At 68.4% G+C, this 57671-nt stretch carries 48 protein-coding genes and 1 pseudogene (1 of these 49 running past the window's edge); 25 read left to right on the top strand and 24 right to left on the bottom strand.

The features are described from left to right. On the top strand, window positions 1-522 hold the 3' portion of the coding sequence (locus Q9R02_RS04035; RefSeq protein ID WP_367575461.1) for a sigma-70 family RNA polymerase sigma factor. 333 nt of this gene lie to the left of the window's left edge; 522 of the gene's 855 nt are visible here — the last part of the coding sequence; the start codon falls outside the window, past its left edge; it ends in the stop codon at window positions 520-522. A 66-nt stretch (window positions 523-588) separates the two neighbouring features. Further along, on the top strand, window positions 589-1254 hold the full coding sequence (locus Q9R02_RS04030; protein ID WP_305995376.1) for a histidine phosphatase family protein: 666 nt from the start codon (window positions 589-591) through the stop codon (window positions 1252-1254). A gap of 4 nt (window positions 1255-1258) precedes the next feature. Here Q9R02_RS04030 and Q9R02_RS04025 read toward each other — a convergent pair whose 3' ends face one another. Beyond that, window positions 1259-2554 (bottom strand): MFS transporter, encoded by a 1296-nt coding sequence (locus tag Q9R02_RS04025; protein ID WP_305995375.1) that lies wholly within the window; start codon window positions 2552-2554, stop codon window positions 1259-1261. Window positions 2555-2579: 25 nt separating this feature from the next. Further along, complete coding sequence (locus Q9R02_RS04020) at window positions 2580-3794, bottom strand: M20 metallopeptidase family protein (protein ID WP_305995374.1); 1215 nt, start codon at window positions 3792-3794, stop codon at window positions 2580-2582. Window positions 3795-3912: 118 nt separating this feature from the next. Between Q9R02_RS04020 and Q9R02_RS04015 the strand changes: the two genes are divergently transcribed. The 4 genes from Q9R02_RS04015 (at window position 3913) to Q9R02_RS04000 (ending at window position 7924) form a co-directional block, all read left to right on the top strand. Further along, on the top strand, window positions 3913-4968 hold the full coding sequence (locus Q9R02_RS04015) for an Lrp/AsnC family transcriptional regulator (RefSeq protein WP_305995373.1): 1056 nt from the start codon (window positions 3913-3915) through the stop codon (window positions 4966-4968). Continuing rightward, window positions 4965-5306 carry a YnfA family protein gene (locus tag Q9R02_RS04010; RefSeq protein WP_305995372.1) on the top strand — a complete coding sequence of 114 codons (342 nt, stop codon included), beginning with the start codon at window positions 4965-4967 and terminating at the stop codon, window positions 5304-5306. Before Q9R02_RS04015 ends, Q9R02_RS04010 begins: the two co-directional genes overlap by 4 nt. A 260-nt stretch (window positions 5307-5566) precedes the next feature. Beyond that, the gene (locus Q9R02_RS04005) at window positions 5567-7126 is read left to right on the top strand and encodes an alkaline phosphatase family protein (RefSeq protein WP_305995371.1); all 1560 of its coding nucleotides are present in this window, start codon (window positions 5567-5569) and stop codon (window positions 7124-7126) included. Window positions 7127-7336: 210 nt separating this feature from the next. Next, on the top strand, window positions 7337-7924 hold the full coding sequence (locus Q9R02_RS04000) for a hypothetical protein (protein ID WP_305995370.1): 588 nt from the start codon (window positions 7337-7339) through the stop codon (window positions 7922-7924). Between the two features lie 279 nt (window positions 7925-8203). Here the strand turns inward: Q9R02_RS04000 and Q9R02_RS03995 are convergent, their stop codons facing one another. The 9 genes from Q9R02_RS03995 to Q9R02_RS03955 form a co-directional block, all read right to left on the bottom strand. Next, window positions 8204-8557: a hypothetical protein gene (locus Q9R02_RS03995; RefSeq protein WP_305995369.1), complete on the bottom strand. Its 354-nt coding sequence runs from the start codon at window positions 8555-8557 to the stop codon at window positions 8204-8206. Between the two features lie 348 nt (window positions 8558-8905). Further along, a complete protein-coding gene (locus Q9R02_RS03990; RefSeq protein WP_305995368.1) occupies window positions 8906-9253 on the bottom strand; it encodes a hypothetical protein in 348 nt (115 codons plus the stop codon). A gap of 144 nt (window positions 9254-9397) precedes the next feature. Further along, window positions 9398-9883: an HNH endonuclease signature motif containing protein gene (locus Q9R02_RS03985; RefSeq protein WP_305995367.1), complete on the bottom strand. Its 486-nt coding sequence runs from the start codon at window positions 9881-9883 to the stop codon at window positions 9398-9400. Between the two features lie 365 nt (window positions 9884-10248). Further along, window positions 10249-11670 (bottom strand): NAD(P)/FAD-dependent oxidoreductase, encoded by a 1422-nt coding sequence (locus Q9R02_RS03980; protein WP_305995366.1) that lies wholly within the window; start codon window positions 11668-11670, stop codon window positions 10249-10251. Between the two features lie 66 nt (window positions 11671-11736). Further along, a complete protein-coding gene (locus tag Q9R02_RS03975) occupies window positions 11737-13353 on the bottom strand; it encodes a dipeptide ABC transporter ATP-binding protein (RefSeq protein ID WP_305995365.1) in 1617 nt (538 codons plus the stop codon). Continuing rightward, window positions 13350-14207 (bottom strand): ABC transporter permease, encoded by an 858-nt coding sequence (locus tag Q9R02_RS03970; RefSeq protein WP_305995364.1) that lies wholly within the window; start codon window positions 14205-14207, stop codon window positions 13350-13352. The genes Q9R02_RS03975 and Q9R02_RS03970 overlap by 4 nt, the downstream gene beginning before the upstream one ends. Then, entirely contained in the window at window positions 14204-15235 is a 1032-nt protein-coding gene (locus tag Q9R02_RS03965; protein WP_305995363.1) for an ABC transporter permease, read from the bottom strand. Before Q9R02_RS03965 ends, Q9R02_RS03970 begins: the two co-directional genes overlap by 4 nt. Window position 15236: 1 nt before the next feature. After that, window positions 15237-16940, bottom strand: coding sequence for an ABC transporter substrate-binding protein (locus Q9R02_RS03960; RefSeq protein ID WP_305995362.1), 1704 nt, complete (start codon window positions 16938-16940; stop codon window positions 15237-15239). Beyond that, window positions 16937-18643 (bottom strand): amidohydrolase, encoded by a 1707-nt coding sequence (locus Q9R02_RS03955; protein WP_305995361.1) that lies wholly within the window; start codon window positions 18641-18643, stop codon window positions 16937-16939. Before Q9R02_RS03955 ends, Q9R02_RS03960 begins: the two co-directional genes overlap by 4 nt. Window positions 18644-18817: 174 nt before the next feature. Between Q9R02_RS03955 and Q9R02_RS03950 the strand changes: the two genes are divergently transcribed. Both Q9R02_RS03950 and Q9R02_RS03945 read left to right on the top strand, forming a co-directional pair. After that, the gene (locus tag Q9R02_RS03950; protein ID WP_305995360.1) at window positions 18818-19504 is read left to right on the top strand and encodes a TetR/AcrR family transcriptional regulator; all 687 of its coding nucleotides are present in this window, start codon (window positions 18818-18820) and stop codon (window positions 19502-19504) included. A 73-nt stretch (window positions 19505-19577) separates the two neighbouring features. Next, window positions 19578-21056: a gamma-aminobutyraldehyde dehydrogenase gene (locus Q9R02_RS03945; RefSeq protein WP_305995359.1), complete on the top strand. Its 1479-nt coding sequence runs from the start codon at window positions 19578-19580 to the stop codon at window positions 21054-21056. Window positions 21057-21169: 113 nt separating this feature from the next. On the opposite strand, the gene Q9R02_RS03940 is transcribed toward Q9R02_RS03945, so the two are convergent. After that, on the bottom strand, window positions 21170-25018 hold the full coding sequence (locus tag Q9R02_RS03940) for a beta-propeller fold lactonase family protein (RefSeq protein ID WP_305995358.1): 3849 nt from the start codon (window positions 25016-25018) through the stop codon (window positions 21170-21172). A 312-nt stretch (window positions 25019-25330) separates the two neighbouring features. Here Q9R02_RS03940 and Q9R02_RS03935 point away from each other — a divergent pair, with 312 nt between their 5' ends. From Q9R02_RS03935 to Q9R02_RS03910, 6 genes are all read left to right on the top strand, one after another. After that, window positions 25331-26071, top strand: coding sequence for a sugar phosphate isomerase/epimerase family protein (locus Q9R02_RS03935; RefSeq protein WP_305995357.1), 741 nt, complete (start codon window positions 25331-25333; stop codon window positions 26069-26071). A gap of 63 nt (window positions 26072-26134) precedes the next feature. Further along, on the top strand, window positions 26135-26545 hold the full coding sequence (panD, locus tag Q9R02_RS03930) for an aspartate 1-decarboxylase (protein WP_305995356.1): 411 nt from the start codon (window positions 26135-26137) through the stop codon (window positions 26543-26545). A 210-nt stretch (window positions 26546-26755) separates the two neighbouring features. After that, window positions 26756-27760, top strand: a complete 1005-nt coding sequence (locus Q9R02_RS03925) for an ABC transporter substrate-binding protein (protein ID WP_305995355.1) — start codon at window positions 26756-26758, stop codon at window positions 27758-27760. A 4-nt stretch (window positions 27761-27764) separates the two neighbouring features. After that, the gene (locus Q9R02_RS03920) at window positions 27765-28754 is read left to right on the top strand and encodes an ABC transporter permease (protein WP_305995354.1); all 990 of its coding nucleotides are present in this window, start codon (window positions 27765-27767) and stop codon (window positions 28752-28754) included. Continuing rightward, window positions 28751-29764: an iron chelate uptake ABC transporter family permease subunit gene (locus tag Q9R02_RS03915; RefSeq protein WP_305995353.1), complete on the top strand. Its 1014-nt coding sequence runs from the start codon at window positions 28751-28753 to the stop codon at window positions 29762-29764. Before Q9R02_RS03920 ends, Q9R02_RS03915 begins: the two co-directional genes overlap by 4 nt. After that, on the top strand, window positions 29761-30534 hold the full coding sequence (locus tag Q9R02_RS03910; RefSeq protein ID WP_305995352.1) for an iron ABC transporter ATP-binding protein: 774 nt from the start codon (window positions 29761-29763) through the stop codon (window positions 30532-30534). Before Q9R02_RS03915 ends, Q9R02_RS03910 begins: the two co-directional genes overlap by 4 nt. Before the next feature lie 27 nt (window positions 30535-30561). On the opposite strand, the gene Q9R02_RS03905 is transcribed toward Q9R02_RS03910, so the two are convergent. Further along, complete coding sequence (locus Q9R02_RS03905; RefSeq protein WP_305995351.1) at window positions 30562-31293, bottom strand: flavodoxin family protein; 732 nt, start codon at window positions 31291-31293, stop codon at window positions 30562-30564. Between the two features lie 73 nt (window positions 31294-31366). Between Q9R02_RS03905 and Q9R02_RS03900 the strand changes: the two are divergent. Further along, a pseudogene (locus Q9R02_RS03900) lies at window positions 31367-31486 on the top strand (IS5/IS1182 family transposase); the annotation flags it as partial. Between the two features lie 29 nt (window positions 31487-31515). Here Q9R02_RS03900 and Q9R02_RS03895 read toward each other — a convergent pair. Further along, on the bottom strand, window positions 31516-32460 hold the full coding sequence (locus Q9R02_RS03895) for a GlxA family transcriptional regulator (RefSeq protein ID WP_305995350.1): 945 nt from the start codon (window positions 32458-32460) through the stop codon (window positions 31516-31518). Window positions 32461-32587: 127 nt separating this feature from the next. On the opposite strand from Q9R02_RS03895, the gene Q9R02_RS03890 reads away from it, so the two are divergent. Continuing rightward, a complete protein-coding gene (locus Q9R02_RS03890) occupies window positions 32588-33226 on the top strand; it encodes an HD domain-containing protein (RefSeq protein WP_305995349.1) in 639 nt (212 codons plus the stop codon). Window positions 33227-33238: 12 nt separating this feature from the next. On the opposite strand, the gene Q9R02_RS03885 is transcribed toward Q9R02_RS03890, so the two are convergent. Together Q9R02_RS03885 and Q9R02_RS03880 are read right to left on the bottom strand one after the other, a co-directional pair. Beyond that, a complete protein-coding gene (locus Q9R02_RS03885; RefSeq protein WP_305995348.1) occupies window positions 33239-34150 on the bottom strand; it encodes an SDR family oxidoreductase in 912 nt (303 codons plus the stop codon). Between the two features lie 19 nt (window positions 34151-34169). Beyond that, window positions 34170-35024, bottom strand: a complete 855-nt coding sequence (locus Q9R02_RS03880; protein ID WP_305995347.1) for an SDR family oxidoreductase — start codon at window positions 35022-35024, stop codon at window positions 34170-34172. Window positions 35025-35117: 93 nt separating this feature from the next. Between Q9R02_RS03880 and Q9R02_RS03875 the strand changes: the two genes are divergently transcribed. Next, window positions 35118-35783, top strand: coding sequence for a TetR/AcrR family transcriptional regulator (locus Q9R02_RS03875; protein ID WP_305995346.1), 666 nt, complete (start codon window positions 35118-35120; stop codon window positions 35781-35783). 434 nt (window positions 35784-36217) lie between these two features. On the opposite strand, the gene Q9R02_RS03870 is transcribed toward Q9R02_RS03875, so the two are convergent. Continuing rightward, window positions 36218-37117, bottom strand: a complete 900-nt coding sequence (locus tag Q9R02_RS03870) for a universal stress protein (RefSeq protein ID WP_305995345.1) — start codon at window positions 37115-37117, stop codon at window positions 36218-36220. Next, a complete protein-coding gene (locus Q9R02_RS03865; RefSeq protein ID WP_305995344.1) occupies window positions 37114-38592 on the bottom strand; it encodes an APC family permease in 1479 nt (492 codons plus the stop codon). The genes Q9R02_RS03870 and Q9R02_RS03865 overlap by 4 nt, the downstream gene beginning before the upstream one ends. 241 nt (window positions 38593-38833) lie before the next feature. Between Q9R02_RS03865 and Q9R02_RS03860 the strand changes: the two genes are divergently transcribed. The 4 genes from Q9R02_RS03860 to Q9R02_RS03845 are packed head-to-tail and all read left to right on the top strand — an operon-like array spanning window position 38834 to window position 43630. Next, complete coding sequence (locus Q9R02_RS03860; RefSeq protein WP_305995343.1) at window positions 38834-39979, top strand: M20/M25/M40 family metallo-hydrolase; 1146 nt, start codon at window positions 38834-38836, stop codon at window positions 39977-39979. Further along, window positions 39979-40761: a GNAT family N-acetyltransferase gene (locus tag Q9R02_RS03855; RefSeq protein ID WP_305995342.1), complete on the top strand. Its 783-nt coding sequence runs from the start codon at window positions 39979-39981 to the stop codon at window positions 40759-40761. Before Q9R02_RS03860 ends, Q9R02_RS03855 begins: the two co-directional genes overlap by 1 nt. A 32-nt stretch (window positions 40762-40793) precedes the next feature. Further along, window positions 40794-41918, top strand: a complete 1125-nt coding sequence (gene menC / locus Q9R02_RS03850; protein ID WP_305995341.1) for an o-succinylbenzoate synthase — start codon at window positions 40794-40796, stop codon at window positions 41916-41918. 56 nt (window positions 41919-41974) lie between these two features. Then, a complete protein-coding gene (locus Q9R02_RS03845) occupies window positions 41975-43630 on the top strand; it encodes a PucR family transcriptional regulator (RefSeq protein ID WP_305995340.1) in 1656 nt (551 codons plus the stop codon). A gap of 10 nt (window positions 43631-43640) precedes the next feature. Here the strand turns inward: Q9R02_RS03845 and Q9R02_RS03840 are convergent, their stop codons facing one another. Further along, complete coding sequence (locus tag Q9R02_RS03840) at window positions 43641-44153, bottom strand: GNAT family N-acetyltransferase (RefSeq protein ID WP_305995339.1); 513 nt, start codon at window positions 44151-44153, stop codon at window positions 43641-43643. A gap of 227 nt (window positions 44154-44380) precedes the next feature. Beyond that, window positions 44381-45001, bottom strand: a complete 621-nt coding sequence (locus tag Q9R02_RS03835; protein WP_305995338.1) for a hypothetical protein — start codon at window positions 44999-45001, stop codon at window positions 44381-44383. A gap of 228 nt (window positions 45002-45229) precedes the next feature. Here Q9R02_RS03835 and Q9R02_RS03830 point away from each other — a divergent pair, with 228 nt between their 5' ends. Next, a complete protein-coding gene (locus tag Q9R02_RS03830) occupies window positions 45230-46165 on the top strand; it encodes an AEC family transporter (protein ID WP_305995337.1) in 936 nt (311 codons plus the stop codon). A 122-nt stretch (window positions 46166-46287) separates the two neighbouring features. On the opposite strand, the gene Q9R02_RS03825 is transcribed toward Q9R02_RS03830, so the two are convergent. Further along, window positions 46288-47232: a DMT family transporter gene (locus tag Q9R02_RS03825; RefSeq protein WP_305995336.1), complete on the bottom strand. Its 945-nt coding sequence runs from the start codon at window positions 47230-47232 to the stop codon at window positions 46288-46290. Window positions 47233-47350: 118 nt separating this feature from the next. Next, entirely contained in the window at window positions 47351-48331 is a 981-nt protein-coding gene (locus tag Q9R02_RS03820) for an LLM class flavin-dependent oxidoreductase (protein ID WP_305995335.1), read from the bottom strand. 164 nt (window positions 48332-48495) lie between these two features. Between Q9R02_RS03820 and Q9R02_RS03815 the strand changes: the two genes are divergently transcribed. After that, window positions 48496-49281, top strand: coding sequence for a slipin family protein (locus Q9R02_RS03815; RefSeq protein WP_305995746.1), 786 nt, complete (start codon window positions 48496-48498; stop codon window positions 49279-49281). Window positions 49282-49344: 63 nt separating this feature from the next. Here the strand turns inward: Q9R02_RS03815 and Q9R02_RS03810 are convergent, their stop codons facing one another. Next, on the bottom strand, window positions 49345-51132 hold the full coding sequence (locus Q9R02_RS03810) for a PxKF domain-containing protein (protein WP_305995334.1): 1788 nt from the start codon (window positions 51130-51132) through the stop codon (window positions 49345-49347). Between the two features lie 287 nt (window positions 51133-51419). Here Q9R02_RS03810 and Q9R02_RS03805 point away from each other — a divergent pair, with 287 nt between their 5' ends. Continuing rightward, window positions 51420-52403, top strand: a complete 984-nt coding sequence (locus Q9R02_RS03805; RefSeq protein WP_305995333.1) for an ABC transporter substrate-binding protein — start codon at window positions 51420-51422, stop codon at window positions 52401-52403. A 91-nt stretch (window positions 52404-52494) separates the two neighbouring features. Here Q9R02_RS03805 and Q9R02_RS03800 read toward each other — a convergent pair whose 3' ends face one another. After that, a complete protein-coding gene (locus Q9R02_RS03800; RefSeq protein WP_305995332.1) occupies window positions 52495-55989 on the bottom strand; it encodes a bifunctional proline dehydrogenase/L-glutamate gamma-semialdehyde dehydrogenase in 3495 nt (1164 codons plus the stop codon). 163 nt (window positions 55990-56152) lie between these two features. Here Q9R02_RS03800 and Q9R02_RS03795 point away from each other — a divergent pair, with 163 nt between their 5' ends. Continuing rightward, window positions 56153-57046, top strand: a complete 894-nt coding sequence (locus Q9R02_RS03795; protein ID WP_305995331.1) for a LysR substrate-binding domain-containing protein — start codon at window positions 56153-56155, stop codon at window positions 57044-57046. Window positions 57047-57671: the final 625 nt, after the last annotated feature.

Raw genomic sequence — 57671 nt, 5'->3', positions numbered from 1 at the left:
GATGAGATCGCCTCCGCCCTCGGCCTCACGCGCGAGGCCGTCGAGGAGATCATCGCAGACGAGGCCCGCATGGTGAGCCCACTCCAGGAGTCCGCCGTGGACTCCCTCGTCGCCGAGACGATCGCACCGGAGGAGGCGACCCTCGCCGGCGAACAGACGTCCTATCTGCGGGCCGCCGTCGAATCCCTGCCCGAGCACCTGCGGCGCGTCATCACCGCGATCTACCTCGAGGGCCTCCGCGTCAAGGACGTCGCGGACGAGCTCGGAGTCACCTCGTCAGCAGTCTCTCAGCAGCGGAGCGAGGCCATCCGCCTGATGCGCGATGGCCTGGCCGAACACTATGCGGACGCGCCGGCGGCCGTACCCCGCTCCCCCTCGGCTCGGCGTAACGCCTATCTCGAAACGTTCACCGAGGCGGTGAGGGGCATCAGGCGCGTCGGAGCCGCACCCCTGGCGGCCCCGGCGGCGTCCTCGCCGGCTGTCCCCCACCAGGCCCCGGGGCTTGAGCCCGTGGCCGGATAGCCTCCGCCCGGAACGGCTGCGGCCGGGCTCATTCCCGCCGCGGCCCCGCGGGCCTACGCTGTCCTGGTGCGCATCTATTTCATCCGCCACGGCCAGACGCCCAGCAATGTGGAAGGCGCCCTGGACACGGCGTTCCCCGGCGCCGCGCTGAGCGGGCTCGGCGAGGCGCAGGCCGCGGCGCTCCCGGCCGCCTTCGAGACCCTCGGTCTGCGCGGCGTCTACGTCTCCCCGCTCCTGCGCACCCGCCAGACCGCCGCTCCGCTGGCCGCGGCTCTGGGCCTCGAGGCCCAGGTCCTGCCGGGGCTGGCGGAGATCCCCGCCGGCGAGCTGGAGATGCTCAGCGACGACGGCTCGCTCCGGCGGTACGTGGACTGCGTCCGCGCCTGGATGCACGGCGAGCTGGGCCGCGCCATGCCGGGCGGCCCGGACGGCCACACCTTCGTGGACCGCTTCGACGCCGCCATCGCGTCCATCGCGGCCCGGCACGCCGACGACGACGCCGTGGCCGTCGTCAGTCACGGCGCCGCCATCCGCTGTTACGCGGCGCTGCGCACCGACCTGACGGAGGAACGGCGCGCGGGGCTGATGATCATGAACACCGGCGGCGCCGTCGTGGACGGACGCCCCGGCGCCTGGCGGCTGACGCACTGGCAGACCGAGCCGTTCGGCGGAGCGGCCCTTGAGGACCGCTCCGCCGAGGACGTCACGGGCGGCGTCGCCCCGGTGGACTGAGCCGTCAGGCCCGCAGGTCCTTGCCCTTCGTCTCCGGCAGCCCCAGGACCACCACGATCGAGACGAGGATGAGCACCACGGCGTAGGCGTTGAACATCCACGGCTGCTTCACGACGTCGGTGAACAGCGTCTGCAGGTACGGCGCCGTGCCGCCGAACGCCGCGACGGCGAGCGCGTACGGGATGCCGACGCCGGCCGTGCGCACCTTGGCGGGGAACAGTTCGGCGTAGACGGCGGGGGCGATCGACGCGCCGGCGGCGATGAACACCAGCATCACGGACATGGACACGAACAATTGCCAGACCGAATCATGCAGCAGCCACGTCATGGGGAAGTGCAGCACGGCGCAGCCGACCGCGCCGATGATCAGCACCGGCTTGCGGCCGATCCGGTCACTCAGCTTTCCCCAGAACGGCAGCGCCACCAGAAACACCACATTGGCGGCGAACCCGGACCACAGCGCCTGCCCGGGATCCAGCTTCAGGCTCGTGGCCGCGTAGGTCGGAGCGACGATGGCCCACACGTAGTAGATGACCGTGAGGCCCACCGTCATGCCAATCACCTGGAACGCCTGCTTGCGGCATGCCACGACCTCCTTCATGAGCGCCCCGAAGCCCTGCTTCTCCGTCTTGAGCTCCTCGAACGCCTCGGTCTCCGGCATGCGGGCCCGCATCACCAGCCCGTACAGGCCCATGAGCGCACCGAGGATGAACGGGACACGCCAGCCCCACGCGGCCATCTCCGCCTTCGGGAGGCTGAACGCCAGGACGGCCCCCAGCAGCGCGCCGGCCATATTGCCGAGCGTGCCGGAGAAGTAGATCAGCGTGGCCCAGAAGCCGCGTTTCTCCCGCGGCGCCATCTCCGCCAGGTACGTCTGGGACGACGGCAGCTCGCCACCGTGCGCCAGGCCCTGGATGAGCCGCGCCACGAGCAGCAGCAGCGAGGCGAACGCCCCCACCGCCGCGAAGGTCGGCGCGACGCCGATCAGCAGGCTTCCGACGGCGGCCATCGCCACGGTGAGGGTCATGGCGTTCTTACGGCCGAAGCGGTCTCCCACCCAGCCGAACACGACGCCGCCGAACGGGCGCGCCACGAAGCCGACGGCGAAGATCGCCAGGGTGGACAGGATGGCCGACGTCGGGTCGGCCGGGTTGAAGAGCTGCTTGGAGAAGTACGGGGCGAAGGTGGCGTAGATCGCCCAGTCGTACCACTCGGCGGCGTTGCCGATGCCGGTGCTGACGAGCGTGCGGCGCGTGGACGGCGCGGCGGTGGCGCGAACCGTGGCGGGGATGGCTGTCATGAGGGTCTCCGGAAGGTGGGTCGGGTCAGCGGGCGGCGAGCTGGGCCGTCTTGCTGAGCGCCAGCTGCGCGTACACCGCCGCGCCATCGGCGAGCACCGCGTCGTCGAACGTCGCGAACGGTGAGTGGTTGAACGCGCTGGTGGCGGGGTCGACACCGTCGGGCACCGCACTGAGGCCGATGAAGCTGCCGGGCACTTCGGCGAGCACGCGGGAGAAGTCCTCGGAGCCGCTGAGCGGCTGCGCGAGCCGCGAGTGGCGGCCCTCGAAGAGCTCGGTGATGGCGGATTCGGCGAACTCGGTCTCGGCGGTGTCCGTGACGGTGAGCGGGTACTCGGGGATGTAGGTGACCTCCACGTCCAGCCCGTGCGCCTGGGCGATGCCCTTCAGGAGGCGCGGGATGGCCGTCTGCATGCGCTCCCGGTTCGCCTCGGAGAAGGTCCGGATGGTGGCGTCGAACTCGGCGGTGTCCGGGATGACGTTGCGCTTGGTCCCCGCGGCAAGACGGCCCACCGTGAGGACCGTGGGGTCGAACATGTCGAACTGGCGGGTGACCATGGTCTGCAGGGCCAGGACCATCTCCGCGGAGACGGTGACCGGGTCCTTGGCCGCGTGCGGGGCGGAGCCGTGACCGCCGGCGCCGAGCACCCGGACGAACAGGCCGTCCGAGGCGCTCATCATCACGCCGGGGCGGGTCACGAAGCGGCCATGCGGTTCCATCGAGGAGAAGACGTGCATGCCGAAGGCGGCGTCGACCCGGCGGCCCGGCGCATCCAGGACGCCCTCACGCACCATGACCGACGCGCCGTCGTACCCTTCCTCGCCGGGCTGGAACATGAAGACGACGTCGCCCGCGATCTTGTGGCGGTTGTCCGCCAGGAGGGTGGCGGCGCCGAGCAGCATCGAGGTGTGCAGATCATGGCCGCAGGCGTGCATGGCCCCGTCCACGCGGGAGGTGTAGCCGACGCCGGTGCGCTCCTGGACCGGCAGGCCGTCCATGTCCGCGCGGAGGAGCACGGCCGGGCGTTCGTCTTGACCAGCGGCGCCCGTGCCGCGAAGCACCGCGGTCACCGAGGTGGTGTCCGTGCCGGTGGAGACCTCCAGGCCCAGTCCGTCCAGCACGGCGAGGACCTTCTCCTGCGTGCGCGGCAGCTCCAGGCCGATCTCCGGCTCCTGGTGGAAGGCGTGCCGCCACTGGATGAGCTGGTCCTGCAGTCCGCGTGCCTCGTCGGTGATTCCCACGGTGTCTCCTTCTCCGCTGCCGCCGGCGCCCTCGTGTGAGCCGCGCCACATTTGTTTCCTGCCCGATAGTGTGCGGGAGGCCCTTCTTCCCGGAGCGAAAACTGCAACAATCTCTCATATGGAGGCACTCACTCAGCGTTTTCCCTCACTGGGGGCTCCCGTCGTCGAGCTCTCCGAAGATGAGCTCCTGCTGCTCCACGCCCTGCAGATCGCGCCCCGGGTTTCCTGGCTGGACGCCGCGGAGATCCTCGGCGCACACCCGGCCACGCTGGCGCGCCGCTGGGAAAGGCTCCGCTCCTCCGGCCTGGCCTGGGTCACCGCCCATCTGAAGGGCGACCCCTCCCTGATGGTCCTGGCGTTCGTGGACGTCGAGTGCGAACCCGGACGGCGGGACGACGCCGTGGCCGTGCTGTCCAGAATCCCGGAGGTGCTGACCATCGACGTGGCCACGGGCCGGCCGGACCTGGTGCTCACCGTCATGGCCCGCTCCCTGCTGGAATGCACCGAGCGGGTCCTGCCCCTGGTCGCCGCCGCGGACGGTGTCCTGCGGATGGAGAGCGAACTCTGCACGCGCCTGCATTCCGGCGGCCACTCCTGGCGGCTCGCCGCCCTGGACAAGGCTCAGATCGGCGCGTTCGCGGAACTCGCCCGGGTGGAGCCGTTCGCCGGACCGGTGCCGCCCGCCGCCTTCGACCTTCTGCCGATCCTGGCCCGCAACGGCCGCGCCGGGGCCGCGGACATGGCCCGCGAACTGGGCCGGAGCCCGGCCACCGTGCACCGCCAGCTGGCCAAGGTCCTGGGCAGCGAGCTCCTGTTCGTCCGCTGCGAGGTGGCGCAGGGGCCAGCCGGGTATCCCGTGGCCTGCCGCTGGCTCGCCAAGGCCCCGGCCGGCCGGCATGCGGAGACGGCCGCGGCGCTGAGCGGCCTGCGGAACGTCCGGCTCGCGGCGTCCACCACTGGACGGACCAACTTCATCATCATGATGTGGCTGCGCACCGTGGCCGACGTCCTCACGGCGGAGCTGACGCTTCAGGAGAGGATCCCGGGCATCGACCTGGTCCGCAGCACGGTCATGATGCGCAGCGTGAAGCGGGTCGGCTTCGTCCTGGACCCGGACGGGACGGCCACCGGGGAGATGATCGCCGCCCCGGGACCCGGAATGATGGACGCATGAGCATCCTGAAGTCCGTCCTCCTCTTCGCCCTGTCCGCCGTGGCGGAGATCGGCGGCGCCTGGCTGATCTGGCAGGCCGTGCGGGAGGGCCGGGGCTGGTGGTGGGCGGGACTCGGGGTGATCGCCCTGGGCGTCTACGGCTTCGTGGCCACGCTCCAGCCGGATGCGAACTTCGGGCGGATCCTGGCCGCGTACGGCGGGGTGTTCGTGGCCGGATCGCTCGCCTGGGGCGTGGTGATGGACGGTTTCAAGCCCGACCGCTGGGACCTGATCGGCGCGTTCATCTGCCTGGTGGGCGTGGCCGTCATCATGTTCGCGCCCCGCGGCGCGGGAGCCTGAGGATCTCCCCGGGCTCTCCCGGGCGCCCTTGTTGACTCCGGGCGCCCCGATTGCGGCGCCCAGCGTCAAGTAGAGCGCCCGACGACGGCGCGCGGCCGCCGTCGTCGTCCATCGCACCGCCGAGCCCCGAGAGTTAACCCTCCCGCCGCCGGCCGTTCACCCTGAGGCGCGCTCCGTGACGCGCGGAGTTCCTAGAGTCGATCCGTCATTCGCACGGGGTCTGGGGCACTCACGCTGTCATCGCAAACTTTGGAGCAAGCATGAAACTGCGGATCACCAGCCGCCTGGGGAAATCCTTGGCCGGGGTCCTGGCCGTGGGCGCCCTGGGCGCCTCCCTGCTGGCCGGCGGCACGGCCGCCACTGCCGAATCGACCACCCCCGATCAGGGCTCCCAGGGCCAGAACGCTCAGGGCCAGAACACTCAGGGCGAAGGCCCCAAGGCCAAGATCGGCCACGTCTGGACCATCGTCCTGGAGAACAAGTCCTACGAGGCCACCTTCACGGGCCTGAACCAGAACGACTACCTCTGGAAGACGCTCCCCTCCTACGGCGAGCTGCTGACCCAGTACTACGGCACGGGCCACTTCAGCCTGGACAACTACATCAGCCTGGCCGGCGGTCAGGCTCCCGCCCCGGAGAACCAGAACGACTGCCCGCAGTACACGGACGTCACTCCCGGTACGGCCGTGGCGGACGGCCAGGTCCTGGCCCCCAAGGGCTGCGTCTACCCGGCCTCCACCAAGACCCTGTTCAACCAGCTCGATGACAAGCACGTCAGCTGGAAGGCCTACATGCAGGACATGGGCAACGACGCCGGCCGCGAGGACGTCTACCGCTGCGGCATCCCGGGCGACCCGTCCGGCGCCGGCGTGAAGGACCTCTCCGGCGCCACCCCCACGGACCAGTACGTGGCCAAGCACAACCCCACGGCCTGGTTCCACTCCGTGATCGACAACCCGCAGGACTGCAAGAACGTGGTCCCGCTGAACGGATACCAGGCCACCGCCGGCCACCCCGCCCTCACGGGCCTGGAGCAGGACCTGAAGTCCGTCGCCACCACCCCGGAGTTCAACTGGATCACCCCGGGCAACTGCTCCGACGCGCATGACGCCACCTGCAAGGGCGCCGGCCAGAACATGAGTGGCGACCCGAACAGCCGTCAGGGCGGCCTGTACGCCTCGGACAACTTCCTCAAGAAGTACATCCCCCTGATCATGGGCTCCCCGGCCTTCCAGCAGGACGGCCTGATCCAGATCATCTTCGATGAGGCCATGCCGCCGTACAAGATGTACGGCAACTCGATCGCGGATCTCGGCACCCAGACCGGCCCGTGGGGCAACAACAGCGGCCCGGCCATGGGCTCCGACTCCGGCACCGGCGCCTCCGCCCAGGCCGAGGCCAACACCGGCCAGTCCGTCGTGGCGTGCTGCAACGAGCTCCCCGGCCCGAACACCAGCCAGCCCGGATTCCAGGCGTTCAACCAGGACACCACCCCGGGTGGCGGCATCACCGGCGCCGTGATGATCTCCCGCTTCATCAAGCCGGGATCGGTCAGCAACCAGCCGTACAACCACTACAGCTGGCTGCGCAGCATGGAGGACCTGTTCGGTGTGACCAGCGGCGGCACTGACGGCAAGGGCCACCTCGGCTACGCCGCGGCCGACGGCCTGCGCCCCTTCGGCGGCGACGTCTACAACAACCCGTCCGGCAAGGCCCTGCAGCCCACCTCGTCCGGCGCCATCACGTACCCGGCCGTGGCCGGCGTGAAGGACACGGGCGTCCCGGTCATCCCGGCCGGCAGCGTCTACGCGGGCCACTGACGCGTCGTTGAACTGACCTGACCCGTCTCTCACCGACGACGACGGCCGGCGCCCCGCCGCGGCAGGGCACCGGCCGTCGTGCTCACTTCCTTCGCCCTCCCCCGCCCCGCGAGCTCGCTATGGAGGGGCTGAGATCGCTGTCCCATGTAGCGATCTCAGACTCTGCATAGCGAGCTCGGAAAGCTCAACCCCTCAGGAAGGCCCACCTCCGTGCGTTCCCGCTCTCTTTCCGCCCTCTTCGTCGCCGCCGCACTGGCGGTGCCGCTGGCCGCGTGCAGTGCGCCGGCGTCGTCGTCCCCGTCCGCGGATGACTCGGCCAAGGCCGTGGTCCAGTCCCTCGGCGCGATGCCCATTCCCACGGCGCCGAGCGTCGAGCCGACCGCCACGGCCGATGCGAAGCACGGGGCCGTGCTGGCCATCGGCGCGCCGGTCTCGGCGACCCTGCCCGGCGGGACCACGGTGATCCTCACAGCGCTGGGCCCAGACACGGCACCGGTGCCGGTCCCCACCGTGCGCCCCACCGCCGCGGCGGACGTCCCGATCGACGGGACCATCACGGTGCGGGTGAAGGCGGTCTCCGGCTCCCTGACCCTGGGCGTGGGCGATCTGAACTGCCGCGACCAGATGGGCCACACCGTGGCGCTGAGTGCGGTCGGGGCTTCCAGCGTGACGGTCGCGGCCGGCGCTCAGGCCGATCTGGTGGTCCGCGGAACCTTCCACGCCGGTGCCGCCCAGGTGACCCTGCGGCACGCGGACCGCGCCCTGGCGCTCTGGACGTTCAATATCGAGAACGACTGAGCGGCCGCGCCAGGAATTACTGCTCAGCTCCGCCGCATCCGTATCAAGACTGATGGCCGGCGCCGGGCGGGCTGCCAGGGCCCCGGTCCATCAGAGCCGCGAGTCTCCGGATAACGGGGACGAGTGGCGACGTCGACACGGTAGCCTGATCCGCCCTGTTCCGGGAACCCTTAATCGCAAGTTACCGGATAATGGCCCATTATCCGGCAACCTTCCGGCGGGAGGCGCTCTTGCGGAAGGGCAGGCAGGATCCGTCCCGTCGGTTCCGAGGTTATTCGGCTACTTCGCTTCGACGAAGTTCGTGCCGGCCGTCATCCCAGTGGCAAGCATGGCCTCGACCAGCGGTTCTGTCAGATAGAGCTTCCCACGTGGTTTCTCGCTCAGTTTGAACGCCATCAAGTTCCCAACGACTTCCTCGTGGAAAACCGTGCTGCGGAACCTCAGAATTCCACCATCGCGGAACCGGACGATATCGGACTTTTCCAGGTCTACAGCACCCTCAACAACGGGTGCTGAGAATACGGCGAGGCGTGCTTCCTCGCACAGAAGCGGGAGCAACTCGCCGTGAGGACGCAACAGTGGACCTATGGTTTCGATGGCGTCATCTCGGAGGATGAGGACGTCCGTTGCCATGAATGGCATATCGGCTCGCTTTTCCGGGCGCCCACGGTTGTCCTCCGTAAGCAACTTCATCCTGACTGGCTGCCAGGGGTCACCGGGCCTACGTTCAGGAAGGTGCCCGAAGATCTCGTAACTGTCGGAACTATTGACAGGAAGAGCCCACTCGTAATCTTCAGGAGTGGATGGTCGGAAAATACGACTAGTGCCCATCATTACAACCCTCCAGAGAGCATTCGAGACCGGATTTCACCGAGTATATCGAACACTTCATTTCTCGTCGCGGCATCACTTAGAAGTTTGTCGACTTCCTCATAGTAGGCCTTGGTGTGGAGTGAGTCGCATACGGCTGCTCCGCCGCAGTTAATCGAAATTGGCCTCCCAATATTTTTCACCGTTCGCATTCAGCATTCCCTCGAGCACCGCCGCAATCGTGTCGCCCGCCGGACACCAGTCGTCGCGAGGATCAAGAGGAAGGGCTACAAGGAGCCTGCTTCCGGCCACCTCCGAAGGTGCGTAAATCAAAATTTCCAGATCGCCCAGAAACTCGCCAATGACAATATCGTCAACCTTCATCTGATCGGGGCGAGCCGTCTGTTGCTCCTCAGTGCGAGCAGCAACCTTTCGCCAATCCAATAGATGGAGTCCCCATTGTCCATAGTTAATATCTTCGATATATCCAGGATTCTCTGGAAATTCGCCACAGATCAATCAGCTCCGGAGGCACCTGGCTCGGGAAATTCATGCTGATCAGTTCCCCCGGAGGACACCCTTCATCGAATCGACTCCTCAATCTAAGAGCATTATCGGTAAAATCGATCTGATCCCATTTCTTGAGAGCTTCAACGGTAGCCTCTATTTCAGACATTGGTATCCAATCCGCCACGTATTGAACATTGTTTTATGAATTTCACGTGGCAAGGGTACGAGGTTGAAGAAATCGTTAGAGCCCCCAAATTCGCGCGGCGTGATGTGATGAATGTCGTATGCTCCCCAACCGCCTGGTGGTGTCGAATACCCGCGATCGTACCAGGCGGTGTCATAGCGTCGTAGCAACGGAGCATTGGAGATTTTCGCCTGCATCTTCCCATCCGGCACGGCCGTGGTCTGAGACGTCTCCGTCGTCAACGCATCAACCACCACCGGCTGCCCCGTGGACTCAGCCTGAGCCAACGCCGCCGACTCAGGATCCGCTGTAGCAGACGAAACCAAGGCAGGCGTGGGTGTGGCATCAGTCGCATGGGCCGGCACAGCGACCACCGAGAGACCTACTGCAGCCAGTAAAGTCGACAACACGGCAGCCGAAATTGAGCGCGAGAATCTACCCTGCGAAACAGACACGGGTCCCCCAGAATGCAATGCGAGTGATCGCATTCCGGTAAGGTTCCCGCCGCCGAAATGCGACTAACGAGAGAAGAATATTACCGCCCAAAACACTCGGCAAGAGAATTGCGCAACTTTCCTGTGCCTCAAATCAGATTTCCGTATCGATCACCCCATCGTTGGTGGCTTGCACCAGGAAACCCAGAGCTTCGGCCATGAGGATGAAGACCGCCCGATCTCCAGCGGCAGCGCCAAAGACCGGATCATTGCCAACACCCTTACAACGTCGACGTGGCCAGCAGCCTGCTCCCGCTCAGCAAGACCTGCGCTGGTTCAGACACCCCGTGTCCAGCCCACCGCAAGCGTCGCCCCTCCCCCCATCCTCAGGAATCAAACCCCAGCCCCACGGCGTCGAGTGCTTTGAGGATGAAGTTCCGCTTGCCCTCGTTGTGGTCAGCCCGGTCCATGGACCAGCGCGTCAGGTTGATGCCCACGGACGCCAGCGGCTCCGGCGGGAACGGAAGCGGCCGCTTGCGCACCATCTCCACCTTCGTCCGCTCCGTCTCCTGGCCGCTCAGCAAGTCCAGCAGTACATCCGCCGCGAACGCCGTCGCCCCCACCCCCAGTCCCGTGAAGCCGGACGCGTACGCCACCCGGCCCTTGCGCGCCGTGCCGAAGAACGCGCAGAACTGGGTGCTGGAGTCGATGGGCCCGGACCACTGGTGCGTGAACTTCAGGCCCTCCAGCTGCGGGAATGTGGTGAAGAAGTGCCCCGCCAGCTTCTCCCAGGTGCCCGGCTGGTATTCGTGCCCGTCGTCCACCTTCCGGCCGGGGAAGTACAGCGCGTCGTAGCCGCCGAACAGGATCCGGTCATCCTTGGTGATCCGGTAGTAGTGGAACTGGTTGGCCATGTCCCCGATGCCCTGCCGGTGCGTCCAGCCGATGGCCTCCAGCTGCTCCCGGCTCAGCGGCTCCGTCATGAGCGCGTAGTCGTAGACCGGCACCGTCATGAGCCTGTTCCGCTTCAGCAGCGACGGGAAGACGTTGGTGCCCAGCACCACCTGCCCCGCACGCACGGTGCCGCGATTGGTCACCACCGCCACGCCGTCGTCGTCGCCGTCACCATCCACCAGCTCCCGCACCCGCGTGCCCTCGTGAATCGTCACCCCCAGCTCCGTGGCCACCCGCGCCAGCTCGGTGGCCAGCTTGTACGGGTGCACCATGGCCACCGAGTCCTTGAGCCACACGGCCCCCAGATACGTGGGCGAGTTGACCTCGGCCTGGGCGGCTTCCCGGTCCAGGACCACGCCGCCACTGTCCTCCCCCAGCCACTCCAGCTGGTGGGGCTCGACGGCGACGTTCAGCTCCCCGGTCCGCTCCCAGTCGCAGTCCATGCCGTAGCGCTCCACAGCCTCCTGCATGCGGTTCAGGTTCTCCATCCCCAGGCGTTCCAGGGTCTCGATCTCCTGCGGCCAGCGGTTCTTGCCGTTCTCATAGCCGTGCGTGAGGCTCGCCTCGCAGAAACCGCCGTTGCGGCCGGACGCCGCCCAGGCCACGCGCTCGGCCTCCAGCAGGATCACGCTGCGCTCCGGGTTCCGTTCCTTGGCCCGCAGCGCGGTCCACAGGCCCGTGTAGCCGCCGCCCACGATCACCAGATCCGCGGCCGAGTCACCCTCCAGGGGTGCGTACCGTGGCACGTCCGGGCCGAGGTCGTCGATCCAGAACGGCCGGTGGACGGTCCCCTCCAGGGAATGCGCGACGACGGCGGGTGACGGAAGGTTCCGTTCGAAAACGGTGCTGTGCACGGGGTTCTCCTGTATCAGATGCGGTGATGAAGCCGGGTGGGGTGATCGGTCAGATGCTGTGGTGGGTCAGGGTGTGGTGATGACGTCGCGATCCCACAGGGGCCGGGGCCGGGAACCGATGAGGTTCCGCGTGTAGTCGTCCCCGGGGTCCGCCAGGATCCGGGCGGTGGGGCCCTGCTCCACGATCCGGCCCTGGTGCATCACCAGCACCTGGGAGCACAGCCGGGACACCACGGCCAGGTCATGCGTGACGAAGAGGATGGTCAGGCCCAGCTGGTCCCGCAGCTCCTCCACGAGTTCCAGCACCTGGGCCTGCACGGAGACGTCCAGGGCACTCGTGGCCTCATCCAACACCAGAAGCCGTGGCCGGGCGGCGAGCGCCTTGGCCAGAGCCACGCGCTGGCGCTGACCTCCCGAGAGCGCCCGCGGCTTGGCGTCGAACCGCTCCGGGCCGATGCCCACGCGGCCCAACAGCTCCCGGGCGCTGTCCTGCGCCTGCCTGCGGCCCTGCTTCTGGTGCAGCCGGAACACATCCGCCACGGCGTGCCCCACGGCGATGCGCGGGTCCAGGGACAGGTACGGGTCCTGGAAGACGATCTGCACGTCCTTCGCCAGGAGCTTGCGCTCCCGGGCCTTCAACGGACGGTCCGGACGGTCCACGACGCCCAGCCGGAGCGTTCCCTCGCTGGGCGTCTCCAATCCCACCACCAGGCGGGCCAGGGTGGACTTCCCCGAACCGGACTCCCCCACCACGCCGAGCGAGCCGCCCACCGGGAGGGTGAAGGTCGCCTGGTCCAGGGCCGTGAGGGTGTCCCCGTGCGGAAGCTCGTAGTGCTTGCTGAGAGAGTCCACGGAGAGGATCGGCTCCTCGCCCTCCACAGCCACCGGCACGGCAGGAACGCGGTCCAGCTCGATGCTTGGCGTGGCCCCCACCAGCTGACGGGTGTACTCCTCCTGCGGGGCCAGGAACACCTCGCGGGCGCTGCCGTGTTCCACCACGCGGCCGTTCCGGAGCACGTACACGCGCTCACACAGGCTGGACGCCAGGTTGAGGTCGTGGGTGATGAACAGCATGCCCATGCCGCGGGCCTGCTGCTCGTCCCGCAGCAGCTTCACGATCCCCGCCTGCGTGGTGACGTCCAGCGCCGTGGTGGGCTCATCGCAGAGCAGCAGCTCCGGGGAGTCCAGCAGCGCGGCGGCGATCATGACGCGCTGCAGCATGCCGCCGGAAAGCTGATGCGGGTGCTGGTGGACCAGCTCGGACGCCCTGCGCAGACCCACCTGCTCCAGTTGCTCGACGGCGCGTTCCAGCGCCTCGGCCCGGGACAGTCCGCGCCAGCGCACCAGGGTCTCCGTCAGGAAGTCCCCCACGGTGCGGACCGGGTTGATGCCGGCACGCGGATCCTGGAAGATCATGGACGCCTTGTTGCGCCGCAGCCCCAGCAGCTCCGCCGAGCGCGCGGTGAGCGTGTTCAGCCCCCGCACCGCCACGGTGCCCGAGTGCTGCGAGCGCTCCGGGAGGAGACCCAGCGTGGCCCGCGTGGTCAGTGACTTCCCGGATCCGGACTCGCCCACCAGGGCGACCGCCTCGCCGTCGTCCACGTGCAGGCTGATGCCGTTCAGCAGCGGGTCCCGGCCCGCGAATCCCAGGGTGAAGTCCTGGACGTTCAGCAATTGACTCATGAGAGCTTCCCTCCGATGCGGTCCGAGATCTCCTCGCCGATCACGTTCACGGCCACCACCACGACCACCACCACGAGCGCGGGCCAGAAGGCCGGGAGCACGTAGCCGCCCAGGAGGGCTCCGCGGGACTCCTCGATCATGGCGCCCCAGTCGCTGGTGGGCGGCTGCACGCCGAGCCCGATGAAGGACAGTGCCGCCAGGTCCGCCAGGACGTAGCCGAAGTTCAGGGCCGACTGCGCGCCGACCGTGGGGATGAGGTTGGGCAGCACGCGGCCCAGAACCACCCAGGGGGTCCGGAAGCCGAGCACCCGGTACGCCTGCACGTACGGCCGGGCCCGTTCTGAGACCACCAGCCCCTGGGTCAGGCGGGCCACGTACGGGACATAGGCGATGGTCATGGCGATGATGGGCGCCACGAGCCCCTTGCCGAACAGGGCCACGGCCAGCATGGAGACCAGCAGGGCGGGGAAGGCGAAGAGGATGTCGAAGGCGCGGCCCAGGACCTTGCCGGCCCAGCCGTCGGACCAGCCGGCCGCCAGGCCCAGCAGCAGGCCCAGGAGGGTGGAGCCGAGCACCACCAGCGTGGGGCCGAGCAGCGACGTCCGGCCGCCCACCATGAGGCGGCTGAGCAGGTCACGGCCCAGAGCGTCCGTGCCCAGGAGGTGCTGCGCGCCCGGACCGGCCAGGACGTTGTTCAGGTCCACGTAGTCCGGGTCGTACGGCGCCAGGGCGGGCGCGAACACGGAGACCGCGACGACGACGGCGACCACCAGCACCGCTGCCCAGGCGAGCGGTGAGAGGGCGGAGGTGTAGCGGCGGAGGCCCTGCTGCGGCAGGGACAGTGAGAGGGTCATCGGGTCTCCGTTCCGGCCGCGATGCGCGGGTCGATGAGGGGCTGCAGGAGGTCCACCACGGTGTTGACCACCACGAACGCGGTGACCACCACCATGACGATGGCCTGGACCACGCCGAAGTCCAGCCGGTCGATGGACTGGACCAGCAGCTGCCCGATGCCGGTCAGGCCGAAGGTCTGCTCGATGATGGCGCTGGAGACCAGCAGGCCCGCGATCATGACACCGCTGACCGTCAAGATGGGACCCAGGGCGTTGCGCAGCACGTGACGGACCACCACGGAGGAGCGGGTCAGGCCGCGGCTCATAGCCACCTCAACGTGCTCCCGCACCAGCTGTTCGTTCATGGAGGAGCGGGTCACGCGGGCCACGAACGCGATGTAGGTGATGCCGAGGGCCAGGGCCGGGAGGGTCAGGTGCCACACCCGGCCCAGGAAGCCGTCCCCGCTGCCGAAGGACGGGAACCAGCCCAGCTGCACGGCGAAGAGCGCCACCAGGGCGATGGCTGCCACGAACGGCGGCACGGCGCCGGCCGCGGTGAGCGTGACCAGGATGAAGCGGTCCCCGAAGCCCTTGTTCAGACTGGCGATGATGCCGGCCAGCAGGCCCAGCAGCGTGATGAACACGGCGGCCAGGGCTACGAGCTGCAGGGTGGTGGGGAGCCGGTTCAGCAGCACGTCGGAGACGTCCTGACGGTACGTGAGCGATCGCCCCCAGTCCCCGTGCAGGATGCCGCCGAGCCAGTTCAGGTACTGCTCCCAGGCGGGCTTGTCCAGGCCGAACTGGCGCGTGATCTCCACCAGGGCCTCCGGCTTGGGGCTGCGGCCGCGCAGCAGGAACCGGGCCGGATCGCCCGGGACCAGGAAGCGCGAGAAGAACACCGCCAGAGACGCGATGAACAGCGTCAGCAGCAGGGAGAACAGCTTTCCCAGCACGAAGCGTAGGCGACGGGGGCGCGCGGCGCGGCCCGGCGTCGTCGTGTGCCGCTGCGTGCTGCGAGGCTCTCCCGCGGGTGCATCCATGACGCTCATGTCAGCGTCCTCCGATCTGTGCGGCCCAGGGGTAGTACATGTAGTTGATGGACGGGTCCGCGCCGGTGATGCGCTTGCCCAGCCACATGGAGGTGACCGTCTCATAGAGCGGCCCCCAGACCACGTCGTCACTGGCGATCTTCGCGGCCTGCGCGGTCAGCTTGGCGCGCGCGTCCGGGTCCTTGGTGCCGATGGCCTCATTGACCAGATCGTCGTACTTCGCGTTGGTCCAGCCGCCGTAGTTGCTGAAGTCGCCTGTGCGCAGCACGCTGTACATCTCGAGCGGTTCGGTGCTGGAGAGGTACCAGGACGTGATGATCAGGTCGGTGCCCTTGCGCGCCTCCGGGTCGGAGAAGAGCGTGGTGTATTTGTCGTTGGACATGGTGCGGATCTCCGGGACCAGCCCGATGTCCTTGGCGGCGGAGGCGATGGCCCGCGTCTCGATGTCGAACGCGGCGCTCAGCGAGGCCGTGGAGAACACCACCTTCTTGCCCGTGGCGCCCGCCTGTTTCACCAGGTCCCGCGCCTCCTGGAGGTTGTAGTCCAGCGGCTGCAGGTCCTTGAACGCCCCGTCCACGGTGGCCGGCTTGGCGGCGCCCCAGACGTTGCGCGTGGTCAGCGCGTCAGTGGGCCGGGCGTAGCCCTGCTCCGCGGCCTTGATGAGGGCCGGCCGGTTGATGGCCATCATGAGGGCCTTGCGCACCCGGACGTCCTTGAAGGTCCCGGCCAGGTCCGTGAAGACCAGGCTCTGCACGGTGGTGTCCCGGCCGAAGTACAGGTTCCCTGCATCCGTGTTGGCCTTCAGGATGTCCGCCGCGTTGGACGGGATCATGAACGCGCCGTCGATCTCGCCGGTCTGCAGGGCATTGATCCGAGCGCTGGCGTCGGTGAGAATCTTGAAGCTGACGTGCTGCGCCTTGGCCTTGAGCTGCGGGTCCCAGTAGTCGTCGAAGCGGCTGAGGTTCACGCTCTCCCCCGCCTCCCAGGAGTCGAACTTGAAGGGCCCGGTGCAGTTCACGCCGGTCTCCGAGTTGCCGTAATCCTTGCCGTCCTTGGCCAGGGTCTTGGCGGACTCCACCACGCCGGGCGCGCCCACCAGGGCGGAGTTGAGGGTGTAGTCCGGCTTGGCCAGGGTGATGGTCACCTGGTCCTCGCCGGTCTTGTCGATGCTCTCCACGTTCTGGAACGCGGAGGCCCAGAAGGAGCCGACCTTCTCATCCAGGTGCCGGCGCAGGGAGGCCACCACGTCGTCCGCCGTCATGACGGTCTCATCGTGGAATTTCACACCCTGACGGATGGTGTAGACCCAGTGCAGCGGGTCCGGGTTCTCCACCTTGGTGGCCAGGCCCGGGGACACCGTGAGGTCCTTGTTCCAGCGGAGCAGGGATTCGCAGACGTTGGAGAGGATGGTGTTGTCCGGGTAGTCGAAGGCGTAGGCGTAGTCCAGGGAGAACGGCTCCGCGTACATGGCCCAGGAGAAGCCGTTGATGTCCTTGGTGGGCGCCGGGGACGTCTCGCTCAGCGTGAACTTCGCATCCCCCTCCCCCGCGGCGGTGCCGATGCGGCCGCAGCCGCTGAGCGCCAGGACGCCGACGACGGCGCCGGCCACGAGTGCGGTGACCTTGCGGCGGGTGGCGTGCCGCTGAGCGGTGCCGCGCGGCGTCGCCGTGCGCGCTGTCGTCGTATCCATCCTGTGCGCGTTCATGCGGCACCGTCCCGCTGGTAGACGCGCTCGCCGTCGATCCAGGTCTCGTCCACGCGGACCGTGTGGATCTCCGAGGCCTGGACGGCGAAGACGTCGCGGTCCAGGATGACGAAGTCGGCCAGCTTGCCGGGCTCCAGGGTCCCCGTGAGGTGGTCCAGATGGTTCACGTAGGCGGTGCCCTGCGTGTAGGCGTCCAGCATGGCCTTCACACCGAGCTTCTGGCGCTCCGGGCCCAGAGGCCCGCCGTCCGCGCCGGGTGTCGTACGGTTGACGGCCACGTGCAGGGCGGCGAGCGGGTCCGCCGTGGAGACGGGCCAGTCGCTGCCGGCGGCCAGACGGGTGCCGTGCGCCGCCAGCTCGCCGAACGGGTAGTGGTGCTCCTCCGCGTCCGGTTCCAGGAACGGCAAGGTGAGGTCGTCCAGCTGCTCCTCGTGGCAGGCCCAGAGCGCCTGGAGGTTGGCGGTGGCGTCCAGTGCGGCGAAGCGCGCGGTGTCCTCCGGGCGGACCAGCTGGAGGTGGGCCAGGTGGTGGCGGTTGGCGCTCGCGTGGTCCCCGCCGTTCACGCTGCGGGCCCGCTCCACGGCGTCCAGGGCGTCGGTCACGGCCCGGTCCCCCAGGGCGTGGAAGTGAACCTGGAAGCCGTGGGCGTCCAGGGCCGCCACGAAGCCCTTCATCTCCTCCGCGTCGAAGAACTCGATGCCGCGGTTGTCCGTGTGGTGGCCGTGGTGGTCCCGGTACGGGTGGTGCATGGCGGCGGTGAAGTTCTCCGCCACGCCGTCCACCATGACCTTGACGCTGCCGGCGCTCAGCCGTTCCGGCGCGGCGGCACGGGCCACCTCCTCGCGGCGTTCCAGGATGCCGTCCAGCTGGGCGGTCCCCGCGGTGCGGTCCCACCACTGGCAGATCCGCACGCGGACCTTGAGGTCCCCGGCCGCCGCCGCGTCCAGGTAGACCTTCAGCGAGTCCGCTCCGCCGTCCTGGGGGACGGCCACCCAGGCGTCCTGCCAGGCAGTGATGCCCTGGGAGAGCATGAGGTCCTGCGCCTTGAGGAGCCCGGCGTAGGCGAGCTCGTGGGGCACGTCGGGCTTGGCCTCATTGAACAGGTCCATGGCCCCCTCGTGCACGGTGCCGGCCGGGGTCCCATCCGCCCCGCGTTCAAAACGCCCGGACTCCGGGTCCGGGGTGGCTGCCGTGATGCCGGCGAGCTCCAGGGCCTTGCTGTTGACCCAGGCGCCGTGGTGGTCCCGGTTCTGCAGGAAGACCGGGCGGTCCGGGACCACGGCGTCCAGAAGGCCGCGGGTGGGCGTGCCGCCGGGGAACCACTCCATGGACCAGCCGGCGCCCAGGATCCAGGGCTCCTCCGGGTTGTCCTCGGCGTAGCGGCGGACGGCGTCCACGGCGGCCTCCGCGCCGTCCACGGAGGTGAGGTCGCACTGCAGCAGTTCGACGCCGGCGAACACCGGGTGCATGTGCGCGTCCTGGAAGCCGGGGACCACCAAACGGCCGCGGAGGTCGATGCGGCGGATGCCGCCGTCGCTCTCTGCACCGGGCTCTGGATCTTCACTCACCAGCGCCGCGAGCTCCTCCGGGGTGCCGACGGCGACGATCTCGCCGCCGGAGAGGACCAGGCCTCCGGGACGGGGGCCGTCCTCAAGACCGGTGTAGATCCATCCGTTCTCCAGGATGGTCTGGACTGCTGCCATGAGCTCCTCGAATCTGTGGCTGTGGCGGGGACTGCCTTGAGACTATGATCTGGCTCACAGTTAAGTCAACGGCGTTGACATCACTTCTGACATTCTCCCTGACAACCCCTTTGCGCCGCCCCGGCGCTCGTGTACCGTGAGTCCGGAATCGTCGGATGAAAGAGGGGTTGATAGATGGCACAGGCCGCGCAGCAGAATGACCGGCGCGCGCGCCTGGACCCGGACACCATCGTGGATGCGGTGCTCCGGCTCTCCCGCCAGGAACCCACGGAACGACTCACCTTCCGCCGCTTGGGCGTGGAACTCGGGGTGGACGCCACCGCCGTGTACCGGCATTTCCGCAACCGGGACGCCATCGTCCGGGCGGCCCTGGACCGCCTCTTCGGCCTCGCCGTGGAACGGACCCAGTCCGGCGGCGGCCGCCAGGCCTGGCGCACCCGCCTCGAGGCCTACCTGGACGAGCTCATGACCGTCTTCATCCAGCACCCCTCCCTGGGCAGCGAGGCCTTCGCCACGGACACCTACGGGCCCGGGGAGCTGCAGGCCATCGAATTCGTGCTGGGCTGCCTCACGGACGCCGGACTGCCGGAGGAGCGCGTGGTGCACTACTACGCGGCGCTGGAGAGCTACACCCTGGCTCTCGGCGCAGGCATCGCCCTGGAGATCCAGCGCCTGCCGGACTCCGCCGGGCACGACCCGTGGCTCAACCCCCGGGTCTTCACCGCCCTGGGCGGCCACCCGCTCCTGGAGAAGCACCGCACCGCACTCACCCGGCTCGACTCCCTCGGCACCTTCCAGGCCGGCCTCGCCGCGATCCTGGACAGTGCAGAACGGGACAGCACCCTCTCTGCGACTACTTGAGTGCTCAGTAGTGGCGGGTTCAGGGCCAATCAACCCACCACTTGTGAGCACTCAACGCCAGAAAGGCATTGCTTTGTATCAATACATTGATGGCGCACTCCGCGCCGGGACTTCCGGCGAGAGCGCCGACGTCATCAACCCCGCCACCGGCAAGGTCACGGCCACCGTGGAGCTGGCCGGACTGGAGGATCTGGAGGCGGCCGTCGCGGCCGCCCGCCGCGCCTTCCCGGCCTGGTCCCGCACCACGCCCGGGGCCCGGTCCGCGATCCTCCAGCGCTTCGCCCGGATCCTGGAGTCCCGGGCCGAGGAGTTCGCCCAGGTGGAGAGCTCGCAGACGGGCAAGCCGCTGCGCCTGTGCCGGGAGTTCGACGTGCCCGGCACCATCGATAATGTGGACTTCTTCGCCGGCGCCGCACGGAACCTGGAGGGCAAGGCCATGGCCGAGTACTCCGGGGAGCACAGCTCCGCGATCCGGCGCGAGGCGATCGGCGTGGTGGGCTCCATCGCCCCGTGGAACTACCCGCTCCAGATGGCGGCGTGGAAGATCCTCCCGGCCATCGCCGCGGGCAACACCGTGGTGCTCAAACCCGCCGAGATCACGCCGCTGACCTCGGTCCTCTTCGCACAGGCCCTCACGGAGGCCGGGCTGCCGGACGGCGTGGTGAACGTGGTGGTGGGCCGCGGCCCCACCGTGGGCGCGGCGCTCATGCGGCACCCGGACGTGGACATGGTCTCCTTCACGGGCTCGACGGCGGTGGGCCGCACGGTGCTGGAGGCCGCCGCGGTGAACGCCAAGCGGGTGCACCTGGAGCTGGGCGGCAAGGCGCCCTTCGTGGTGTTCGACGACGCCGACGTGGACGCCGCCGTGCACGGCGCCGTCGCGGGCGCACTGATCAACTCGGGCCAGGATTGCACCGCCGCCACCCGGGCGATCGTGCACCGGAGCCTCTACGAGGAGTTCGTGGCGAAAGTCTCCGCCCGCTTCGATGCGATCGTGCTGGGCTCGCCGGAGGACGAGGGCGCGGACCTCGGCTCCCTGTCTTCGTTCAAGCACCGGGACCACGTGGCCGGCATGGTGGAACGGGCGCGCGGCTACGCCCGGATCACGGCCGGCGGGTACGCACCCACCGAGGGCGCTCTGGCGGACGGCGCCTTCTTCCGCCCCACCGTGGTGGTGGACGCGGCGCCGGATTCGGAGATCGTGAAGGACGAGGTGTTCGGGCCGGTCCTGGCGGTGCTGCCGTTCGACACGGATGACGAGGCCATCGCCCTGGCTAATGACACGGTGTACGGCCTGGCGGCGTCCGCCTGGACACGGAGCCTGACCCGCGCGCTGCGCGCCACCCGCGAGATCACGGCCGGCTGCGTGTGGGTCAACGACCACATCCCGATCATCTCCGAGATGCCACACGGCGGCTTCAAGCAGTCCGGCTTCGGCAAGGACATGTCCGCCTACTCTTTCGAGGAGTACACGCAGGTCAAGCACGTGATGTTCGAGCTCGGCGGCCTGGTGGAGAAGGACTGGCACCGCACCATCTTCGCGCTGCGCTGACCCTGCACTTCTCGCCCGGCCCGCACAAAAGCTGAGGCACGACGCCGGAGGTTCGCTCCGGCGTCGTGCCTCAACTGTGTTCAGCGCTGTTCAGCGCGCTTCAGCGACGGCCGCTACTTGCCGTCACCGTCCGGGTCAGCGGCGGTGACGGCACCCAGATTGTGGGCGGGAGCCGGCATGGTGCTGTCCGCGCCGCGCATGGCCTGCCAGATCTCCTGGTTGAGCTTCTGCGCGTCGGCCTGGTCCGGGTGGCCGGCCATCTGCTCCGGCGTCATGACCGTGGAGTGGTTGACACTCGGAGTCAGGGACGGGCTGCTGGCGGTGGCCGGGGCGGCCGCCATGAGCGGCGTTGCGGCCGGGGCGGGGCTCAGCGGGGCGGAGCTGCCGCCGGACGGTGCGGCGAACGCGGAGGAGATCGGGTAGGAACCCACCGTGATGGGAGCGCCGACCACGCCGGTGGCCGTGGCGATCGGGAAGAGCTTCCCGGCGCCGGACCTGGTGGCGTAGACGGTGGCGTCGTCCGCGCCGAGCATGACGGAGGTGATGGAGTCGCCCACCGTCCACGCGGCCTTGGCGGTCCGGGTGGCGACGTCGATCGGCGTCACCGTGTTCGCGCCGGTGTCCGCGACGTACAGCGTGGCGCCGTCGTGGGAGAGGACCATGTTGAACGGCGTCTGCCCGGCCGCAATCGGCGTACCGACGGTGCCGGTGGCCAGGTCCACGGGGAGGACACTGTTGGCGCCCATCTCCGAGATGAACGCGGTCTTGGAGTCCGGGGTCACCACCACACCGAACGGCTGGCTGCCGGTGGTGACGGTGCTGCGCACGGCACGGGTGGCGGCGTCGAGGACGCTGACCGTGTTGCCGCTCTTGTTCGCCACCACCACGGACGCGCCGTCCGGGGTCACGGAAAGGTTCTCCGGGCCGGCGCCCACGGCGGTCTTGCCGAGGGACGCGCCGGTGTCCGTGCTGAAGGCCTCCACCGCGTTGTCACCGTACTCGGACACCCAGAGGGTCTTGGAGTCCGGGCTGACGGCCAGGCCGGCCGGGACGGAACCGGTCTTCAGGGTGGCGATCACGGCGTCCGAGGCCACGTCGATCACGCTGACGGAGCCGGAGTTCTGGTTGGCCACGTAGGCACGCTTGTGGTCCGGGCTCACCACGACGGTGCCGGGGTTGGCACCCACGGGGATGTCGGCGAGCTTCTGGCCGGTGGACAGGTCCACGGCGCTGACCGTGCTGCTGGAGAAGTTGGCCACGAACGCCTGCGGGATGGTCGCCACGCGCGGATCAGGCACGACGGCGGCCAGCTTGGTCTGCGCCGTGCCGGTCATGGAGCCGGAGATCGCGTACGGGACGGCCAGGGTGAGCATCTGCTGACCGGGGGCGGCACCGGCGGGAACGGTGACGGTCCAGGAGGTGGTGGCCGTCTGACCAGGGGCGATGTCATTCAGCGGCTGCTGTGCGTCCGGGGTGGCGGTCCAGCCCTGCGGCAGGCCGAGGGTGGCCTTGCTGCCGGAGAAGGTGGTGTGGCCGGTGTTGCTGACCGTGGCCGTGACCTTGGAGGACGCACCGGCGGCGAGCACCGGGTTCGGCATGGACAGCGTCAGCGAGGGTGCCGCGACGGCGTCGTACGGCGTGCTGTTCGCCGTCTTGCCGAAGGAGTAGATCATCGGCATCGCGGCGGCGTCGTACTGGGACATCGGCTGCACGCCGAGGAAGAGCTCCATGGTGCGGAGCATGGAGACCTGGCTGTAGAAGTGGGAGTCCACGGTGCCGGTCTGGGTGTACGGGCTGATGACCAGGCCGGTGGTGCGGTGGGCGTCCACGTGGTCCGGGCCGCCCTGGGCGTCATCCTCCACCACGAAGATGGCGGTGTCCTTCCAGAACTGGGAGTGGGACACCTCGTCCACGATCTTGCCGAGCGCCAGGTCATTGTCCGCCACCAGCTGGGCGGCGGTGCCGGCACCCGCGGTGTGGTCGCGGGGCAGGTCGATGAACTGCATGCTGGGCATGGTCCCGGAGCTCTTGAAGCCCTGGAAGTCCTTGTTCCAGATGTCGAAGCGCTTCTGGTCGCTGACGCTCATGTCGAACCACGGGTAGTCGTGGTTGGTCTGGGCGTTCAGGATCGGGTCATGCGCGCAGAAGCCGGTGGTGCACTTGACGGGCTCCGCCGCGTCGATCTCCCGCGGCGGCACCACGAACTGGCCGAAGTTACGGAAGGAGACATCCTTCTGGGCCAGCTTGTCCCAGAGGTAGGCGTGCTCCGGGTCCGGTCCGGCGGCAGCCACATAGGGGTGCTCGCCCTCGGAGTCGTACTGGGATCCGTTGCCGGCGTAGCCCTGGGCGGTGCCGGTCTCGTTGTACGGGTTGGAGCTGGCCTGAGTGGCCCACTGCCAGCCGTTCTGGCTGACCTCGCCGTCGGCGTAGAGGTTGTCCAGGGTGACGAACTTGTCCGCCAGCTTGTGGAGGTTCGGGGTGACGTCCTTGCCGAAGATCGCCAGGGACGGATCGCCGTTGCCCTTGGGCATGTCACCGAACACCTGGTCGTAGGTGCGGTTCTCCTTGACCACGTAGATGACGTGCTTGATGGGTGATGCCTGGCCGGGGGTGCGCGGCACAACAGTACCGGGACGGCCCTGCTCGCCCTGCTGACCCTGATTGACCGCGCCGCCTTCACCGTCGACGCCGTTGTTGCGGCGGACCTGCTGCGTGAACTTCGCCAGCTGGTCACCGTCGGGGGTGGGGACCACGGTGACGAAGCCCTTGAGCTGGCGCTCGATGTAGGGGTGGTTGTTGCTGTTCGCCGGGTCGGTGCCCTTGTTGGGGCCGGTGCCGAGGCCCTTGGCACTGGCGATGAGGAGGCGCTTGCCGTCCTTGCTGGGCGCCACGCCGGTGGGATACCAGCCGGTGGGGATCAGGCCCTTGACCTTGCCGAAGCCGTCCTCGCCACTGACGTCCAGGACGGTGACGTCGTTATTGCCGCCGGCGGTGACATAGAGGGTCTTGGTGTCCGGGGAGAGTGCCAGGTTGGTGGGCTGGGTGCCGCCCGGGGCGCCCTGGTACGGGGCCACGGACAGGGTGTGCTGGACCTTGCCGGTGCGGGCGTCCAGGACGGAGACGGTGTCGTTGTCGCCGTTGGAGACGTAGATCCGCTGGTTTTTGGTGTCCAGGAGCATGTTGTTGGGGTGGGTCCCCACGGTCACGTCGGCGCCCTTGGTCAGGGTCAGGCCGGCCACCGTGAAGGTGCTCAGGGTGTTGCCGCCCTGGTTGCTGACGTAGGCGGTGCCGCCGTCGGCGCTGAGGATGACGCCGAAGGGGTAGTCACCGGTGGGCGCCGTGGCGGTCTGACCGGTGGCGACGTCCACGGCGATGAGCTTCCGGGAGAGCTGGCCGGTGGCGTAGACGGTCTTGCCGTCCGGGGAGACCGCCACGGTCTGCGGGTAGCTGCCGGAGGGGAGCTTGAGGGAGCGGTTGACGCTGAGCTTGTGGGCGGCGGCGTCCCAGTCCAGGACCAGCACGGCGTTCTTGTTGGCGGTGGCCAGGTAAAGCTGCTTGCCGTCCGGGCTGAAGACGGCGCCGGGGGCCACACCCTGAGGGGTCTTACCGTCCGAGCCGTTCAGTTCCAGCTGCTGGAGGAGGCTGCCGTCCTGGGAGGAGAGGACCTGGACGGTCTGCTTGCCGTTCTCATCCACCACGATGTTGGGGACCACCACGGCGGAGCCGTCCGGGGAGGTGACGGTGTTGGCGGGGAAGTATCCCGCGGCGCGCTGGTCGCCGGCGGGGGTGACGGCCCATCCGGCAGGGGTGATGCCGGTGCCGTCGGCCTGGGGTCCGGCGTGCTGGGTCAGGGCGAGTCCTGCGAGGGCGGCGGTGCCGCCGACCGTCAGACAGGCCGCCGTGCCGAGAGCGACGGCGGAGCGCCGCCACCAGGGTCTGCTGGGCTTCTGGGGGGATTCCATGCTTGTCCTCACTGTGGGGCAGGCGTGCGGTGGGCGGCCTGCCGGGGAAGGGTGCCGGGCCGAGGGGGACGGCCCGCCTCAACACTCTTCCCGGCGGCCGATTCCGACATGCCGGAGTCCACACCGCTGTATGTACAAGTTCACGGAAGGTTCACCGAATTTGAACGAGGTTCACCTGGGCCGGTCACGCACGAACAGAAGTGAACTCTCGATTCGGCGGAATGGCTGCGATCCAGCTCACAGGCGTGCGGGAATGTGCGGATCACGCTGTCAAGACAAGACGGCCCGAGCGCTGCTGGCTAGCCTGGAAGCATGAGCATCACCCTGGGCCTGTGTTCCGTCACCTTCCGGCAGCTGGACGTGGACGGCGTGCTCGCCGCGGCCGCGCGGGCAGGCCTGGAGGGGGTCGAGTGGGGCTCGGACGTGCACTGCCCGGATCCGTGGACGGCCGGGAAGGTCCGGGACGCGACGCGCGATGCGGGGCAGAGAGTGCTGTCACTGGGGTCGTACTACCGGGCCGAGGGCGGCGGGGGTTTCGAACCGACGCTGGATGTGGCGCGGGCTCTGGGGGCGCCACGGGTCAGGGTGTGGGCCGGGGCACGCGGCAGTGACGCTTCCAGCCCGGCCCACCGGACTGAGGTGATCCGCAATCTGCGGGAGACGGCCGACGCGGCCGCGCCCGGCGTCGTCGTCGCACTGGAGTATCACCGCAACACGCTGACGGACACGCTTGATAGCACGCTTGAGCTACTACGGGAGGTCGGCCGGGAGAACGTGGGGGTGTACTGGCAGCCGAACGTGGACCAGCCCGACGACGACGCGCTGCGGCACCTGCGGGCGCTGCTGCCCTGGCTGCGGGGCGTGCACTGCTTCTCCTGGTGGCCGTTCGACGCGCGCCTGCCGCTGGAGGCACGGGAGGGGCTCTGGCGCGGGGCGATGGAGGTGCTACAGGAGGCCGGGAAGCCGGTGGACGTGATGTTCGAGTTCGTGCCGGAGGACGCGCCGGAGGCCCTGGAGCGCGACGCCGGATGGCTGCGGGAGATTCTGAGCTGATCCGGTCGGCTGACCGGGCCGGCCGATCCGGAGGCGCGGCGATCGGCGTAGACTTGAGGCGCTATGTTGCGCACGATGTTCAAGTCCAAGATCCACCGGGCCACGGTCACGCACGCCGATCTCCACTACGTGGGTTCGGTGACGGTGGACCTCGACCTGCTGGAGGCGTCCGACATCCTGCCGGGCGAGCTGGTGTCGATCGTGGACGTGACGAACGGGTCCCGTCTGGAGACGTACACGATCGCCGGCGAGCGCGGTTCCGGGGTGATCGGGATCAACGGCGCCGCGGCGCACCTGGTGCACGTGGGCGACACCGTGATCCTCATGAGCTACGGCCAGATGACCACGGAAGAGGCCAAGGCGTTCGTGCCGAGCGTGGTCCACGTGGACGGCGCGAACCGCATCATCCAGCTGGGCTCCGACCCGGCCGAGGCCGTGACGGCGGGGTCCATCCGCCCGCCGCACGCCATCTGAACTCTCCCCGCCTCCCCTTCCCCGAAACGTCACTTAATCGCAGTGCCGCGCGCTGCGACTGCGATCAACTGGCGGCTCGATGCGGGGCACTTGGCCCACCCATGACCTCGGCCACTTAAGTTGAGGTAAGCCTTACCTTCCTATAGCGTGTGTTTTTGGCGCATAACGAAACATTTTTGTTGCCTAATCACTCGCACTTGGAGGAACGCTTTGTCACGTTTGAAGACCCTCGCCACGGGAACGGCCCTGGTCGCAGCACTCATCGGGCTCTCGGCCTGCGGAAACACCGAGGGCACCAAGGCCGCGGACGGCGCCGCCGCCACGGTCTCCATCCAGACCAACAACGGAGCCATGGACGTCAAGACCAAGCCGGCCCGCATCGCCGCCCTGGACAACACCTCGTTCGCCACCCTGAAGGCCTTCGGCGTGCAGCCCGTCGCCGTCGCCAAGCCGCTCCTGCCCAAGGACGGCTACCAGGACTGGGCCTCCAACGCGGACATCAAGGATGCCGGCAGCCACCGTGAACCAAAGTTCGAGAACATCAGCGAAGCCCAGCCGGATCTGATCATCGGCGGCTACCGCTTCGCCAGCCACACGGAGAAGCTCAGCAAGATCGCCCCCGTGGTGGACATCGCCCCCAGCGACAAGGACGGCGCCTCCTACCTGGACGGCCTGAAGAAGCAGACCCTCGCCCTGGGCGACATCCTGGACAAGAAGGAGACGGCGCAAAAGATCGTGGCTGACCTGGACTCCGCCATCGCGGACGCCAAGAAGGCCACCCACGGCGAGACCGTCTTCCTGGCCAACTCCTCCGGCGGCACGATCGACAATGGCGCCGGCCGCATCGGCACCCTCCTGGACGGCGTCAACCTCAAGGACGTCTTCGCTCAGGACGACGGCAAGCTGAAGTCCGACTCCGTCCACAACAATTCCGGCCTCTCCCCCGAGACCGTCGCGGCCGCCAAGCCCGAGTGGATGATCGTCATGGACCGTGACGCCGCCGTCACCGAGGCCGGCAAGGAGTACAAGCCCGCCAAGTCCGTCATCGAGGGCCTCGGCAACGTCTGGAAGGACACCCCGTTCTTCGCCAAGAACCAGATCGTCCACCTGCCCGCCGACTTCTACCTGACCGAAGGCATCCAGGCCTACACGAGCGTCTTCAAGGACATCGCCACGGCCTTCAACGGCGCCTCGTCCAACGGCGCTGCCAAGTAACGCGGTGACTTCACGCCTTTTCAGGACGGCGACGGCGGCCGCCGTCGCCGTCCTGCTGCTCGCCTCCCTCCTGGTGGGCGGCTACGACATCTCGCTGCCGAAGCTGTTCACCGACCCGGCCGCGCAGGAGATGTTCTGGCTGTCCCGCGTCCCCCGCACCCTCGCGCTGGTCTTCGCGGCGGCCGCCATGAGCATCTCCGGTGTGATCATGCAGATGGTCACCCAGAACAAGTTCGTGGAGCCGAGCACCGCCGGCACCAGCCAATGGGCCGGGCTCGGCATGCTCGTGGTGCTGCTGATCGCCCCGGAGGCCACCCCCGTGGTGAAGATGCTGGTCGCCACGGGCTTCGCCTTCCTGGGGACCTGGCTCTTCCTGGCCATCCTGGACCGCATCCGGCTGCGCTCCTCCGTGGTGGTCCCCCTGGTGGGGATCATGCTCGGAGCCGTGGTCGGCGCGGCCACCACCTACCTGGCCGGGACCTTCAACCTCATGCAGGCGCTCACCGCCTGGCGTTCAGGCGGTTTCAGCGGCATCGTGCAGGGCTTCTACGAACCCCTCTGGATCGTGGCCGGCATCGCCGTGGCCGCCTTCCTGGTGGCCGATCGCTTCACCGTGGCCGGCCTGGGCCAGGACATGGCCACCGGCCTGGGCCTGAACTACCGCCGGGTCGTGTTCCTCGGCGTCATCATGGTGGCCCTGGCCACGGGCGTCACCAGCGTCGTGGTCGGTTTCATCCCGTTCCTCGGCTTGATCGTGCCGAACATGGTCTCCATGATCCTGGGCGATGACCTCCGCCGGAACCTCCCCTGGGTGGTCGCCGCCGGCGTCGCGCTCCTGCTCGCCTGCGATCTGATCGGCCGCGTCCTCGTCGCCCCGATGGAGATCCCCGCGTCCGTGGTCCTCGGTGCGCTCGGCGCCATAGTCTTCATCATTTTGCTGCTGCGCGCCCAGCGGACCGCGGCGGCCCCCGCCCTGGAAAGGGAGCGCGCATGAGCACCACCCTCTCCCCCGTCGTCGCGCCTCCCACCGCGGAGGCACGACGACGGCGCGCACCGCTGCGTCCCGCCGCGCGCCTGGCGCTGATGGCCGCGGCCGTGCTGCTCGCCGTCGTCGCCTTCCTTTTCCTGTTCATCCGCGGCTCCTTCTGGTTCGCGATGGACGGGCGCCTGTCCATGCTGGCGGCCATGGTGATCGCGGCTTTCACGCAGGGCGTGGGCACCGTGGTCTTCCACACGATCACGGGAAACCGCATCCTGACGCCGTCCATCATGGGCCTGGATTCGTTGTACACCCTGTCCCAGACAGTGATGGTGTTCGTGTTCGGCGGAGCGGCCGTCGCGCAGCAGGAGGGCATCGGGAAGGTCCTGGCCCAGACGGCGCTCATGGTGGTCTTCGCGACCGTCCTGTACCGCTGGCTGTTCTCCGGGAGGAACGGCAGCCTGTACATCCTGCTGCTGGTGGGAGTGGTGTTCGGCCTGGCGTTCGACTCGATCGCCGTGTTCGTGCAGCGCATGCTGAACCCCACGGATCATGATCTGCTCTCCGCCAAATTGTTCGGCCGGATGGGGGACGTCAACGTCTCCCACCTGCCCGTGGCGTTCGGGGTGTGTGCCGTGGTGGCCGTGCTCTTGTGGTTGCGGCGCTACCGGCTGGACGTGCTGCTGCTCGGCCGGGATACGGCCCAGAGCCTGGGCGTGGATCACAAGCGCGAGCTCACTCTGATGCTCGTCCTCGTGTCCGTGATGGTGGCGTTCTCCACGGCCCTGGTGGGGCCCATGACCTTCTTCGGCTTCGTGGTGGCCACCTTGGCGTATCAGCTGACCGGCAGTCACGAGCATCGCTTCGTGATGCCCATGGCGTTCCTGCTGGGATTGTTCACGCTGGTGGCGGGGCAGTTCATCATGCAGCACGTGTTCTACGCGGCGGGCTTTCTGACCGTGATCATCGAATTCCTGGGCGGCATCGTGTTCCTGGTGCTGCTCCTGCGGAAGGGGCGGGTGTGATCTCTTTTTCTGATGTGACCAAGAACTACGGCGAGACCCGGGTCCTCGGCCCCGTCTCCGCGACCATCCCGCGCGGCGGGGTGACCAGCCTGATCGGGCCCAACGGCGCGGGCAAGTCGACCCTGCTGACCATTCTGGGCCGGCTCTCCGAGGCTGACTCGGGGGCGGTGTCCGTGGGCGGCCTGGACGTTCGCCGAACGGATGGGAAGGGCGTGAAGAGCTCCGAACTGGCCCGCACCGTGGCGATCCTGCGGCAGGAGAACCACCTGGCCGCCCGGCTGACGGTCCGGGATCTGGTGGCGCTGGGCCGATTCCCTCACTCGAAGGGGCGGCTGACGCCTTCCTGCGTGGAGGCCGTGGACTCCGCGCTGGAGTTCCTGAACCTCACGGAGTTGCAGGACCGGTTCCTGGACCAGCTCTCCGGCGGGCAGCGGCAACGCGCCTTCGTGGCGATGGTGCTGGCGCAGGACACCGACTACATCCTGCTGGACGAGCCGCTGAACAATCTGGACATGAAACACGCGGTCCTCATGATGAAGCAGCTACGCCGGGCCGCGGACGAGCTGGGCAAGACCGTGGTGCTGGTGATCCACGATGTGAACTTCGCGGCGGCCTACTCGGACCGGATCCTGGCCCTGCGCAACGGGCTCCTGGTCCACGAGGGCACGGTGGAGGAGACCATGACCGCAGAGGTCCTGAGCAGCGTCTTCGACACCCCTGTCACGGTGCACACCATCGGCTGCCATCCGACGGCGGTGTACACGCACTGACGGCCTGTTCCCTTTGCGGCCCCGCCCTCAGCGGTACTCGGGGTTGGCGTCGTAGCCGAACCGCTCGCCGTCGTTCCATGCGCCTCGCAGGTTCCCGTACGCGGGAAGCCCGCCGGCGTCCTTGAGACGCCGCGCGGTGTGCAGGAGGTTCCAGGTCATGAAGGTGGTGTTGCGGTTGGTGAAGTCGCTCTCCGGGCCGCCCGAACCCGGGTCCAGGTAGCTGGGACCGGGCCCGATGGCGCCGATCCATCCGGAATCCGCGGCCGGTGGGATGGTGAAGCCGATGTGCTGAAGGCTGTACAGGATCGACATGGAACAGTGCTTGACCCCGTCCTCGTTGCCGGTGATGACGGCGCCGCCGGTCTTGCCGTAGTAGACGTACTGGCCCTTGCTGTTGAACAGCCCGCTCATCGAATAGAGGCGCTCAATGAGCTTGCGGGTGATGGAGGAGTTGTCGCCCAGCCAGATCGGGCCGCCCACCACCAGGATGTCCGCCGCATCGACCAGCGGCCAGATCTCCTCCGGCCAGGCATCGGTGGCCCAGCCGTGCTCACGCATGTCCGGGTAGACGCCGGTGGCGACGTCATGGTCGATGAACCGGACCGTGTCCACGGTGACCCCCTGGGCGCGCATCAGGGCGATTCCGCGGTCCATCAGGCCCTGGGTGTTGCTGGGTTCCGGACTGGGTTTGAGGGTGCAGTTGATGAACACGGCCCGCAGGTCGTCATAGCGTGCCGGAGGCTGGGTTCGCTGCGTCATGCCGCGAGCCTACGCCCGGGGCCGGGGTCCGGCGAGGGTCATGTCAGAACTGAGATGAGATTCAGCTCAGCGGTGGGCGATCAGTGCGGACTCCACGGTCAACCGTGCATATCAGCACGCGATCGGCCGCTCGCGCGGTGGACTGAGGACCAAAATCCACCATCGCCTCGATGGGCACGGGCTTCCCCTGGTCGTGCACGTCGGGCATGATTCGATCCTCCCTCAGTCCCGCACTGTCGTCGCGAATCGCTGCCGGTATACGCTCGGCGGCATCCCCAGGAGACCGACGAAGGCGCGCCGCATGGTCTCCGGATTCTGGAAACCTGCGCGCACCGTCGTCTTCGCAACCGTCTCACCCCGCAGCAGCAGCGCTTTCGCGATCTCCACGCGCACCTGCTCGACGTACTTCGCCGGGGTCATGCCGATCTCCGCGAGGAACAGCCGTGTCAGGTGCCGAGTGCTGACACCGGCGATCCTCGCCAGGTCCGCCGCGCTGGAAGGGGCTGCGGGGTGGGCGGAGACGGCCTCGATCACGCGCCGCACGCTGTCCCGAGTCCCTCGCGACACGTCGAGCAACGCGGAGAACTGGGATTGGCCGCCGGGACGCTGCATGTACACGACCAGTTGCTGAGCGACCCGGCGAGCCAGGTCCGCCCCGTGATCGGCCTCGATCAACGCCAGCGCCAGGTCGATACCGGAGGAGACCCCTGCCGAGGTGTGCAACCCCCGATCCTGCACAAAGAGCGCGTCCGGGAGCACGTCGGCAGTCGGGCAGATGCGGGCGAGGAGCGCGGTATGCGCCCAGTGCGTGGTCGCACGACGTCCGTCGAGAGCGCCCACCGAAGCGAGGAGGAACGCGCCCGTGCAAATCGAGGCGATCCGATCACCAGTGCCGACGAGCATTCGGGTCGCATCGCGCAACGCCTGCGGAATGGGTGCACTGGGCAACGCATCCCCACCGGGGATGATCACGGTGTGCGCGTGCCGGATATCGCTCGCTGCACCACCGACCTCGAGACGTGCGCCGATCGACGTCTCCACGGCCCGCCCGTCCGGCGACACGTATCTGAGTTCGTACGCCGCGCCCCCGCGAGCGGCTTCCGCGAAGACTTCGGCGGGCCCGGCGACGTCGAGATGCTTTATCCCGTCAAAGACGAGGAAGACCACGGCATGACTTGCCATGCACCATGGTGTCCATATTCGTGGGATTCATGTCAATTCAGACACTGGTCTCGCTCCGTTCCCGCCGCGATCCTTGAAGGGAATCACCCCGACACCGCCATCAGGAGGCACCATGCCCGAAACGATCGCCGGGATCACCATCCCCGACACCGCCCTTGTCCGCGACATCACCGACTACATCCGCACGCAGGAGGACGACCTCCTGTTCCACCACTCCCGCCGGGTGTTCCTCTTCGGCGCGCTGATGGGACAGCGGCGCGGACTCGACGTCGACCTCGAACTCCTCTACGCCGGTGCTATGTTCCACGACCTCGGCCTCACCGACGCCTTCCACGGTTCGACTCTCCGGTTCGAGGTCGACGGAGCCAACGCCGCCCGCGACTTCCTCGCCGACCGCGGGGTCGACGCGGATCGCACCGCCGCCGTCTGGACCGGGATTGCGCTGCATACGACGCCGGGCGTGCCCGAGTTCATGGTTCCCGAGGTTGCACTCGTCACCGCCGGTGTCGAGACCGACGTGCTGGGCATCTGGTATCACGCGATCACCGAAGCGCAGCGGGAGGACATCACGTCCGCGCATCCCCGGCCCGACTTCAAGGACCGGATCCTCGCCGCGTTCACGGAGGGAAACAGGCGCCGCCCTGAAACCACATTCGGCAACGTGAACGCCGATGTGCTCGCCCACTACATGCCCGGCTACGAGCGGAAGGACTTCGTCCAGATCATCCTCGACAACCCCTGGACCGAATAGGTCGCCCAACCCTCACGGCAGCTCCGGCGCCCCGGTCAGCTCCCGGGCGACGGCCCAGAGCGATGCGGCGTAGTCCGGACCACGGCGCGCCGAACGCGGGATGCCCAAGCGCGTGGTCGGGCCAGTGAGTGTGCGAGCGGGTCCGTAGTACTCGCCCTGTCCCGCGGCCGCGTCGACGGCGGCGAACAGGATCGGCTCCGCGCCCTGGCTGACGTCCTGTGAGGGCAGGAGGGTGCGACGCACGGGCGGTCGGGCATCCTCGGCCGTCCGCGCGAGATTGCCGCCGGCGACCTGGAGGTTGGTGCGAGTGTACCCGGGGTGCGCGATCGTGGAACGCAGCCGCCACCTGCGTTCACGTGCGGTCGCCGCGAGGTGGAGGCCCACGAGCAGGTTCGCGAGTTTGGACTGCCCATACGCCGCCCCGGGACGATAGCGCTGCCGCCAGTGCAGATCCTCGAAGTGGATCTCGCCGCGGTGGGCGACGAGGCTCGACATCGTCGCGACCCGTCCCTCCGGAGCATCGAGCAGCCGCGGCAGGAGCAGGTTCGTGAGCAGGAACGGTCCGAGGAAGTTACTGCCGAACTGAAGCTCGAACCCGTCTGCCGTCTCGAACCGCTTCGGCGGGGTCATCACACCCGCGTTGTTGATCAGCACATCCACCGGCGCGCCGTCGGCGGTCACCTCGGCGGCGAACGCCCGCACGCTCGCGAGGTCCGCGAGGTCGATGCGCTGAAGTTCGAGTCGGGCATCCGGATTCTCCGACAGAATGCCCGCCCGAGCAGTTTCGCCCTTCTCAAGGGATCGCACGGCCATCACCACTATGGCGCCTGCAGCGGCGAGACGTGTGGCCGTTTCCCGTCCGATGCCACTGCTGGCCCCGGTAACGACGATCCGTCGCCCAGCCTGATCCGGTACCTGGTACATCGATTCCCTCCTTCCCCGGTCAGTTCGCGGCGACCGGCTGCGGCATCAGTGCGTTCCACAGCGGGCTCGCCTGTGCGCGGTTGCGGGCGCTGAGCTCCTGGAAGTACCAGTCCTGCCCCAGCAGCTGTTTCACCCGCGGGATCGCCTCTCCATCCGGCCCCGAGTAGTAGTGCACCTTCTGGCGATCACCGTCGACGACCATCCTGAACATCACCTCGGCCGTGCCGGCCGGGTCCGAGCGCACCGTGTTGAGCGTGTTGAAGACGTCCATCGAGTCCACGTAGTCGGCCGGGACGTCCTTGGCGGTGTCAACCTTGCTAAAGATCCTCGTCATGTGGTTCCCCGGATGCAGCGCCTTCACCTGCACACCGAACTCGGCCATCTCCGCATGCAGCCCCTCAGTAAGCGAGGCGACCGCTGCCTTGGACGCCTGATAGTTCGAGGTGTACGGGAACCCGCCATCGGCGCTGATGGAGCTGACGTTCACGATGACGCCGGAACGCTGCTCACGGAAAATCGGGAGGAACGCCTTGTTCAGCGCGATCAGCCCGAAGACGTTGGTCTGGAACTGCCGATGCACTTGATCCATCGTCGTCGCCTCCAAGGGGCCGGCCTGGAAGTAGCCCGCGTTGTTGATGAGGGCATCCACCCGTCCGAACTGCGCGAACGCGATCTCCCCGAACGCGAGATCCGCCTGCTCGTCATCGACATCAAGCAAAAGCGTCTTCACACCTTCGATGCCGCCGTGGGCGCCGAGGTCGGACTCCTTGCGGACGGTCGCGACGACGTTCCAGCCGGCGCCAGCGAATCGTGCGACCGCGAGGCGACCGAATCCGCTGGATGTCCCGGTGATGACAATGGTCTGCGTGCTCATGACGATCCCTCTTCCTATTGTTCGGCGGCTTCGACATGAGTTAGTACAACATGGTTTCATTAATAACGCAACGAGGTTGTATAGGATGGATCCATGGTGAGCCCGGAGTTTCAGCGCGCCCGCAGCCAGGACGCGAAGCAGCAGCGGCAGGAGGCGATCCTGCGATCCGCGGAGGCTCTCGCCCGCGAACATGGGGTGCGGGCGGTCACACTGACCGATATCGCCGGCGGCGTCGGAATGCACAAGTCCGGCATGCTTCGCTACTTCGAGACCCGCGAGGAGATCTTCCTGCATCTCGCGCGCGACGCATGGGCCGAGTGGGCCTCTTCGGTCGAGCAGCAGCTCGACGAAGCCGCGCCTCACGGTTCCAGCGCGGTATCCACGGCTCAGGTCCTGAGCTCGAGCCTGATCGCTCGCCCGCTGTTCTGCGACCTGCTCGCTCACGTCCCGCTGAATCTGGAACGCGGAGTCTCGGCCGAAAGCGTTCGGGAATTCAAGATAGCGGCGATCACCGCGGCGGGAGCCGTGGCCTCAGCGCTGCAGCGATGCCTCGGCCTGGCCCCAAACGCGGCGTGGAATACCGTCTCCACCGCGACGGCGATGGCTGGCGCGCTCTGGCAGATGGCTACTCCCGGCGCAGACATCCGCGCCCTCTATGAGAGCGATCCAGACCTCGCGCACGCGGTCGTCGAGGTCGAACCACGCCTCACCGACATCCTCACCGCGCTCATCGACGGGTACACACACACGAGGAACTAGGGCGTCTCTTTAGCCGTTTGAGCCAAAGGGTGATGGCTCGGAGGACGGCTCCGCCACGGTAGGTGAGTGCGAGCTTGTCGCGGCGGGTGGCGAGGCCGCGCCATTGCTTGCTTTCGTTGACGGCGCGTTCGACGGCGGTGCGGCCCTTGTAGTCCTGGATGTCGTAGCTGACCGGTCTGCCGCCTTCAGAGCCTCGGCGCACGACGCGCAGATGTTCCATCAGGACCGGGAACATCGGCGCATCGTGCGCCTGGCCGGAACCGCTACACAATGTCCTCCAGCACCCGTCGATGATCCTGAAACGGCCACCCACCCTTGCCCGAGGCAACCGGCATCAACGGCTCAATCCGAGCCACACGGAATCCGAAACAGACCGAGCACCCGACACCCCTCAATCCCGTCAGCGATCAACCAAACCAGTTAAGAGACACACCCTAGGCGCCGATCGCCATGCCCGGGACGATCACCGTGGGAACCGGCGCATTGCGCAGGATCTTGGCGGCGCTGGATCCGAGGAAGACGCGCGAGACCAGGTGCGTCGCCGACGATCCGACCACCAGGATGTCGCCATCGGCCCAGTCGAGCCCCTGGACGGCGGTGGCCCAGTCCTCCCCCTCCACCAGCTGCCGTTGGAGCTTCTCACCGGTGAAGCCCTGTCCGGCCAGGTACTCCTCGGCCTTCTTCAATGCGGCGGCCGCGTGGCTGCTCCAGATCTTGATCACCTGGGTCTCCGAGTGGCTGATCGGCGCGGTGACCGGGCGGCGGGAGGGGTTGACCACGAAGGTGACCAGCCGCAGCCGGGCGTTGGTGCGGCGGCAGATCTCCGCAGTCTTCTCCAGCAGCGACCAGCTTTCGTCGTCGTCGCGGAACCCGACCGTCACCCTGGCGACGGGCGCGTTGCTCCGGTACCCGCGCGGCGCCACCGCCACCGGGATGGTCGCGGAGTGGACCAGCCGGTCCGTCTTGGAGCTGAGGCGGATCCGCCCCGGCTCGGCGTCCTCGCTGGAGCCGACCACCAGCATCCACGCCTCCTGCCGCTCCGCCTCATCCAGGAGCGCCTGCGGCACCGAGCGGGCGCTGACCCAGCCGGCGGAAGCTTCCACCGCGGGGTGCTCCGCGAGGTCTGCGCGGGCTTGCGCCGTGGCCGTCTGGCCCTCCTGCTCGGCCCAGGCCTGGTACTCCCGGTCCGTTCCACTGGCCGCCGGCGTCATCCATCCCTGGGGGACCACGGAGACCACGTGCACCGGCTGCGGTTCGGAGAGGGCGAGCTGACAGGCCAGCTCGACGGCGCTGCGGTCGTGATTGCGGGGACCGTACCCGACGAGGTAGGTCACACCTCGTCCAGTTCGCGGATCGGCTCGGCGATCTCCTCATCCGAGGTGTACGAGTTCAGGGTGGCGTTCTTACGGCCGTAGACGAGGTAGCCGATGAAGACGAGGGCCAGCCACGTTCCGCAGATGATCCAGGTGACCGGCTTGAGGCTGAAGAGCACGTACACGCAGGCGATCACCGTCAGGATCGGCACCACCGGGTAGCCCGGCACCTTGAACGGCCGCTCGAGTTCGGGGTAGCGGCGGCGCAGCACGATCACGGACAGGGCCACCGTGCCGAAGGCGATCAGGGTGCCGAAGGAGACGCTGTCCCACAGGTAGTCGGCGGGGACGAAGCCGGCGATCGCGGCGACGATCAGCGAGACGAGGACGGTGTTGAACACGGGCGTCATCGTCTTCTGGTTGACGTGCAGGAAGCGCTTGGGGAGCAGGCCGTCACGGGCCACCGAGAACAGGATGCGGGTCTGACCGTAGAGGAGGACCAGCGTCACGGAGAACACGGAGATGACGGCGCCGGCGGCGAGGACGGTGCCCCAGAGCGGCGTTCCGGTGACTTCCTGGAGGATCTTCGCCAGCCCGGCGTCCCCGTTTCCGGGCTCGGAGAACCAGGACACGGGCTTCGCGGCAAGGCCTGCGAGAGCCACCAGGATGTACACGGCCGTCACGATCACGAGCGCACCGATGATCGCGCGCGGGATCGACTTCTGCGGGTTCTTCGCCTCTTCACTGGCGGTGGAGACCGCATCGAGTCCGATGAAGGAGAAGAAGATCGTGCCCGCGGCGCCGCTCACGCCGGCGGCGCCCATGCCGAAGAAGTTCGAGAAGTGGTCAGCGTTGAACGCCGTGAACCCGATGGCGACGAACAGCAGCAGCACGCCGAGCTTGATGCACACCATGATCGCGTTGACTGTCGCCGACTCGGACGCCCCGCGGATCAGCAACAGCATGCACAGCACCACGAGGAGGACGGCAGGAAGGTTGACGATACCGCCCGTGGCCGCACCGTCCGGGCCGGCCAGGAACGTGACCGAGAGTTCGGTGGGCAGCTCGAACCCGAAGAGGTTGTGCAGCAGCTCGTTGAAGTAGCCGCTCCACCCGACTGCGACGGCGGAGGTGGCGATGCCGTACTCCAGGACCACGCAGCCACCCACGATGGCCGCGACTCCCTCCCCCAGGGAATGGTAGATGTACGAATAGCTCGACCCGCTCACCGGGATCGATGCTGCGAGCTCCGCGTAGCACAGGGCGGAGAGCCCGGCGGTGATGGCCGCGAGGATGAAGGATAGGATCACGGCGGGGCCGGCCGTGGGGACCGCCTCATTCAGCACGAAGAAGATGCCCGTGCCGACGGTCGCGCCCACACCGAACATCATCAGCTGGAAGGTCCCCAGCCTGCGCGGAAGCTCCTCCCCCAAGTGATGCTTGTGCTGCAGGATGATCGGTTTCCTGCGCAGCAGTTGTTCTCTTAGGGCGGCCATCTCGGCTCCTTCATCTTCGCCCGGTCCACAGTGACCGGCACCTTATCAAGGGTCCCGCGTGGCCGGGGCCGGAATGGTGCGTGGCATTGATCACGTATCCGGCATCCCGGACAAATGGCCCGTGGAGGCAAATTCATACCGGAAACCGAAGCCTGGCGGCTCATTTCGTCGGATCCGACGAACCAGAGGGAATCCCCCGCCGGGAGGATGGAATGACCACCCCATCGACCGAGGAGCCCTCATGCCCACCAGCACAGCACCAGGCACACGGAACGGGGTGCTCGACGCCGAGGCGATGGTGGCCGACATCCTGGAACTGCTGCGGTGCGAATCGCCGTCCGGTGACCATGCCGCCGTCGCACGCAGCGCCGACGCCGTGGACGCCCTCGGCGCCCGCTGCTTCGGTGAGCGCGCCGAACGGATCGTGCTCGACGACGTCACTCACCTGCGCTGGCGCTTCGGCAGCCGCCCGCGAGTGCTGGTCCTCGGCCACCACGACACGGTGTGGCCCCTGGGCTCCCTGGAAAGCCACCCGGCCGCCGTCGTGGACGGCCGCCTCACCGGACCGGGCTGCTTCGACATGAAGACGGGAGTCGTCATGGCCGTCCACGCCATCGCGTCCCTGGACTCCCGGGACGGGGTCACACTGCTGGTCACGGGCGATGAGGAGCTGGGTTCACCGAGTTCCCGGAAGCTCATCGAGGCCGAGGCCCGCGAGTGCGCCGCCGCGCTGGTGCTTGAGGCGTCCGGTCCGGGCGGCGCGCTGAAGACCGAGCGCAAGGGCGCCTCCCACTATGAGGTGCGGATCCACGGCAAGGCCGCACACGCCGGCCTTGAACCGCAGAACGGTGTCAACGCCACGCTGGAGATGGCCCACCAGGCGCTGGCCGTGACCGGCATCGGCCGCCCGGAGACCGGCACCACGGTCACGGTGACCACCGCTTCATCCGGCACCACCTCCAACACCGTCCCGGCCGAGGGGCGGTTCGCCGTCGACGTCCGCGCTGTCACGGTGGCGGAGCAGGAGCGGGTGCATCGCGAGATGACTTCACTGACGGCCCACTTCCCGGGCGCCTCGCTCGAGGTGCTCGGCGGCATCAGCCATCCCCCGCTGGAACGCGACTCCTCGCAGGACCTCTTCGAGCGGGCACAGCGCCTCGCGGAGGAGCTCGGGCTGGGGCCGCTGGACCAGGTCGCCGTGGGCGGCGCGTCGGACGGCAACTTCACCGCCGGCGCCGGCACCCCCACCCTGGACGGCCTCGGCGCCGTGGGCGGCGGAGCCCACGCCGACGACGAACACGTGCTGGTGCAGCAGATCCCCGCCCGGACACGGCTGCTGTCCGCCCTGCTCGGCGAGCTGCTGGCCGCACCGGAAGGAGCCCGGTGATGACAGCGCAGTCTCTCCGGGCAGCCCAGGCCGACGCCGCGAGCGCCGCCGCACGGTCCGGCGTCGTGGTCCGCGAGCTCGAGGACATGCGCACGCTCACGGCAGTGCAACGGCTCTACGAAACCGTCTGGAACACCGGCCCCACGGGGACCCCCGTCACCGCCGATTTCCTGCGGGCCCTCGCCAAATCCGGCAATCCGGTGTTCGGCGCCTTCGACGGCCAGGACCTGGTGGGCGCGTGCTTCGGCTTCTGCTCCCCGCCGGCCACCGGCAATGTCCACAGCCACATCGCCGGTGTGCTGCGCAGCGCCCAGGGCCGCAGCATCGGCCTGGCCCTGAAGCTGCAGCAGAGGGCGTGGGCGGTGGAGGCCGGGCTGCGGACCATGACCTGGACCTTTGATCCGCTGATCAGGAGAAACGCCGTTTTCAACCTGGTCAAGCTCGGCGCTGAGCCGGTGGAATACCTCAACGACTTCTACGGGCAGATGGACGACGACGTCAATCGCGACGACCCCAGCGACCGGCTGCTGGTGCGCTGGTACCTGGACCGCCCGCTGCCGCAGCGCTCAATGCCGGGAAGCGGAGGGCCGGCAAGCGGCGAGCAGCCGACGACGGCGCACCGCGTCGCCGTGCCGGAGGACATCGAGGCGATGCGGCTTCAGGACCCCGTCCGGGCCGCCGCCTGGCGGCTTGAACTGCGCCGCGAGCTGGTCGGCCGCATGGCGGACGGCGCCCGGGTCGCCGGTTTCGACCGCGCCGGGCACTATCTGCTCGAACCGTAGCCCAGCACCATCCTCATCATCTAGGAGACCTCATGAAACTCACCGGGATCGAGACCCGAATCGTCGAAATGCCGCTCGTCACCCCGTTCCGCACCTCCTTCGGCACGGAGACGGTCCGCCAGGTCCTGGTGGTCCGGGCCGTGGCCGAGGGGGCCGAGGGCTGGGGTGAATGCGGCGCGAGCGAATCCCCGCTGTACTCCTCCGAATACACCGCCGGCGCCCAGGACGTCCTGGAACGCTTCTTCATCCCGGCACTGCGCACGGCGCAGCAGGAGCTCGGAGACGACTTCGGCGCGCACCGGGTGGCTCCGGCCCTGGCCCCGTTCAAGCAGCACCGGCTGGCCAAGTCGGCGCTGGAGACGGCCGTCCTTGATGCCCAGCTCAGGACCCAGGGGGTCTCCTTCGCGGACTACTTCGGCGCGGTCCGTGATTCGGTCCCCTGCGGTGTGTCGCTGGGCATCACCGACACCATGGACCAGCTGCTGAACACCGTGGAGGCCTCCCTGGCAGCCGGGTACCTGCGCATCAAGCTCAAGATCGAACCCGGCTGGGACCTCGAACCCGTGCGCGCCGTCCGGGACCGGTTCGGGGACATCGACCTCCAGGTCGATGCCAACGCCGCCTACCGGCGCAGCGACGCACGCCTGCTGGCCAGGCTGGACGCCTTCGAGCTGACGCTCCTGGAGCAGCCGCTGCCGGCCGATGACCTGCTCGGGCACGCCGCGCTGGCCCGCGAGATCGCCACCCCTATCTGTCTGGACGAGTCGGCGACGTCGTCCCGCGCGGTGGCGACCGCCGTCGAGCTCGGTGCCTGCAGCATCATCAACATCAAGCCCGGCCGGGTGGGTGGTTACCTGGAGGCGCGGCGCATCCACGATCTGTGCTCCGCCAACGACATCCCCGTCTGGTGCGGCGGCATGCTGGAGACAGGCATCGGCCGCGCAGCCAACGTGGCGCTGGCCGCATTGCCGGGGTTCACGATGCCCGGCGACACGTCCGCTTCGGAGCGCTATTACCAGACCGACCTCACCGAGCCGTTCCGGCTGGTCGACGGCCGGATCGCGGTGCCCCACGGCCCCGGCCTCGGAGTCACCCCGATCCCTGAGATCCTGGAGCGGTTCACCGTGAGCCGGGCCTGGCACCCGGTTCAGGCCTGAGCCGGCGCCTTGAATCTCAGCCGGGCCGCACAATGATGTGAGTGAAGGAGGACGGGATGACGCGTGAACCGGGAATGCACCGGCCGAGGACCACCGTCGGCAGGGTCCTGGAGGAACTCGGTTCCACGCTGCTCCAGCATGTCAGCGGGCCGGAGCACCCGGAGCTGAGCATCGAAGCGGTCGTCATCCACGACCCCGAGGACGAGCTGGACCAACCGGACCGCGCGCTCGTCCTCGGGGTGGGCCTGCGGGACAGTGCCCGGATCCACGGCCTCATCGCCCGCCTCGGGGAACGGGGCGCAGCGGGACTGGTCCTGCGGGCACCGGTCACGGCGGACCCGACGATGCTGAGCGCCGCCCACTCCGCCGGGGTCACCGTGCTCTCCCTGACCCGAGGGGTCTCCTGGGGGCACCTGGCCGGCACGCTCGGGGTCCTCATGACGCCGTCGGATCCCGACGACGCCCGGCCGGCGTCGTTCGGCGGGATCCCCGCCGGCGACCTCTTCGCCGTGGCCAACTCCATCGCCGCGCTGCTGCAAGCCCCCGTCACCATCGAGGACCGGCATTCCAGGCTGCTCGCCTTCTCCAGCGTGCAGGAAGGCGCTGACGCCTCCCGCATCCAGACGATCCTCGGCCGCCAGGTCCCCGCCCAGTACACACGCTTCCTTGAGGAATCCGGCGTGTTCCAGGCCATCTACCGCAGCGAACGGCCCGTGACCGTCGCTCCCCTGCCGCGGGAAGCCGGCGCGCAGCCGGAGGAACAGGCGCGGGCGGTGATCGCCGTGCGGGCGGGCGAGGAGATCCTCGGCACCATCTGGGTCGCGTCCCCGGCCGCGCTCAATCCGGCGCAGGAACAGATCCTGATCGATTCCTCCCGCCTCGTCGCCATGCACCTCATCTGGCAGAGGACCGACGCCGATCTCGAGCGCCGGCACCGCGCCCAGCTCCTGGGCGCCGCCCTGGACGGCGGCCCCGGGGCCCAGGACGCGGCCCGCGCCCTCCGGCTGCGCGAGGAACCCGCCGTCGTACTCGCCCTGGCGCTCGACGTCCCCGACGGTTCCCAGCTCAGCCACGCCCATCTGGCGGCCGAACGCAAGCGGGTCGCCGACGCCTTCGCGGTGCATCTGGCCTTCGCCCATCCGCAGGCGGCGTCCGGGCTCATCGGCGACATCGCGTACGGGGTGATCCCGCTGAGCGCCGCGGACTCCGACGACTCCGGCGGTCCCGCCACGAGATTCGCCGGGGAGTTCATCGCGCGGGTCCGTTCCCCGCTGCGGGCGCTGATCGGGATCGGCCGGGCGGCCGCCGGGCCGGGGAACCTCACCTTTTCCCGGTCCGGAGCCGACCGCGCGCTCCGCGTGCTGCGCTCCCCGCTGTCGGACCGCTCCACGGCACGCTTCGAGGACGTCCACGCCGAGGCGCTCCTCCTGGAGCTCCCCGCGCCGGCCGCGGAGTTCCCGTCCGGGGCCATCGCCCGTCTGGCCGCCTACGATGCGGACCACCAGGCCAGCCTCATCGACACCCTGCGCGCCTGGCTCGATGCGTTCGGCGACGTGAGTGCGGCGTCCGCCGCCGTGTATGTGCACCCCAACACCTTCCGGTACCGGCTCAAGCGGGTCACCGAGGTCGGCGGCATCGATCTGGCCGACCCGGACGCCCGCTTCGCGGCCATGCTGCAACTGCGGCTGCTCGCCCTGTCCCGGGCCCGCTGAGGCGCGGGGCTCAGCCCACCCGGTACTTGAAGCCGACGTGAGACCCGGTGAAGCCGAGGCGCTCGTAGAAGCGGTGGGCGTCCACCCGCGCGGCGTCGCTGGTCAGCTGCACCAGCGCGACGCCGAGCGCCTCCGACGCCGGGCCGGTCACCCAGTTCATCATCGCCGTCCCGATGCCGGAAGAGCGGAGCGCGCTGCTGACGCGGACCGCCTCGACGAGCAGGCGGGTGGAGCCGCGCCGGGCCATGCCGGGGATCCTGGTCAGCTGCATGGTGCCCACCAGCTCTCCGTCGGCGGACACGGCGACCAGCAGGTCATTGGCGGGGTCGGCCAGGATCCCTTCCAGCGCGGTCGCATACGCCGCCCTGTCCCCCTCGGCCGCGACGTCTCCGCGGGCCGCGCTGATCGGGTCGTCGGACAGCAGGCGCATCAAGGCATCCAGGTCATCGACGACGGCGCGGCGCAGCGTCACGTCGCCGGTTCTGGTGCGGAGCGCGGTCGGCAGGTCGAGGGGAGCGAGCATGTTCCAACACTCTCACGGGCCATGCCGGCCCCGCCCCGGCCCCGTCCTGGCCCTTGCCCGCCCACCGGCCCCTCCCCAGTCCCAGGAACACGCCCCGCCACCGCCACAGCCCAGGCCCACGCCCGCCGAAACAGTGGGTTTCCGCTGAAACAGTGGGTTTAAACCACTGTTTCAGCGGAAACCCACTGTTTCGGCGCGCCGAGTTCCGTGCTTCGCAACCCTGCAGTTCAGACATCACTCGGCAAAAGCGGTGGCAACTGAGTACCGTCGAATCCGTCGCGGTGATTCGGGGTATTGGAACAGACCCATTGCGGGCCGGTTGGTGTGCTGACAACGCTCATGTCACCAGGGTTGTGTTCGGGACACCAGGGGCACTCTGCCGAGGGCTGCGTCAGCCAAGTCGAACCATCACGGGCGCGTTCGACGGTGCCGATGCCTAGCGGAAGGACATGTGACCCATGGGTCCTGAGACCATTCGATGTCATCAACGAGAAGTAAGCAGTTGCTGCCGAGGCCAAGCTGAGAAGCACAAGTGGAACGGTCAGATTCGGGATCGCCCCGATTCCAAGGAAGGAAACGATGGTGATGAGACCTGACACCCCGGAAAGCAGATCAACAGGCCATATCTTCTTCTGTTGGCGCCGATCCATGACAGCCCTGGGACGGGTGTCCCATCGGTCCTGATCCCCAAAGTGAACGTCACCACCAGCCTGAATATTCGTTCCTCCCCGGTTGTTACTTTGGTCCACGGTAGGCGGTTCGAACCTTGCACTGCCACAAAAGGCGCAGAACGCCGCGCCTTCCGAGAACGGATGCCTGCACGTCGAGCAATATTCGTCAGTAGCCACAGTTCCTCCTAGTAACGAGACATGGTGACGAATATCTAACATCGATCTCTTAATAACAAGTAGTGTTTTGCTATGTGACTATTTTCGTCACTGGCGATGCCGCGGCACGCTTGAGGCTTTTTGCGAATCCGCGGAGGCGAGGAACGATCAGATCCCGCGCACGCCCCCCTGAGCTCGGATAGTGAGACTAAATAGTCCACCCCTCGGACGCTCGCCTAGAGTGGGACCGTGTTGGGTGTTCTCGCCGGTTTCTTCGTGGTCTGGTCCATCATCGGTGTGGGCTGGTTCGTGGGCCGGCGGAAGATCCTGGGTGAGAACGCCGGCCAGACGCTCAGCCGGCTGGCATTCTTCGTCGCCAGCCCCGCGCTGCTCTTCGAGACGCTCTCCAAGGCACGCCTTGAGGACGTTCTGGGCCCGCAACTGGCCGTCGCCGCGATCTCCGGCACCGCCGTCGGCGTCGTGTATCAGTTGATCAGCCGCCTGGTCCTCAAGCGCGAGACGCCGGAGAGCATCATCGGCGCCATGAGCGCCAGCCAGGCGAACAGCGCCAATCTCGGCATCCCGATCGCCGTCTACGTCCTGGGCGACGCGAGCTACGTGGCGCCGCTCCTGATCTTCCAGCTGGCGTTCTACAACCCGCTGAACTTCCTGCTCCTGGACGCCACCCTGGGCGGCCGCAGCGCACGGCAGAACGTGGTGGTGAAGTTCGTCCTGATCATCCTGAGGAATCCGATGATCGTCGCGTCCGGCGTCGCGCTGGCACTCTCGGCGCTGCGGGTGAGCCTGCCGGACCTGGTGCTGCAGCCAATCCACTTCATCGGCGGCGCCGCGGTCCCCGCCATGCTGATGTCATTCGGCATGTCCCTGAACGGCAACCGGCCCCTGTCCGCGGCGGGCGGGCGGCGTCCGGACATCCTGATCGCGTCCTCGTTCAAGCTGGTCCTGCACCCGCTCCTGGCCTTCCTCACCGCCCACTTCCTCCTGGGCCTGGACGGCCACGCCCTGTTCGCCGCCACGATCGCCGGCGCCCTGCCCACGGCACAGAACGTGTTCGTGGCCGCCAACCGCTACCAACAAGGCGTGACGGTGGCCAAGGACACGGTCCTCATCACCACCGTCATCGCGGTCCCGGCGATGATCGCGATCGCGTCGCTGCTGCACTGAATCACCCCGGAGCCCCGGCACGACGACGGCCCCGGGCAGCGGATCTCCCCCGCCCATGTGGACATTCCCCTGAGCTGGAGCGCTGGGGAATGTCCGTAAGGGCAGGGACTTGCCGCAGCTGGCTAGACTCCGGTTCGCCTCCCACCCCGCTGCCCCAGCAGCATCGCCCCGAACGCGAGCACCAGGCCCACCAGCTGCAGCGGCCCGAACGTCTCCCTCTTGACGAGCACTCCGAGGCCTGCCGCCATGAGCGGGGACAGGAATCCCAGCAGGGACGCCCTCGTCACCGGCAGCCGCCCGATCGCCCAGAACCATAGCGAGTAGGACAGCAGCCCGCACACCACGCCGACCCACAGGTACCCGGCCAGCCCCCGCGCGTCGACGGCCGCCGGGAAGCCCTCGGAGAGCAGCGTCAGCGGCAGCAGGAACAGGCCGCCCGCCGTGAGCTGCCAGCCGACGACGGCGATCGGCCGCACCCCGTTCGGCGTTCCCCACTTCTTCGTCAGCACCACGCCCAACGCCATCGATCCGGTCCCCACCAGGGCCGCGAGGACCCCCACGGCATCCAGCCCGGCGGACCGCCCCAACACCACCAAGGCCACGCCCACGGCTCCGATCACGGCCCATGCGAGCCGTTGGAACACCAGCTTCTCCCGCAGTACGGCCACCGCAAGGAACACGACCATCAGGGGTTGGACGGCGAAGAGCGTTGCCGCCACGCCGCCGGGCAGACGAGCCGCCGAGATGAAAAGCAGCGGGAGGAAGAATCCGATGTTCAGCAGGCCCAGGAGAATCGCCCGGAACCACCACACGCCACGCGGCCAGGCCCTCCCGAGCAGCAGGGCGATCAGGCCGGCTGGGAGAGAGCGGTCCAAGGCGGCGAACAGCGGGTGCCCCGCCGGCAGGAAATCCGTGGTCACCAGGTAGGTGGTGCCCAGAGACAAGGGAGCCATGGCGCCGAGCACGGTCACTGCGACGAGTGGCATCGGCCGACGACGCACCGCTTTTGCGGCCGAGGGTGCGGCGGCCGCCGCCGTACCCTCGTCGAGGGCGGCGTCGGAACTCATGGTTCCACTTTCGCCGGGGAGGGCCGGAGAGTCCAGCGTGTTGGGTTCATGTCGTCCGTCAGCGGCGGCGACCCCGGAGTGAGAGCGGCGACGGCGGCCTGAGAGACCGCCCGGGAACTCAGACCAGCGCCGCCTGCCCCAGCAGTTCCGCCGAACGCAGCTTCGCCTCTGTGCCTGGCGCCTGGTGCGCCACGATCAGCTCGTCGGCGTCGGCGTGCCGGGCGAAGCCTTCCAGGTACTCCAGCACCGCGGCCGGCTCGCCCACTGCCGAGTACCGCACCATCTCGCGCAGATGATGTCCCTGCGGCGAGTCGAGCACCATGTCCGCCTCCTCCGGCGTGAACACGTGGTCCTTGCCGAAGAAGGTCTGAACGCGCTGGCGCAGGGAGTCGCGGAGCAGGTCCTGGGCGATCTGGTTCGAATCCGCGGCCACCACGTTCACGCCCGCGATCACATACGGCTCGGCCAGCTGCGCGGACGGCTTGAACTGTTCCCGGTAGATGCGCACGGCATCCTGCAGGGCGGCCGGCGCGAAGTGGGAGGCGAAGGCGTACGGCAGGCCGAGCGCCGCGGCCAGCTTGGCTCCGAACAGGGAGGACCCCAGGATGTACAGCGGCACCCGCGTCCCCTTGCCGGGCGTGGCCTCAACGCCGGGGATGAGGGTCTTCTCGCCGAGGAACCCCTGGAGCTCCTGGACGTCCTGAGGGAAGGTGTCCGCAGCCATCGGATCGCGGCGGAGCGCCCGCATGGTGTTCTGGTCGCTGCCCGGCGCGCGGCCCAGACCCAGGTCGATCCGGCCCGGGTGGAGGGTCTCCAGGGTGCCGAACTGCTCGGCGATGGTCAACGGTGAATGGTTCGGCAGCATGACGCCTCCGGCGCCCAGCCGGATGCTCTCCGTGTGCGCCGCGATGTGCGCGATCAGCACGCTCGTGGCGGAGGAGGCGATGCTCGCCATGTTGTGGTGCTCCGCGTACCAGACGCGCCGGTACCCTGCCCGTTCGGCCAGCCGCGCCAGTTCGACGCTGCCGTCCAGGCTCTCCTTCACACTCTGGCCGGGGCCGATGGTCGCGAGGTCAAGGATGGAGAGCGTCAGAGTCATGTTGGCGACAACGACGGCGCGTGGCCGGGCATTCCTGGCGGCTCTCCTCAGCCACTCCCCAGCTCCTTTTCCAGCCGTCGGGGAGACAATGAAAGGAGGCGCTGCGCGGGCCGTCAGAGGTTCCGGGCGGCCCACGAGCTAAGGAGGGGATCCGCATGGACCCCATGGTTCCAATGGTCTTGATCCTGATCGTCGTCATCATTGTGGTGATCATCCTGGCGCGGATGTCCATCCGGATCGTGCAGCAGTACGAACAAGGCGTCCTGTTCCGGCTCGGCCGGGTGGTGGGCGTGCGGATGCCCGGGCTGCAGTTCATCATCCCGGTCATCGACCGGCTGCGCCTGGTGAGCCTTCGGATCGTGACCATGCCCATCCAGTCCCAGGGCATCATCACCCAGGACAACGTCAGCGTGGACATCTCCGCCGTCGCGTATTACCGCGTGGTGGATGCGGTGAAATCCGTGGTGGCGATCGAGAACGTCGAGGCCGCCATCAACCAGATCGCCCAGACCACCCTCCGCAAGGTGGTGGGCCGGCACACCCTGGATCAGACGCTCTCCGAGACGGAACGCATCAACGAGGACATCCGCGAAATCCTGGACGTCCTCACCACGGCGTGGGGCATCGAAGTGACCCTGGTGGAGCTGAAGGACATCCAGCTGCCGCAGACCATGAAGCGCGCCATGGCCCGCCAGGCGGAGGCCGAGCGTGAGAAGCGTGCCAAGATCATCGCGGCCGAGGGCGAGGCCATCTCCGCCGTGAAGCTCGGCGACGCCTCGGACACCATGATGGCCCACCCGCTCGCCCTGCAGCTTCGTAATCTGCAGACCCTGGTGGAGATCGGCGTGGACAAGAACACCACGGTGGTCTTCCCGGCCCCGCTGATGAGCACCATCGGCGAGCTGTCCGCATTCCTGGCGCGGGAGAACACGGCGGCGGCGGAAAGCTGAAAAATACGACGGCGGGTGGCCGGGCATGCGCGCCCGGCCACCCGCCGTCGTCGGCGTTCTTCCTTACTTGATCTTGAAGTTGGCCGAAATGCTCGAGCCGTCAGCCGCCGTCACGGTCAGCCGGTAGCAGCTGCCCGTGGTGGTCGGGGTCTTCCAGTTGTAGATGAACTGGCCGCCCGTGACGTCGTACCGCAGCGAGGTGTTGCCCGTGGCGGTGGTCTCGATGGCGTCCTGCGTGGCCGTGGTGGAGCAGGTGATCTTGCTGGCGCTGAAGCTCAGCAGCGACGGATCGGTCAGCTCCGTGGGGCCGGCGAACACCTGGAACTTCGCCGGGACGGTGCTGCCGCCCTTGACGGTGTTGAGCACGCCGTTCATGTCCACCGGCTGGTAGAAGCCCTTCAGCGTCCAGGCCAGAACCGTGTAGTCCTGCGTGGTGACGGACGTGTTCCCGGCCATGTCCTTGGCGGTGGCGGTCAGGGTGTGGTGGCCCAGAGCCGTCGAATAGCCGGTGACCACACAGCCGTTAGGGCCGGACAGGTCATCGGCGGACGTGCAGCTCGGGGCGGCCGGGACGTAGCCGAAGTAGACGTCACCCAGGGTCGAATCGAAGCTGGCCGTCGGGGCGGTCTTGTCGATCTTGAAGCTCTGGCCGGCGGCGCCCACGGCGCTGGAGTTGCCGGCGTTGTCGGTGAAGGCGGGGCTGTCGACGACGACGGCGGACCCCTCACCGCTGGACGTGGCGGTCTGGGTGGCGCTGGCCGGGCCGGACGTGGCGTCCGTGCCGGTGAAGGTGGCGGTCACGTCCGAGACGTACCAGCCGTTCTCCCCGAGGGTGCCGGAGGCGCTGGTGTAGCCGACGCTCGGCGCGGTGCCGTCCTTCTTCAGGGACACCGTCACCGGGCCCGCGCTGCCGCCGCTGCTGGTGGCGCTGCAGGAGTAGTCGGTGGACTGCTGGTCTGCGGTGACGTCCTGATCCACGCAGCCGGTGGTGGAGAGCGTGCTGGTGGAATCCGGTTCGGAGACGATCCAGTGCAGCTTCACTTCGCTCTGGTACCAGCCGTTGTTCCCGTCGGGCGTGGCCGGGGTCAGGGTGTAGTCGATGGTGGGCGGCGTGGAGTCCACGATGCTGTACGTCACGGAGCTCATGGCCACCAGGCCGCCGTGGTCCGTGTAGCTGCAGCTCGCCGTCTGGGACCCGATGCCGTTGGCGGAGTCCGGGCCGGTGATGGCGCTCAGCGTGGCCGGGAAGGTGCTGGGGCCGTCCTCGGCGTCGGTGACGTTGCACGTCGCCGCGGGTACGGAGCCCTTGTTGTAGGAGGCGCCCGTGGTGACACCGGTGATGCTCACGGCCGGCGCCGTGTTGGAGGGCGCCGGGGCGGTCACGTTGACGACGAACGTCGCCGGGTCCAGGTTGAAGCTTCCCTGCGCAGTGCTGGACACCAGGGTGGCGCTCACCGTGGTGGACCCCACCGTGAGCGGGGTGACCGTGATGGTCTTCGGGTCGTCACATGAGGTGAACGTGACACTGGACGGGCTGACCGAGGCGATAGCCGGCGAGCTCGACTTGATGTCCAGCTTGAGAGTCGTCTGGCCGGTCAGATTGCAGCCGTTCTTCCCGTCGCCGTTGCTCGGGTTGACGTTCAGGACGGTACTGCCCGTGGCCCCGCCCGCATTCAGCGGCATGACCTCGGCCACGGAGTCGATGGTGTTGTCCAGGTTGTTGTAGATGTCATCCGCCTGGGCGATGCCCGCGGTGGTGATGAGCAGCGCTCCAGCTGCCAATGCCGCGCTCAGGTGGCGGCCCGCTGCATGCAGGGACGATCGCCCTGAAAATGCGCGTGAGTGATTCATGGTGATGCCTCCCCATCGTGCCGGCAGCCCCCCGGCTGCACGGTCGCCCCAGCCTAAACTGAGCGTTCCCTGAAAGACCCGAGTAGTGGGTACTCGTTTTTCCAGGTCAGAGGCCGATCAGTGTGTCCGGGCATGACTTCCGGCGGCGTCCGGAGTCCCTCCCACATCCCCGGATGACGTCCCGATTCCCCGTGTTTCCGTGCGTCTCGCACCGTGTCGCGCCGCTTTGACCGCCGGTCCGCCCACCCCGGAAAGTGGCTGCACACGCACTCCTACGAAAGGTCATCATGAGCTCTGCACGAACGTCCGCGGCCGCCGTCGTCCTTCTGGCCACCGCCGCCGTGGGGCTCAGCGCCTGCTCCGATCCGGGCGCGAACGCGGCCGGGAACAACAATGCGCCGTCGCCCTCCGCCACCGTCGCCGGGAAGGTCTTCAACCTGAGCCCGCAGCAGGACCGCTTCCCCGTCACCGAGGACCCCGCCGCCGCGGCACTGGTCCCGGACGCCGTCAAGGCGGACGGCAAGCTGACGGTCGCGGTCAGTCCCAACGCAGCCCCGCTGGCCGTCTACGCGAGCGACAGCAAGACGCCCGTGGGCAATGAGGTGGACATCGCCGTCGCGGTCGCCCAGAAGCTGGGGCTGAAGGCGGACATCGTGCCCACCAGCTGGGAGAACTGGCCGCTCGGCGTCGAATCCGGCAAGTACGAGGCGGTCATCTCCAACGTCACCGTGACGGAGGCGCGCAAGGAGAAGTTCGACTTCGCCAGTTACCGCAGCGACAAGCTGGGCTTCTACGCCAAGAGCGACAGTCCCATCACCTCCATCAGCAAGCCCGCCGACGTGGCCGGCAAGAAGATCATCGTGGGCTCCGGCACCAATCAGGAGTCGATCCTCCTGGCGTGGGACGCGGAGAACAAGAAGGCGGGCCTGCCGCCCGTGCAGTTCCAGTATTACGACGACGACTCGGCGTCCACGCTGGCCCTGCAGTCCGGGCGGGCGGACCTGACCCTCGGTCCCAACGCGACGGCCGCGTACAAGGCTGCGAACACGGGGCAGACGAAGCTGGTGGGGCTGCTCGACGGCGGATGGCCGCTCAAGGCGAACATCGCGGTCGGGACCAAGAAGGGCAACGGCTTCGCCAAGGCCGCGCAGGCCGCCCTCAACGACCTCATCCAGGACGGCACGTACGGCAAGATCCTGGACCGCTGGGGCCTGACCGCCGAGGCCGTGCAGCACTCCGAGCTGAACCCGCCGGGCCTGCCGAAGAAGTAAGCCCGCCTCGTTCCTCCGCGAGAAGACAAAAGATGCCGCCGACGTTGACCGTCAGCGGCATCTTTTGTCGTCTCGCGAGAGGGAGGAGCTGCTAGATCAGCTCATCCGAGAGGTGGTTCGGCGTGCCGAAGCGGTGCGCCGTGATGGAGACCGCCTGCTCCTTCAGGAAGGTGAGCAGCTCCACGCGGCCGGCAGCGACGACGTCGTTCGCGTAGATCGCCACATCGGGCTTGCCGTTCGCGGCCTCCGCGGTCGGCAGCACCTCGGCGCCGATCAGACGGATGCGGGCGGCGGAGTCCGGGCCGGTCTTGGCGGCGAGGCGGCCGACGCGGGCGGCCCACGCGGCGTCGTCCTCGGTGGCGGCCTGCAGGCCGGCGGCGCTCAGAGCCTGCACGACGGCGGCGGGCAGCGTCTCGCGGGAGCTCACCACGGTGCCCTGCGGGGTCTTTCCACCCCACGCCGTGGCGGCGGCGGCCGCGATGCGGAGCACCTCGGCCAGGCCGCGGCCGGAGGCCTCACCCTCGAAGCGGATGGTGGCCGGGACGGCGTGGTACCGGAAAACATTGCGCTCGGCGGTCAGGCCGGAGGCGTCGCGGTTGGCACCGAACTCGGTGGTCCAGGCCTGGGCGTCGGAGGCGAGGGCGCCCTCCAGCCAGGCGAGGTCCTCGGAACCGAGTCCGGCGGTGCGTGCGGCATTCAGGAGGCCCTGCGCAGCCATCGCCGGGGAGCCGGCGGCCGTGACCGCGGCGTCCTTCCAGGAGCCCAGACCCACCAGGTAGTTGGGGCCGCCGGCCTTGGTGCCCGCGCCCACGGCGGACTTCTTCCAGCCGCCGAACGGCTGGCGGCGGACGATGGCGCCCGTGATGCCGCGGTTCACGTAGAGGTTGCCGGCGTGGATGTTCTGCAGCCAGTAGTCCAGCTCGCCCTTGTCCAGGGAGTGCAGGCCGGAGGTCAGGCCGTAGTCGATCTCGTTGACCATCGCCACGGCCTCTTCCAGGGTCTCCGCGGTCATGACGCCCAGGATCGGGCCGAAGTACTCGGTCTGGTGGTACTCGCTGCCGCGCTTGACACCGGTGCGGACGCCCGGGCTCCACAGCTTGCCGGACTCGTCCAGCTGCTGGGGCTTCAGGACCCACTGCTCACCGTCGCCGAGGGTGGTGAGGCCGCGCAGGAGCTTGCCCTGGGCGGGCTCGATGACCGGGCCCATCTGGGTCTGGGGGTCCACCGGGTAGCCGACCTTCAGGGAGCGGGCGGCGTCTTCGAGCTGCTGGTTGAAGCGGCGGGACTTCGCCACGGAGCCCACCAGCACCACCAGGGAGGCGGCGGAGCACTTCTGGCCGGCGTGGCCGAAGGCGGACTGGACGACGTCCTTGGCGGCGAGGTCCAGGTCAGCGGACGGGGTGACGATGATGGCGTTCTTGCCACTGGTCTCGGCCAGGAGCGGCAGGTCCTTGCGGAAGCTGCGGAACAGCTCGGCGGTCTCGTAGCCGCCGGTGAGGATCAGACGGTCGACGGCGGGGTGGGACACCAGCTGCGTGCCGAGCTCACGGTCGGCCAGCTGGACGTACTGCAGCACGCTGCGGTCGATGCCGGCCTCGTCGAAGGCCTCCCAGAGGGCCTCGACCATGACGGCGCCGGAGCGGCGGGCCTGCTTGGCGGGCTTGATGACGACGGCGGAGCCGGCGGCCAGCGACGCGAGAGTGGAGCCGGCCGGGATGGCGACCGGGAAGTTCCACGGCGGGGTCACGACGGTCAGCTTGGACGGCACGAAGGTGGCGCCGTCGACGTCGTCGAGTTCCTTGGCGAGCTCCGCGTAGTAGTGCGCGAAGTCGATGGCCTCGGAAACCTCAGGGTCTCCCTGGTCCAGGGTCTTGCCGCACTCGGCGGCCATGACCTCGAGCAGCTCGGCACGGCGGGCCTCCAGACGCACACCGGCGCGGTGCAGGACCTCGGCACGCTGGGCTCCCGTGAGGGCGCCCCATTCGGCACCGCGGGCGACGGCGGTGGCGATGACGGCGTCGAGCTCTTCCGCGGTGTTCAGCACGTGGGAGTCCGCGGTCGCCAGGCCGAGGGCGGTGCCGGGCACGCGCTCCAGGATGGCGCGGCCCCAGGTGCGGTTGGCGGGCAGGTCCGGATCGGTGTCCGGGGTGTTCTCGAAGCCGGACACCTCCGTTTCCTGGAACGCGGTGCGGTCCTGCACGCGGTGGGGGCCGGGGACGGCGTCCGTGAGGGCGTTCAGGGAGGCGAGGAAGCGGTTCTTCTCGCGCTCGAAGAGGGCCTCGTTCTTGTCCAGCTCGAACACGGCGGACATGAAGTTCTCCTGGCTGGCGCCTTCCTCGAGGCGGCGGATCAGGTAGGCGATGGCCACATCGAATTCACCCGGGTGTACCACGGGGGTGTAGAGGAGCAGGGAGCCGACGGTCTGCTTGACCGCTTCCGCCTGACCGGTGGCCATGCCGAGCAGCATCTCGAACTCCAGGCCCTCCTTCACACCGCGGGCTTCCGCGAGAAGGTGCGCCAGCGCGACGTCGAACAGGTTGTGCCCGGCGACGCCGATGCGCACGTTTCCGATGCGCTCCGGGGTGAGGGCGTAGTCGATGACCGACTTGTAGGAGGTGTCCGAGTCCTGCTTGGTGCCCCAGGTGGCCAGCGGCCAGCCGTGCAGATCGGCGTCGACCTGCTCCATGGGCAGGTTGGCGCCCTTGACGATGCGGACCTTGATGGGGGCGCCACCGTCGGCGACGCGGGCGGCGGACCACTCCTGGAGGCGGATCATGGCGCTCAGGGCATCCGGCAGGTAGGCCTGGAGCACGATGCCGGCTTCCAGGTTCTTGAACTCGGGGCGCTCCAGCAGGCGGGTGAAGACCGCGATGGTCAGCTCGAGGTCCTTGTACTCCTCCATGTCCAGGTTGATGAACTTGCGGGGGTTGGACGTCGCGGCCAGGCGGTAGAGCGGGGCGAGCTTCTCGATGATGTGCTCCACGGCCTCGTCGAAGGCCCAGTGGTTGTGCGGGGCGACCGTGGAGGAGACCTTGATGGAGACGTAGTCGACGTCGTCGCGGGCGAGGAGCTTGCGGGTGCCCTCCAGGCGGCGGGAGGCCTCGTTCTGGCCGAGGATGGCCTCGCCGAGGAGGTTGACGTTGAGGTGGATGCCGTCGCGCTTGATCTTGGCGATGGAAGCACCGAGCTTGGCGTCCGTGGCGTCCACGATCAGGTGGCCGACCATCTCGCGCAGCACGCGGCGGGCGACGGGGATGACGACGCCGGGCAGCACCGGGGCGAGGGAGCCGCCGAGGGCGACGGCGGACTTCATGTACCAGGGCAGGAAGGCGGGGACCTTGGGAGCCAGGGCCTTGAGGTTGCGGGCGGCGACGCTCAGGTCCTCGGGGCGGACGACGCCGTCCACGAACCCGACGGTGAAGGCGAGACCGTTGGGGTCCTTCAGGACGCCGGCGAGCTGTGCGGCGGAGGCGTCCACGGGGACCTTGGCGCCTTCCTCGAGCCAGCGGCGCACCAGGGCGATGGCCTCCGTGGCCAGGTCCTGGGGCCTGACGGACGGCAGTTCGAGACGTGCGGGGGCGCTCATGCGTGCTCCTTGTGAAGAAGGGGGATTTCCGGGGTCCCCGGATGGATCTGAAAAAAGTATGCGCCCGGGAGAAGATTAGGAAAAGCGATCTTTTCCGTAGGATATGCATCAGCTTTTATGAACTGTTGCCCGGGTGCTTCCGCACCCCGATCGGGAGGTCCCCATGCTGGAGATCCGCAGGCTCCGACTGCTCCGTGAGCTGAGCATCCGCGGCACGCTGGCGGGGGTGGCGGACGCCCTCGCGTACAGCCCGTCGTCGGTATCTCAGCAGCTGGCGCTCCTGGAGAAGGAGGTGGGGGTGGAGCTGATGCGGAAATCGGGCCGGAGGGTGCTGCTGACGCCGCAGGCGCAGCTGCTGGTGGAGCACACGGGCGAGCTGCTGGACGCGTTCGAACGGGCGGAGGCCGCGGTGGCGGCGAGCCAGGACGAGATCCGCGGGACCGTGCGGATGGCCGTGTTCCAGAGTGCGATGCTGGCGCTGCTGCCGGCGACGCTGAAGGCGCTGCGGGAAAGGCATCCGGCGCTGCGGATCGAGATGGTGCAGTACGAACCGGAGACGGCGCTGCACGAGACGTGGGCACACGGCTTCGACCTGGTGGTGGCGGAGCAGTACCCGCATCACGCGGCGCCGCACTTGCCGGGGCTGGACCGGATGAGGCTGGTGGAGGACGCGATCCGGCTGGCGGTGCCGCCGGAGAGTGCCTTGGAACGGCTCACGGATGCGGCGGAGTTGCCGTGGGTGATGGAACCGCGGGGGGCGGCGACCAGGCACTGGGCGGAGCAGGCGTGCCGGTCCGCCGGGTTCGAACCGGATGTGCGGTACGAGACGGCCGATCTGCAGGCACACATCAGCCTGGTGGAGTCCGGGCATGCGGTGGCACTGCTGCCGGACCTGATCTGGGTGGGGCGTCAGCCGTCGACCGTGCGGCTGGTGGAACTCGCGGACTCGCCGCACCGGACGGTGTTCACCTCGGCTCGGGCCGCGAGCGTGGGCCGGCCGGCGATCAGGGCGGTGCGGAGCGCGCTCGAGGAAGTGGCACGGGAGCTGGTGCCGTAGGGAGGTGGCGGCGTAGGGGTGGTGGCGCCGTAGGGGTGGTGGCGCCGACGCCAGGCTAGGGCTGATGGTTGAAGAGGGAAAGCGCAGCGCAGAATGCATCGGGGTCGCCGAAGGACGTCGAGTCGATGTGGATGGTTCCCGGGCCCAGGAGTTCCACGTGTGGTGTCCGGTAGGGAAGCACGACAAACTGGCGAAGGCCGTTCCGCCATGCCTCGATGAGCAGGGGAAGCCTCTCCCGCTTGTCCAGAGCGGAGACCGGTAGCCGGGCGGGAAGGTCGAGGGCGCGGGACCAGGCGCCGTAGCGTGGCTCGGCCGACGGAGGCAGCGGAAACGGGGCGGTGCGCGGATGCTGTGCGCCGTGCAGATTGCGAAGTGGTCCGTCTCCGCTATGACTGCCGTCTGCCCGTCCTGGGGCCTCGCGGAAACGGTCTGTTGCCAGCTCCCAGGACAGTTCCCATTCCAACACGAGGCGTGCCCGTTCGGCAGCATCAGACGCCAGTCGGAGCCTGTCAAGTTGTTTGTGTAAGCGGGGCGTTGCCGGGTTTCTAGAGGTAGGGCTGGATTCGGTCGGGGTAGGCCAGGGCGAGTTGGGCGAGGGCTTGTTTCCAGTTCGTGGTGATCTGTC

Origin of the sequence: Arthrobacter horti (genome assembly GCF_030731045.1) — a bacterium.
GTDB lineage: Bacteria > Actinomycetota > Actinomycetes > Actinomycetales > Micrococcaceae > Arthrobacter_E > Arthrobacter_E nanjingensis.
Note: the sequence above shows the minus strand (reverse complement) of the source record. Positions and strands in the feature narration are given on the sequence as shown.

Bases quoted from the DNA above. Each gene is read 5' to 3' on its own strand.
- Q9R02_RS04025 (WP_305995375.1), bottom strand. From the start codon at position 2,554: ATGACAGCCATCCCCGCCACGGTTCGCGCCACCGCCGCGCCGTCCACG.
- Q9R02_RS04015 (WP_305995373.1), top strand. From the start codon at position 3,913: ATGGAGGCACTCACTCAGCGTTTTCCCTCACTGGGGGCTCCCGTCGTC.
- Q9R02_RS04010 (WP_305995372.1), top strand. From the start codon at position 4,965: ATGAGCATCCTGAAGTCCGTCCTCCTCTTCGCCCTGTCCGCCGTGGCG.
- Q9R02_RS04005 (WP_305995371.1), top strand. From the start codon at position 5,567: ATGAAACTGCGGATCACCAGCCGCCTGGGGAAATCCTTGGCCGGGGTC.
- Q9R02_RS03995 (WP_305995369.1), bottom strand. From the start codon at position 8,557: ATGGCAACGGACGTCCTCATCCTCCGAGATGACGCCATCGAAACCATA.
- Q9R02_RS03975 (WP_305995365.1), bottom strand. From the start codon at position 13,353: ATGAGTCAATTGCTGAACGTCCAGGACTTCACCCTGGGATTCGCGGGC.
- Q9R02_RS03970 (WP_305995364.1), bottom strand. From the start codon at position 14,207: ATGACCCTCTCACTGTCCCTGCCGCAGCAGGGCCTCCGCCGCTACACC.
- Q9R02_RS03965 (WP_305995363.1), bottom strand. From the start codon at position 15,235: ATGAGCGTCATGGATGCACCCGCGGGAGAGCCTCGCAGCACGCAGCGG.
- Q9R02_RS03960 (WP_305995362.1), bottom strand. From the start codon at position 16,940: ATGAACGCGCACAGGATGGATACGACGACAGCGCGCACGGCGACGCCG.
- Q9R02_RS03955 (WP_305995361.1), bottom strand. From the start codon at position 18,643: ATGGCAGCAGTCCAGACCATCCTGGAGAACGGATGGATCTACACCGGT.
- Q9R02_RS03950 (WP_305995360.1), top strand. From the start codon at position 18,818: ATGGCACAGGCCGCGCAGCAGAATGACCGGCGCGCGCGCCTGGACCCG.
- Q9R02_RS03940 (WP_305995358.1), bottom strand. From the start codon at position 25,018: ATGGAATCCCCCCAGAAGCCCAGCAGACCCTGGTGGCGGCGCTCCGCC.
- Q9R02_RS03935 (WP_305995357.1), top strand. From the start codon at position 25,331: ATGAGCATCACCCTGGGCCTGTGTTCCGTCACCTTCCGGCAGCTGGAC.
- panD (WP_305995356.1), top strand. From the start codon at position 26,135: ATGTTGCGCACGATGTTCAAGTCCAAGATCCACCGGGCCACGGTCACG.
- Q9R02_RS03915 (WP_305995353.1), top strand. From the start codon at position 28,751: ATGAGCACCACCCTCTCCCCCGTCGTCGCGCCTCCCACCGCGGAGGCA.
- Q9R02_RS03905 (WP_305995351.1), bottom strand. From the start codon at position 31,293: ATGACGCAGCGAACCCAGCCTCCGGCACGCTATGACGACCTGCGGGCC.
- Q9R02_RS03890 (WP_305995349.1), top strand. From the start codon at position 32,588: ATGCCCGAAACGATCGCCGGGATCACCATCCCCGACACCGCCCTTGTC.
- Q9R02_RS03885 (WP_305995348.1), bottom strand. From the start codon at position 34,150: ATGTACCAGGTACCGGATCAGGCTGGGCGACGGATCGTCGTTACCGGG.
- Q9R02_RS03880 (WP_305995347.1), bottom strand. From the start codon at position 35,024: ATGAGCACGCAGACCATTGTCATCACCGGGACATCCAGCGGATTCGGT.
- Q9R02_RS03875 (WP_305995346.1), top strand. From the start codon at position 35,118: ATGGTGAGCCCGGAGTTTCAGCGCGCCCGCAGCCAGGACGCGAAGCAG.
- Q9R02_RS03865 (WP_305995344.1), bottom strand. From the start codon at position 38,592: ATGGCCGCCCTAAGAGAACAACTGCTGCGCAGGAAACCGATCATCCTG.
- Q9R02_RS03860 (WP_305995343.1), top strand. From the start codon at position 38,834: ATGCCCACCAGCACAGCACCAGGCACACGGAACGGGGTGCTCGACGCC.
- Q9R02_RS03855 (WP_305995342.1), top strand. From the start codon at position 39,979: ATGACAGCGCAGTCTCTCCGGGCAGCCCAGGCCGACGCCGCGAGCGCC.
- menC (WP_305995341.1), top strand. From the start codon at position 40,794: ATGAAACTCACCGGGATCGAGACCCGAATCGTCGAAATGCCGCTCGTC.
- Q9R02_RS03845 (WP_305995340.1), top strand. From the start codon at position 41,975: ATGACGCGTGAACCGGGAATGCACCGGCCGAGGACCACCGTCGGCAGG.
- Q9R02_RS03840 (WP_305995339.1), bottom strand. From the start codon at position 44,153: ATGCTCGCTCCCCTCGACCTGCCGACCGCGCTCCGCACCAGAACCGGC.
- Q9R02_RS03825 (WP_305995336.1), bottom strand. From the start codon at position 47,232: ATGAGTTCCGACGCCGCCCTCGACGAGGGTACGGCGGCGGCCGCCGCA.
- Q9R02_RS03820 (WP_305995335.1), bottom strand. From the start codon at position 48,331: ATGACTCTGACGCTCTCCATCCTTGACCTCGCGACCATCGGCCCCGGC.
- Q9R02_RS03815 (WP_305995746.1), top strand. From the start codon at position 48,496: ATGGTTCCAATGGTCTTGATCCTGATCGTCGTCATCATTGTGGTGATC.
- Q9R02_RS03810 (WP_305995334.1), bottom strand. From the start codon at position 51,132: ATGAATCACTCACGCGCATTTTCAGGGCGATCGTCCCTGCATGCAGCG.
- Q9R02_RS03805 (WP_305995333.1), top strand. From the start codon at position 51,420: ATGAGCTCTGCACGAACGTCCGCGGCCGCCGTCGTCCTTCTGGCCACC.
- Q9R02_RS03800 (WP_305995332.1), bottom strand. From the start codon at position 55,989: ATGAGCGCCCCCGCACGTCTCGAACTGCCGTCCGTCAGGCCCCAGGAC.
- Q9R02_RS03795 (WP_305995331.1), top strand. From the start codon at position 56,153: ATGCTGGAGATCCGCAGGCTCCGACTGCTCCGTGAGCTGAGCATCCGC.